Below are 57,671 nucleotides of genomic sequence, written 5' to 3' on the forward strand. Positions count from 1 at the left end.
TGTGGAGCGATTTGGGCGTAATAAGCCTCGGCCATGCTGGCGATCTTTTTCGCTTCCAGCAGACCGCCGCAACGGGCGACGTTCATCTGCAGGATCGAGGCGCCCCCGGCCTGCAGCAGCTTGAAGAATTCGTACTTGGTGGTCAGGCGTTCGCCAGTGGCAATCGGGATGCTGGTCTTGGCCGCGACTTGTGCCATGGCGGCTTCCTGACCTGGCGGCACCGGTTCTTCGAACCACAGCGGATCGTATTTCTCCAGACGTTTGGCCAGGCGAATCGCCGAGGACGGCACCATTTGTCCGTGGGTGCCAAACAGCAGGTCGCACTTGTCGCCCACCGCTTCGCGGATCTTGCGGCAGAAGGTTTCGCAGCGTTCCAGCACTTCCAGGGAAATCTGGTGCCCGGAGTACGCGGTGTAGGGCCCGGCGGGGTCAAACTTCACGGCGGTGAAGCCTTTGTTCATGTTCTCGATGGCGCACTCGGCGGCCAGGTCCGGGTCGTCGTAGTCGTACTCACCTTGGCTGTTGACCGGGTACAAGTAGGTGTAGGAACGCAGGCGTTCGTTGACCTTGCCGCCGAGCAATTCATACACCGGCTTGTTGGCGGCTTTACCGATGATGTCCCAGCACGCCATCTCCAGGCCGCTGACCACGCCCATCATGGTCAGGTCCGGTCGCTGGGTGAAACCACTCGAGTACGCCTGGCGGAAAAAGCGTTCGATGTGATGCGGGTCGTGGTTGAGCAGGTAGCGTTCGAACACGTCTTCGATGATCGGCAGCATGGCTTTGGGGCCGAAGGTCGCGGCGTAGATTTCACCGACGCCTTCGATGCCGCAATCAGTCTTGAGCTTGACGAACAACCAGTACATGCCGCCGACGTGCGGTGGTGGTACGGCAACGATATGAGTTTCAAGGGCGACGATTTTCATCTCAGGCACCTGTCTTGATTGAAGATTTACGGTTAATACGAGCGCGCAAGGTCAGGGCCGCCAGGGTCCCGAGCAGGCCGACGAAAGCGATGTAGCCGAAATACAGCTTGTAACCAAAGGCGCCGGGGTAATGCTCGGTGAGGTAGCCGTTGATCAAGGGAATGAAGGCGTCGGGCAAGTACCCGACCACCGAGACAATGCCAATGGCCAGGCCGGTGATACGCAGCGGAACGTTGCAGGTGTCGAGAATCGCCCAGTACAGACCACGAATGGCGTAGGTCATCAGGCCGATGAAGATCACAGTGCCGACCAGCAGCCCCATGCTGTTGAGCGCCGGGAATACGATCAGACCGACCATCGCCAGCGTCGCGAGAAACAGCGCCACGATCAGTACCGAAATGTTCGAGAACCTGTCACCCAGCCAGCCACCGCCGATGCCGCCGATAGGCCGCATCCACAGTTTGATGGTGGTGATGGTGCCGGCCATCACCGCGGTCATGCCGCCGCCTTGCAGGTAATCGGAGAAGCTGTAGGTCGCCCAGAAGATGTGATAGCCGCAGAACACGATGGCAGTGACCAGCCACAGCTCAGGAATTTTCACCAGGGTGGTCAGGTCGCTGAGCAGGTTGTACTTGCCCTTCTCCACCGCCGCCGTGTCTTCCATGGACTTTGGGTCCTTGATCAGTACCAGCACACAGCCGATGGCAATACAGGTGAAGGCATACAGATAAACCACGTGCTTGAAGCCCTCGGCAGCTGACTCGCCACGGGTTTCGGTGGCGAAGGCAAACAGCCCGAGTGCGATGGTTGCCAGCAAGGCTTCGACCAGCCCGCGACCGCCATCGAGGATGCCGAAGAACCGGCCCTGTTCAGTGTGATGAGCGATCATCTTCACGCGCTTGAGCACCGAGGCCCAGAAGGTCAGGCCGGTGGTCAGGCCCCAGCATCCGAAAATGATCATCAAGCCTGTCATCGATGGCGCAGTGGAATACCAAAGGCCTAATACACCGGTGGCGACCAACGAGAAGAAAATCAGAAAACGTGGGGCGATTCGGTCGGCCAGCCAACCACTGGGCAAATAACTGAGGAGAAAGATCGTGCCCAGCATCGAATACAGATAACCCAGCTCGCTGTGGTTGATCTGGAACACGTCGAGCATGGTGGTCTGGTAGACCTGGCGCAGATACAGAATGGGATAGATCGCGCCGGCGGCCAGCACCAGGAGCATCAGTTGGACGTAACGACTTGCCTTGTCGCTGTGACTTTTTGAACCCGCGTTCGAACCCTGAACAGCGGCAGCAGTGGATGCATGCTTGGACATCTGGAAGACCTCGGGCAGCCCGGTGGTCCGGACGCCCCTGATAATTGTTTTTATAGGTGATGCGTGAGGCGTGTTGCAGGTGGATCAGTACTTCATGACCACAAGACGGGTCTGAGTGAATTCGAGCATGCCGTGCTTGCCGTCATCGCCGCCCAGACCGGAGCATTTCCAGCCGGCGTGGAAGCCCTGGTAAGGATCGGCCGGCGTGCGATTGACGTACAACTCGCCGGCTTCAATGGCGTTGGCGACTTTCATCGTGGTGCGGTAATTCTCGGTGTACAGCACCGAAGACAGGCCGAACTGATGGTCGTTGGCCATGGCCAGCGCTTCGTCGATGTCGCGGTACTTGAGGACCGGCAACACCGGGCCGAAGATTTCCTCTTGAACGATCTCCATGTCCTGGCGGCAGCCGCTGAGCAGCGTCGCCGGATAAAAATGACCGCTGCCTTGCGGGATAAAACCGCCTGTTTCCAGTACAGCACCGTCGGCGATGGCACGTTCGACCATCTGGTGGATGTTCTGCTGCGCACTGGCGCTGACCAATGGCCCCATCAAGCTGGCATCGGTCGCGCGATTGCCGGATTTCACCGCGCCCATTTTGGCTTTGAGCAATACGAGGAATTCGTCATAAACGCTGTCCTGTACGTAAACCCGCTCTACGGCCGTGCATAACTGGCCACAGTGGGTGGTCTTGGAGGCGACGATTGCAGAAGCGGCGGCTTCCAGGTCGGCGTCGGCCTCAATGATCGCCGGCGTCTTGCCGCCCAGTTCCAGCGACGGCTTGGCAATGTTGGCCTTGCAGTAATCGAGCACGATGCGCCCGGCGTTGACGCTACCGGTCAGGGTGATCAGACCGACAACCTTGTGGGTGCATAAGACAGCGGCCGTGGCGTGATCCATGGTCAGGATATTCACCACACCGTCCGGCAGGCCGGATTGCTGCACCGCCTTGGCGATCTCGAATGCCGAGGTCGGGGTGTTGTTGCTCGGGCGCACGACCACGGTATTGCCGGCAATCAGCGCCGGGGCGATTTTGCGCAGCAAGGTGTAGACCGGGTAGTTGAACGGAATCAGGCACGCGACCACGCCAATCGGTTCACGGTGCAGGAACAGGTTTTCGTTCGGGCTGTCGCTGGGAATGATCTCGCCTTCGATCCGGCGCGCCCACTCGGCGTGATAACGGGTGATCTGTGCGGCATAACGGGCTTCATTACTGGCGTCGGCGACACTCTTGCCGGATTCGGCAGCCAGGGCTTCACCGATGTGTTCGGCGCAGGCGTCAAGGGCGTCGGCCAACGAACGCAAGTGTTCGGCGCGCTCAATGCTGGTGAGTTTCCCCCAGGATTTCTGCGCGGCGGCGGCCGCGTTGACCGCAGCCGTGGCTTCATCGGCCGTGGCCGCCGAGACGTGCCCCACCAAGGCTTCGGTCGCCGGGTTGTACACCGCGATCAGCGCCTCGCTGGCAGGTTCGACAAAGTGACCGTTAACAAAATTTCGCTCGATTCGCATGTGCATCGCCCATCGTTGTTTTTATCCAGTGCTTGCAGTCTTGGCATCTGAATGGCGTTGAACAAACGATTTATTGAGCGATGTAACATGCTAAAAATGCAGGTTACTCCATAGACGAGTGAGTTTCCCTGCGGGAATCAGCTGGCGGCAGTCGACGGCTCGAGCTGCCTGTGCGCCAACCAGATCTCTTCCTGGAGCCACTGACTGAACACTTGTAATTGCGGCATCAGTGTTTGCTCCGGCCGAGTGACGAGCCAGTAGGATTGATGGCCGTCGACATGCACGTTGAGTACCTGGGTCAACTGCCCGCTGGCCAATTCCGAAGCAACCATGTGCCAGTCGGCGATGGTGATTCCCAGGCCGTCGATCGCCGCGCGGATCGCCAGGTCCAGCAGGTCGAATTCGTACCCGCCCTGGGTGTCGACACCGGTGATACGCGCGGCGTCCAGCCAATGTTTCCAGGTCAGGTAGCGTTGGTCTTCCCGGGCCAGTACATGCAGCAAGGTCAGGCGATTTAGGTCGATGCCCTGCCCGCTCCACTCCCGCGCATACAAGGACGGAGCACACACCGCGATATGGCGCTCCTGGATCAGCAGCGAACTGTCCAGGCCATCCCATTCGCCATCGCCGAACCGGATCGCGCAGTCCAGTGTGCTGGTTTCGGCCAGGCTGTCCTGCAAACGCGTGGTGATGCTTAATTCCAGTTCCGGATGCTTCTCGCGCAGACGCCCCAGACGCGGCATCAGCCAGCGATTGGTGAAGGTGGGAGGCGCGTTGATGTGCAGGCGATTGGAATGGGTTTTCTGCTGGATGCTGCGCACCGTCAGTTCGATTTTGTCGAAGGATTGATGCAGCGCCCGCAGCAAGATCCGACCGGCACTGGTCAGTTCGAGGTGATGGTGTCGCCGCTCCAGCAAACTCTCGTCGAGCTGTTCCTCCAGCTGACGCACCTGGCGGCTGACAGCGCTCTGGGTCACGTTCAACAGCTCGGCGGCGCGGGTGAAGCTGCCCGTGCTGCCGGCCACTTCAAAGGCTTTAAGCGCGTTGAGGCCGGGCATTTTGCGTTTCATGGAAAGGCACTCAATTAGGGTGACAAGACGCAAAGCATCCCATGCCCGCCGCGCATTGTCCTACAGGATTTTCTCAGTAACATGCATTTGGCGAAGGTTCTCTCACATTTTTTATCGTTTGTTCAACGCATCGCTCATCGCAAGACTGGCCGGCATCTCTAATAAAAATAACCGAGAGTGGCCCCATGCATTTCCCTGCTTCCCTGCGCCTTAGTCCGTCTTTCCTTGCTTTGCTCTGCTCCTTTGCCGCCCCTGCCATGGCGGTACAGGTCACTGACAACCTCGACCTGGGCGGCGCGATTCGCGCCCGGTGGGATTACGACCCGGATCGCGACATTCAGAAGTTCGGCCTGGACACCGTGTTCCTCAGCGCCAAGTACAACTCCGACACCTGGATCGGCGAGGCTCAATACCGTTTCTACGGGCGCTCCTATCCCTATCAGTACACTAAAGACTATGGCGATATCCAATTCGCCAAACTTGCGTGGGTCGGCTACAAGTTCAACCCCGAGCAGCAAGTGCACGTGGGGCTGGACACCGTGCCATTCGGCTTGCAGCCGTACTTCGGCAGTACCTTCTACGAAACCCTGGGCAACGTTATCGGCCTGGAAGATGTGCAACAGATCGGCGCCAGGTACATTCAGCAAAGCGGTGACTGGAACCTGCAGGCTGGCTACTACTTGCGCCCGGCATGGCAAGGCAAAGGCACCAGCAAAGGCGTGACATTCTCCAGCGTAGTGTCCGAGGCAGACAGCTACGTCGCCGACGGCAGCGATAACCAGGAACGCAACACCGTCGTGCTGCGAGTCGCCAAGGCACTGGACCTGGGGCCATGGAAATCCGAAGTCGGGCTCTCCGGTCTGACCTCGTCCCTGGAGAACAAGGACACTCACAATGACGGGCGCCGCAACGCAGTGGCCGTGCATTACCTGGGCAAGAACGGCCCCTGGGGCGTGCAGCTGCAAGCAGCGCGACAGCAGATGTCACCGCGCAATCCGGGGACCGATGAAGTGGTGACGCTGGGTGGTTATGACGGCACCTACAACGTTGCCAGTCGCGGCAATCTATACGTGGCAGATGTGAGTTATGACGTGGCCGGCAAATACCTGTTCGATCAGGTCAGCGGCGTGAAGCTGTACGTCAACTACAGTGCCTTCGATAAATCCGCCGACGATTTCAAGACCTCGCAACGGGTGATCCTCGGAACTTCGTTCTCACTGAGCAAACTGTGGGTCGCGACGGAGTGGATCTACGGCAAGAACGACCCCTACATCGGAGGCAGCAGCTACACCCAGAGCCTGGGGGCGGGTGGTAGCGACCAGTGGGAAAACCAGCTGTATATGAACATCGGCTATTACTTCTGATCAGGCGTTTTCGGGCGTCTGAGGGCACCCTCGCCAGCCAGCTCGCGCCCACAAGGATCACCGAACCTGTGGGTGCGGGCTCGCCCGCGAAGACGCCCGTCCAGACAACACTTGCATCAGCCCCCTCCTGATAGTCAGATAGGCCGCTCAAACAATCCAAAAATAATAAACCGGCCCGACGTGACACCCGAGGCAGGTGCGGAGCCATCTCCCATGCGACAACTGCCCTCGCTCAACATGCTGCGCGTCTTCGAAGAGGTTGCGCGGCATCGCAGCTTCAGCCAGGCCGCGCTGGGGCTGAACGTCACCCAGGGTGCCGTCAGCCGCCAAATCAAACAACTCGAAGACTACCTCGGCGTAGCGCTCTTTATCCGCACGCCCCAGGGTTTGTCATTGACCGAAGCCGGCATCGCCCTCTCCCCCCACCTGACGGAAGCCTTCGATCATATCGAACGGGCCTTGCAAGCCGTGCGTGTACCCAACCTGCGCCAGCGTCTGCGCATTCTTGCCCCACCCACCTGGGCGACACGCTGGTTGTCGGCGCATCTGCGCGAATTCTGCCAGCGTTATCCGGACATCAGCCTGAGCGTGACCAATCAGACCGGCCACGACAACCTCGCGGACATCGATTGCCACATCCGCTTCGGCCTCGACACCGCCAGTCATTGCAGCAGTCAGTTACTGGTGATGGAACGGCACATCGCGGTGGCCAGCCCGGAGCTCTTCAGCGACGGGCAACCGCCGGACCTGCGCCAATTTCCATTGCTGCACATTTTGCACGACGGCAAGCGATTGAAGGTCTGGGAGAACTGGTTGGCGGCGATGGGACGGGACGATGTGGATGCCGCTCAGGGGCTGGAATTCAGCACCTTGGACCAGGTGATTCACACGGCATTGGCTGGCGGCGGGTTGGCGGTGATTGACCGGCAAATGATCGAGAAGGAACTGGCCCACGGCAGTTTGTTGCCGATCACCCCGGTGGAAGTGGTCGGGCCGTATGGGTATTGGCTGGATGTGGCGAACGACAAGCAAGGATTGTCGAAAGTACGGTTGTTCAGGCAGTGGCTGGAACGGGTCAGTAATCCCTGAGGCCATCGACGTTCCTTGTGGGAGCGAGCTTGCTCGTTCCCACATTGGGACTTTGACCGTCTGTTAAACCGGGGCAACTGCCTTCACTGCCACCGTTGCCCCACCCTCTACCGGACTCTGCGCCTTGCACGCCTGGCTCAGCGTCAACGATTTAGTCTCCGGCGCCCAAGCCCAGGACAGCAACGCACCCAGCGCCAGAATCGCCGCCAGAATGCCCATCGTCGGGCTCAGGCCAATCCCCGCTACGCTCACCGGCAACAGGAACGTACTCACTGCCGAGCCCAAACGGCTGACCGCGGTCGCCAGGCCAATCCCGCTGGCCCGCACTTCGGTGGGAAAGCTCTCGGCCGGGAACACGCCCACCAGGTTGCTGACCGCCGACAACACCAGGGTAAACAAGCCAAACACCAACACCATCAAGAACGCAGCGCTACTCGGCAACACCGCCAACCCGAACAACGCAACGGCCAGAATAATGAACGAGTTGATCAGGAACCCCCGGCGGGAGAATTTGATCGTGCACCAGATCCCGATCAGCGCACCGAGGATCAGCAGCATGTTCAGCATCAGTTCGGTGCCAAAACCTTCGGCAAGGCCCATTTTCTGCAGAATCGACGGCAGAAAGGTGTAAATGGCGAAGTACGGCATCACGATGCAGACGAAGAACAGGCAATTGAACGCGGTGCGTTTGCGGTATTCACGGCTGAACAGCACGGCGTAGCCGGAACGGGTTTCGGTGGATCGGGTTTCGTCTAGTTCAATGTTGTCGCCCAAGTGCTTCTTGACGATCGCTCGTGCCTCGGCGATTCGGCCCTGATTCACCAACCAGCGCGGCGACTCTGGCGTGCCAATGCGGGCAATCAGGATCAACGCTGCCGGAATGGCCGACGAAGCCAGCATCCAGCGCCAGGCATCGTCGCCCAGGCTGAGCATGGCGGTGCCGACGAAAGTCGCAGCGACGTATCCGAAGGTCCAGATCACGCTGAATGATCCCAGCAGCACACCGCGATGTTTCTTCGGTGCAAACTCGGCCAGCATGGCGTGACCGACGCTGAAATCACCGCCCAACCCGATGCCGATCAACACTCGGCAGAGAAATAACCCCATCGCCGTTTCCGCATAGAACTGCATCAAAGAAGCGAGGGTGATCAGCACGAAGCTGACCAGGAAGATTTTCTGCCGCCCCACTTTGTCGGAAATCCAGCCGAAAAACAGACTGCCGAGAAACAGCCCGATCAAGGCCGAAGCACCGATCAACCCTTGCCAGAACGCATCAAGCTGCATCTGTGGACTGAGCAATGTGAATGCAATACCGATCAGGCCAAGGATGTAGCCATCGGTAAAGTGCGCGCCGAAGGTCAGACCGGCGATTTTCAGGTGAAAGCGCCCGATGGGCAGGTCGTCGATTTTTGTTGGTTGAACGGACATGTACGTCTCCCATTGTTGTTATTGACGGAGAAATGAAACCGTTAACTTGTGTGGGCGCGAGCCCGCTCGCGCCCACAGGAGTTTGAGACCTTAAAGGCCACCCATCAGCAGGTATTTGATTTCCAGGTAGTCATCCAGACCGTACTTCGAACCCTCACGCCCCAGGCCCGATTCCTTGATGCCACCGAACGGCGCCACTTCCGTGGAAATGATCCCTTCGTTGATTCCGACCATGCCGGCTTCCAGGCCTTCGGCCATGCGCCAGACGCGGCCGATATCGCGGCTGTAGAAATAAGCCGACAAGCCGTAGGGCGTGTCGTTGGCCTTTTGCAGTACTTCGGCTTCGTCCTTGAAGCGGAAGCACGCCGCCACCGGCCCGAAGGTCTCGTCCTGGGCGATGAGCATGTCGCTGTTGGCTTCGGCGAGGATGGTCGGCTCATAAAATGTGCCGCCGAGCGCGTGGCGACGGCCACCGCACAACAGCTGGGCGCCCTTCTCCAAGGCATCGCCGACATGCAGTTCGACCTTCGCCAGCGCCGCAGAGTTGATCAACGGACCTTGTTCGGTTTCACCATCCAGTGCGCTGCCAACGCGCATGGCCGCCACGGCTTCGGCGAGTTTGCCGGTGAAGGCTTCGTACACGCCGTCCTGAATGAAGAAGCGGTTCACGCAGACGCAGGTTTGCCCGGTATTGCGAAATTTCGAGGCCATGGCGCCTTTCACGGCCGCGTCCAGGTCGGCGTCGTCGAAGACAATGAACGGCGCGTTGCCACCCAGTTCCAGAGAGACTTTTTTCAGGGTGTCGGCGGCCTGGCGCATCAGCAGTTTGCCGGTGCGGGTGGAGCCGGTGAAGGACAGCTTGCGCACAATGCCAGAGGCTTGCAGTGCCCCGCCAATCGCGACCGCGTCACCGGAAACAACGTTAAACACACCGGCCGGTATGCCCGCCTGCTCGGCCAATACGGCCAGGGCAAACGCCGACAAAGGCGTTTCTTCCGAGGGCTTGAGAATCATCGTGCAACCCGCCGCCAATGCCGGGCCGACTTTGCGAGTGACCATGGCCAGCGGGAAATTCCACGGGGTGATTGCCGCGACCACGCCAATGGCTTCCTTGACCACGATGATCCGCGCGTCTGCCTTGTGGCTCGGTATCACGTCGCCATAGGCGCGCTTGGCTTCTTCAGCGAACCACTCCAGAAAGCTTGCGGCGTAGACGACTTCGCCCATGGCTTCAGCCAGTGGTTTGCCCTGTTCGCGACTGAGCAACGTGGCCAGGTCCTTCTGGTTGCTCAACATCAACTCGCTCCAGCGCTTGAGCTTCTGGCTGCGCTCCTTGGCGGTCAATTTGCGCCAGGCTGGCAAGGCACGATTGGCGGCGTCGATGGCCAGACAGGTTTCCTCTGCTCCGGCTTTTTGTACGTCGGTGATTAACTCCCCGTTCGCCGGGTTGAAAACCGGGTAAGTCGGACCATCGCTGGACCACTGGCCGTCGATGTAATTGCCGTTACGGATCAGTGCGCTCATGCCACAGCCTCGGTCAGATTGAAGCGTTCCAGACCTGGACGGGCCGAACGCAAGATGCGCTTGCCGGCGGTGTAATCGTTAATCACGTCGCACGGGGTGTAGTTGCGTTCCAGTTCCTGCAGTTCTTCGGCGTCAAGCCTGGTCTCCAACGCCGCCAGGGCACTGTCGAACTGTTCAGTGGTGTCGGCGCCCACGAGCATGCAATCCACGCCCGGATGGTTGGCGACCCAGGCCTGCGCGATCTGGGCGTTGGATACACCACGAGCACGGGCCACACGTTGTACCGAATGCGCGATCTGGAACGAGGCTTCGTCGCTGTACATCTGTTGGGTAAAGAAGTCGGTCTGGTTGCGGGTCGATTGCACATCACCGGTCAACAACCCGCGAGCCAAAGGACTGAACACCGAGACGCCCAGGCCCTGATCGCGGCAGAACGGAATCATCTCGCGCTCTTCTTCGCGGTAAGCGCAATTGAGCTGCAGCTGCATGTTGATCGGCTTGACCCAACCATTGCGCTCGCAAGCCATGAGGATCTTTGCAAGTTGCCCGGTAAGCATGGTCGACACGCCGATGTAGCGGGCCTTGCCGGAACGCACGATGTCGTTCATGGCGCTCATGGTTTCTTCGACCGGGGTGTTCACATCGAAGTAATGCAGCATGAACACATCGACGTAATCCATGTTCAGACGCTTTAACGAGGCATCGATGCTGTCCATGATGTGCTTGCGCGAATGACCGCTGGCGTTGATCCCGGTGCGGGTGCCGTAACCGACTTTGGTGGTGATCACCAGGTCTTCGCGACGGGCCAGGCGCTTGACGATACGCCCGACCACTTCTTCGCCGACACCGGCGGAATAGAAGTCGGCGAGGTCAATGAAATTCACGCCGTTGTCCAGCGCGTGCGCAACGATCGGCTCGCTTTTCTTCTCATCGAAGATCCACGGTTTCCAATCCGGGGTGCCCATGTTCATGGTGCCCAGGCACAGGCGGGAGACTTGCAGGCCAGAGTGGCCCAGACGAATGTATTGCATGGCGCGGACCTCAGGCTTTTGGCGTGTAGAAAGGGTTGCTGATGTGATTGACCACGTCCGCCAGTTGCGCGGTTTCCGGCTTGCCGGTCAGCGCGGCACGGATCGCCGTGCGGCAGGCGTTATAGTTGTTCAGGTAGACCGCATCCAGGTCATCACAGGCCGGGTTGACCCAGTTCGCGGTGACGATCGCCCACTCGTTTTCGGCCTCCGGTGGCAAGGTGCCGTCGAGCAGTGCTTCCAATACGGCCTTGGCAATCCCGGCCTGCGATGCACCCCATGTGGCGTTACCGTGCAAGTCGCTGTTGATCACGGCTTTGTTGACGTAGAGGGTCATCGGTTTGACCGGAATATTGGGCTGCGCGATGACCATGAAGGGGCAATGTCCCTGGCTTGGCGACGCCAGGCTGTTGGCAAACGCCTGCCCCGCCGGCCCGTTGCGCGGACCGATCAGAATGTTGATGTGCGCGGCGTTGACGCCCGGACCTTCGAAACCTTCACCGATGTACAGATCGAGTTCTTTCATGGGGTTATTTACTCTTCAGAGATAGAGGTTGAGCACAGATGCACGCCGACCGTCGTGGCCGCGTGACAACAGGCGGGAATTGAAGAGCGCAGGACGTGACAATGAGGATGAGTCATGGGGCAAACGCTCTTTTTGTTGTTGATGAGCTGTGTTTGCGATTTTTTAACACTGGCAGGTTGAGCGGCCGTAACCATTAAAAGTCATGAGGGCATGAGGTTTGGTAATACCCGGCAGAACTGCGGCGCAATTGTGTTTAAAATGCCGCCCCCACCCATTGCTGGCCCCTGCCCGATGAACGCTGACGCTCTCTCCACCCTTCACGACCATTTGCTGACCGCCCTGGCCGATGCCCCCGCGGAAACCCGCCGGCTGTTCCATGGTCGGGGCCGGTGCTGGCCCGGGCTGGAGCAATTGACCGTCGACTGGCTGCAAGGGGTGGTGCTGGTGTCGCTGTTCAAGGAGCCTGAAGCGGCGCAGCTGGAAGATTTGAAGCAGATGCTGATGGCGATCACTGAATCGGCGCAGTGGCAACAATCAGGGGCGCACACCCTGTTGCTGCAACACCGCTACCTGCTGCAAAGCACCACCGAATGGCTGCTTGGGGAAGCGATCGAGGAATTGATCATCACCGAGGGTGGCCTGCGTTATCGGGTGGACCTGGGCCGCAAGCAGAACACCGGGTTGTTCCTCGACATGCGCTACGGCCGCGACTGGGTGCGGGCCAATGCCGCAGGCAAGCGCGTGTTGAATCTGTTCGCCTACACCTGCGGCTTTTCGGTCGCCGCCATCGAGGGAGGCGCCGAACACGTGGTCAACCTGGACATGTCGAGCCCGGCGCTGAACCGTGGTCGCGACAACCATCGGCTCAATGGCCATGACATGAGCAAGGTGAGTTTTCTCGGCCACGACGTGTTCAAGTCCTGGGGCAAGGTGATCGGCAAGGGCCCTTACGACCTGGTCATCATCGATCCACCGTCCTTTCAGAAAGGCAGTTTCCTGCTGACCAAGGATTACCAGCGCGTGCTGCGTCGGCTGCCGGAGTTACTCAGCCCCGAAGGGACGGTGCTGGCGTGCATGAACGATCCGGCGTTCGGCGCGGACTTCCTGATCGATGGCGTGATGCGTGAAGCGCCGGGTTTGCGGTTCGAGCGGCGGCTGGAGAATCCGCCGGAGTTTCCGGATGCTGATGTTGAATGCGGGTTGAAGGCGCTGGTGTTCACACTGAAGGACTGAGTGCTGCTGACTGTGGGAGCGACGATTCGACTTGCTCGCGATGGCGGTGGGTCAGTCGATATCTGTGTTGAATAATAAATCGCTATCGCGAGCAGGCTCGCTCCCACAGGGGGGCTGGTGTGAGGCTACTGCTTGGGTCAACGCGGCTGCAACACCAGCGCAAACAGCTCGCCGTGACCGTTCACGTTGAGCTTGTGATAGAGGTTGCGTCGATGCACTTTCACCGTCTCCGGCGAGATGCCCATTTGCTGGGCAATGGCTTTGCTGGAGAAGCCTTGGAGAATCAGTCGAGCCGTTTCGACTTCGCGTACTGACAATCGCGCATCGAAGCGATCCAGCAAGGTGGCCAGATCGCCGGCCACGGCCTCGGCAGTCGTACCTTGCGGCGGCATCAATTGCTGGTGCCGGCGCATGGCGGACAGCACCCAATCGCGCACGCACAGCAACCGCCCTTGCTCTTCAAGCGTGAACCGCGTCGAGCGCCCCAGCGATAGGCCGAGCACGGCGTCGTCGATGTTGACCATGAACTGCAACTCGTCACCGCCCACCACCGAGCGGAAGTAGCTCAGGTAATACTCGCTCTGCTGAAACTGGTCGGGAGCCACCGAGTCGAGACTGTGCAGGCCATCGGCAATACCCGCGCAAGCCGCTTGGTAAAACGGATCGAGCAGGTACATGCCGGCGCTGTAGTCCGCCAGTTCTTCGTGTTCGGTGGCACCACCTTTTGAGTCGAAGTCGATCAGCAAACGGGGCACTCGCCCCTCCCGCATCACCGCCACCAGTGCGTTGTCCAGCGGCACCAGCAGCCGCAGCGTGTCGACCAGCGCGCGCCAGAAACCGTCCTGACCCAACGCGTCAAATACCCGCGCCAGTCCTTGGTGCACCGGCAACTCTTTCAACAACGCGTCCACGCACTACCCCTTTCGAGTAACCCATGATGGGAATGGGTGTGTACCCCGCCTGCCGATACGCTGCAAGCACCTGTTCATCACCGGCCTGCAGCAGGCCAGGAGTGCCGCATCATGAGTCGTCGCCGTCAACAGATCAATCTTGGACTGAGCGCCTGTATGTGCGTTTCGCTGTCGGCGGTCGCTGCCGAGGCACCCACGGTTCATGTCTACAACTGGTATGACTACATCGGCCCCACCACCCTGCACGACTTCAAGCGCGACACCGGAATCGAGCCGGTTTACGACACCTTTGACAGTGCCGAAGTGCTGGAAGGCAAACTGCTCACCAGCCGCAGCGGGTACGACGTGGTGGTGGCGAGTAACTTCAGCCTGCCGACCCTGATCAAGGCCGGCGCCCTGGCACCACTGCCTCGCGAACAGATGCCGGATTTCAAGAACATGGACACCGAGCTGCTGGCGAAACTGGCCAACAACGATCCGGGCAACCAGTACGCCGTGCCCTACCTGTGGGGCACCAACGGCATCGGCTACAACATCGACAAGGTCCGTGCCGCACTGGGTGACAAGGCGCCGGTGGATTCCTGGGACCTGGTGTTCAACGAAGAGAACCTGGCCAAACTCGGCCAGTGCGGGGTGGCGATGCTCGACTCGCCGTCGGAGATGTTGCCGGTCGCCCTGCACTACCTGGGCTTGCCGCCGAACAGCACTAGCCCCGAGGACTACAAAAAGGCCGAAGCACTACTGCTCAAGCTGCGTCCGCACATCGCCTACTTCAACTCGTCGAAGTTCATCAGCGACCTGGCCAACGGCAACATTTGTGTGGCGGTGGGCTGGTCCGGCGCGATGCTCGAAGCCAAGACCAACGCCGAGCAGGCCAAGAATGGCGTGAAGATCGCTTATAGCCTGCCGAAGGAAGGTGCGCCGGTCTGGTTCGACACGCTGGTGTTGCTCAAGGACGCACCGCATCCAGAGCAAGGCCTGGCCTTCATCGACTACCTGATGCGCCCCGAAGTCATCGCCCCGGTCAGCGATCACCTGTCCTACCCCAACGGCAACCGCAGCGCGACACCGCTGGTGGCTGAATCGACCCGCAACAACCCCGCTGTTTATCCGTCGGCCGAAGCACTGGCGACGTTATTCACCCTTCAACCATTGCCGCCGGCCATCGAGCGGGTGCGCACACGGATCTGGAGCAAGGTGAAGAACGGGCAGTAATTCAGGCTGCTACAGGGATCGCATCAGCCACGCATTTTTTGAATAAATTGAAGATGAGAGAACCGATGAAACCACGTGCCCGCGACTTGAACATCCAGTTCGGCCAACTGCAACCCGGCCCCCTCAACGCCATTACCGATGTGCCCGGCGTGCGCGTCGGCCACAGCGATGTACGCGGCCGGACAGCCAATGGCCGCGACATCTGCACCGGCGTGACCCTGATCGAACCGCGTGTCGGGTCCACCAATCAGCAACCGTGTTTTGCCGGCGTCCATGTGCTCAACGGCAACGGGGACGCCACGGGTCTTGAGTGGATTCGTGAAGCCGGCTTGCTGACCAGCCCGATCGCCTTCACCAACACCCACAGCCTGGGCGTGGTGCGTGATGCGCTGATTGCCCTGGATCGTCAGGCTCAGCCCGATGACGGACGACTTTACTGGAACATGCCGGTGGTGCTGGAGACCTTCGACGGCCTGCTCAGCGACATCAACGGTTTTCATGTGAAGCCTGAACATGTGGCCGAGGCCCAGCGCAATGCCGTCGGCGGACCGGTCACGGAAGGCGCGGTGGGCGGTGGCAGCGGGATGATCTGTCACGAATTCAAGGGGGGCATCGGCACGTCTTCGCGCCAATTGAGCAAGGCGCAGGGAGGCTGGACCGTCGGTGCGATCGTCCAGGCCAACCATGGCATTCGCAATGAACTGCGCGTCGACGGTTACCCGGTCGGTCGCTATATGGAACAGGCTGACTCACCGTTCCTCAGGGCATCGCTGCCTTATCCGGGCATGGGCTCGATCGTCGTTTGCCTGGCCACCGATGCGCCGCTGCTGCCGCATCAATGCACGCGCCTCGCACAGCGCGCCAGCCTCGGGCTTGCCCGTACTGGCGGCGGCAACGAAGACCACAGCGGCGACATTTTCATCGCCTTCGCCACCGGCAACCAACACGTGCCACCGGCCGCTTATGAAGGCAAAGGTGCCCCCACCTGCAACAACCTGAGCATGGTCAACAACGACCACATCAGTGAGTTGTTTTTGGCCGCGACTGAAGCGGTGGAGGAAGCGATCATCAACGCCGTGCTGGCGGCTGAAACGACGGAAGGTAACGGCCACACCGTGCCGGGGCTGGACGCGAAAACACTGCTCAAGGCCTTGCGTCAGGCGGGTTGGCCGGGGGAAACAGTCGGGATCTGAATACGCTTTAACGAAGACGCCCGATGCAGTGCATCGGGCGGCTATCGCTTATTTTTCCAGGATCAACAGCGGCGTGTCTTTTTTCACCAGGTACGTCGCCAGCTCCGAAGCTTTGCCGTCACCGACGTTCTTCGCGACATGCGCAGTGCCTGCGGGGATGTACAAGGAGTCACCAGCCTTGAGCGTGACGGGCGCCCGCCCTTCGAGTTGATACTCAAACGTGCCCGAGATGACGTAAGCGACCTCCACCCCAGGATGAGAATGCTTGGGGGAAGTGACGCCCGGGTCGAAATCGACACGCACCTGAATCACCTCACCCTTGGAAATATCGAGGTCCTGGCGCACCAGGTCCGTGCGGTGCAGGCCTGTCTGCCAGCTTTTTGCCGGAGTGGCTTGCGCCGGCGCTTTGGCTTCTTCAGCCGCGAAAGCGTTGAGTGATACGGCGGCAGCCAGGGCGATGCCGAGCAGGCCTGCGGTGTGACGGGAGTTGATACGGGACATCGCAATTCTCCAATGAATGCCGCGGTTGCGGTGGCTTCATTACGAGGTCGCGGTGTATCGCGCAAGTGTCGAGAACAGCATGGTTTTGTATGCCCAGGTAACTACCGGCGCCGGGGATACGTTCGGATACAACCGCAGATGCGCGTCAGTGCGCAACGCCGAATCTGGTCACGATGTCTTCTGGCTTGAGCTGTCGCCCGTCCATTGAAACCAACTGCAATTTCTGGATTGGCTGACGATCCTGTGCGTCGACCATGACGGATCCCGCTTCGCCGGGTTCGTACAAAAACTCGTTGCCCCACTGCGACAAGGCAATCAGGACGGTTTGCAAGGCCCTGCCCTTTTCAGTCAGCACGTACTCCTTGTAGATGCTTCCATCAGCCGCCGGCTCCATCCGCATCACACCTTCTGCCACCAGGCCTTTGAGGCGGGTGCTCAGAATGTTTTTCGCGACATTCAGGCTTTTCTGAAAATCGCTGAAGCGTTTTGTGCCTGAGAGCGCATCACGAATGATCAGCAAGGACCACCAATCGCCAATGAGGTCCAGGGATCGAGCGACCGGACACGGACTGCCCTGCAAGCTTTTGCGCTTCACGTAAACGAACCTCCACCAAAAGGGTGCCAACGCTGACGATAATTTGGTCAGATGGCAGGTGGTTGCATAATACAACCCATGCTGGTAAAAATCACTTCCATTGGTTTCATAATGAAACCTACAACCCGATTTCGAGTGATTCCCTGTGCCAGACGCACAGTGATTTCGCCCTCAATGGTTGCATGATAAAACCGTAGGAGATTCCCATGAAACTGGCTGGAAAAACTGCATTCATCACCGGCGGCAACAGCGGCCTGGGCCTGGCCACCGCCAGACTGTTCATCGCAGAAGGCGCAAAAGTGGCGATCACCGGGCGCAGTCAAAAAACCCTGGATGAAGCCCGGGAGGCGTTGGGGCCAAACCTGCTGGCGATCCAGGCGGACCTGACCGACGTGAAAGAGATCGAGCGCGCCGTATCAGAAGCCGTCGCAGCATTCGGCAAGCTGGATATCGTGTTCGCCAATGCCGGTATCGCCGGACAGACCCCGGTTGGCGGCACTTCGCTGGAAACCTTCCAGACCATCATCCAGACCAACCTCACCGGCACGTTTTTCACCGTGCAGGCAGCCGAACCGCACCTCAATCCGGGTGCTTCGATCATTTTGAACGGGTCGGTGCACGCTGTGATGGGATGGCCGGGTTACAGCGCCTACGCAGCAAGCAAGGGCGCCGTTCGTTCCATGACACGGGTGATGGCCGCAGAATTTGCGCCGCGCGGCATTCGCGTCAACCAGATTACCCCCGGAGCTGCACGCACACCGGTCTGGAACCCCCACACGGTGAAAGTGGGAATGGATGCGCTGGAGGAGAAACTGAACACCACAATCCCGCTCGGTCGCATTGGCGAAGCGGAAGAAGTGGCCACCGTCGCCTTGTTCCTCGCCTCCAGCGACTCTTCGAATGTCGTCGGTGCGGAGATTGTCGTCGACGGCGGTGCAACCAGTTCGCCATTGGGCGCACCGGCTCACCGAAAAAACTGGCAGGCGTAACGGGTTTGTATCGGCGTGTATGTTCGCTGACGATCTTACACAGCGATACACAACCAGCGGATCAGGACACATAGGCACTACATAAAGGTGGAAAAGTGGGGGCTTCTCCCGTTCGTCCGTAACGCGGCGACATAAACGGTGAGGCCCCCAACCCTTTAGCAGGAACCCGTCATGATCAATGAAATCGACACCGTGCTGTATACCGGAAAGACCCACACCACTGGCGGCCGCGACGGCGAATCGAAGAGTTCGGATGGACGTCTGGACATCAAGCTTTCCCCGCCAGGCTCTTCAGGGGCTGGGACCAATCCCGAACAGCTATTGGCTGCAGGCTGGTCGGCCTGTTTCATCGGCGCGATCGGTAAAGCGGCTGCCGCGCTGAAGGTGACCTTGCCGAGCGGCGTCGCCGTTGATGCCGAAGTGGATCTGGGCAAGACCGACAACGCCTTTTTCCTCCAGGCACGCCTCAATGTCAGCCTTCCGGGTCTCGATCCTGTTGTCGCACGGGCGTTAGTCGATGCCGCCCATCAAACCTGCCCGTACTCCAAAGCGACCCGTGGCAACATCGACGTCACGCTTAATCTGGTATAAACCGGGCCCATAATGCGGCCTGCCATCCCGGCAGGCTGTACCGAGTTTTTCCCTATAGCATTTATCCATCCTGCCGCCGTTGATCAAGGACGAAATCGGTCTAAAAAGTCCGGTTTGCGTTTCGCAGCCTTTGCTATTCTAAAACCTGTAGGTGAAGACGCAGACTGATGCGCAAGAGGATAGCGAGGAAGCGTGGGGCGCGCTCCTAAGGGTACACGGTTAGAAAGATTCTCCGAGTTGAGATCCAGCCCTTATGCCGTGTGAAGCAGGACAGCACAAAACTGTTCTGTCAGAAGCCTGATAAACCTTGTAAGCCAGAGACCAGCGCTGGCCACCTACTCTATTTCGAAGCCCGCCTTGTGCGGGCTTTTTCGTTGTGTGCAGGACCGGCAGCCAATGCCACTCCCCCCTCAATCCAACCGTTCGTCGCCAAGAAGGCCTTTCCCCTATTGACTTCAATTGGCGACTGCGCGAGTATTATTTACATCGCATACGATACAAACGTATACGCCATACAAACAAACCTAGTGCATCTTTAAGGATTCATCCCATGAGCAAGATCGAAAAAGTCCTGGCCTCCGGCAAAACCCACACCACCATGAGCAGCACCGGTACCACTTCGCGCGGCCATAACGGCAGCCTCGACATCGTGCTTTCGTCACCTGGCAGCGACATGCCCATTCATGAATTCAAAGGCACCCAGCCACACCCGAAAGCCGAGCAACTGTTTGCCGGTGCCTGGTCGGCCTGCTACATCGCCGCCGTCGGTCTGGCTGCCAAACAGCGCAACGTCGAGCTTCCCTCCGATGTGTCCGTCGATATCGAAGTCGACCTTGGCCAGACCGGCGACGCTTACTTCCTCCAGGCACGCCTGACGCTGCGCGCTCCAGGTCTGGATCAGGCCGTTGCGACAGAAATCGCCCACGCCGCAGACCAGATCTGCCCGTACTCCAAAGCAACACGCGGCAACATTGACGTGGCCCTGAACGTAGTCACGGCCTGATAAACAGCGACGCTTTGACATCATTTGGCTTTCAAGAAACATCATACATATCGCATGCGACTAAAGCGCATACGAAAACAAACTCATTAAAACATTCAGGTAATCATCCATGAGCAAGATCGAAAAAGTACTGGCCACCGGCAAAACCCACACCACCGCCAGCAGCACCGGTAACACCTCACGCGGCCATAACGGCAGCCTCGACATTGCCCTCTCGTCGCCCGGCAACACCCAGCCTGCGCACGTGTTCGCCGCCACCCAGCCGCACCCGGCCGCCGAGCAATTGTTCGCCGGCGCATGGTCGGCCTGCTACACCGCCGCTGTCGGGCTGGTGGCCAATGACCTGAACGTTGTGCTGCCGGCGGACATGTCTGTCGACATCGAAGTCGACGTCGGCCAGACCGGTGCGGATTACTTCCTTCAAGCTCGATTGACCCTGCGCGTGCCCGGCCTGGCGGACGACGTTGCAAAGACCCTGGCACACACCGCCGACCAGATCTGCCCGTACTCGAAGGCGACCCGTGGCAACATCGACGTGGACTTGAAAGTCCTCACGGCGTGATGCACCGCACGGCGGGTTCGACGTTACCCTGCACGTCGACCCGCCGGAAGGCAGCAACGAAGTTCTCGGACGCGACCTGTCTGATGCAGAATGAGTTCACGCCATTGCAGACCTCGATCGAGCGCCTGCGCAACAACCTGATCACATCAATGAACACTGAGGAGTAAGCGATGACCACGCACACTGAAACCGCAATCCTGGCCGGCGGCTGCTTCTGGGGCATGCAGGATCTGATAAGGAAACAGAAAGGCGTGCTGTCGACTCGAGTCGGCTACTCCGGCGGCGACGTGCCCAATGCAACGTATCGCAACCACGGCACCCATGCCGAAGCAATCGAGATCGAGTTTGACCCGGCCATTACCAGCTACCGCCAGATCCTTGAGTTTTTCTTCCAGATTCACGATCCGTCGACCGCCAATCGTCAGGGTAACGACATCGGTCTCAGCTACCGTTCGGCGATTTTTTATCTGAATGAAGAACAGAAGGCCGTGGCCGAGGACACCGTGGCCGATGTGAATGCATCTGGTCTCTGGCCCGGCAAGGCAGTCACCGAAATCGCCCCCGCCGGCCCGTTCTGGGAGGCAGAGCCGGAGCATCAGGACTACCTCGAACGGCTGCCGACCGGTTACACCTGCCATTTCATTCGGCCGAACTGGAAACTGCCCAAGCGCGCATGACGCGGTACCCCCTGGGTTCCGGCAGCGGCGTCCAGGCACCGTGGCATCAGGTATTGGCCTCGCAGGGCAGGCTAAACAGCACGCCGACCGACGTCAGTCTCAATACCCGTGTGGGAGCGAGCTTGCTCCCGCAGGGTTTGCGTTTAACGGATTCAGGCGTCTTGCTGCACCACGCCGCGTTCTTCCAGCAAGCGCACAAACATGGTCAGGCTTTGCGACACCGTCCCTCTGCGCCACACCAGCCAGGTGCGCAAAAACCGGAAGGCTGGCGACAACGGCCAGACACTCACCGTGGTGCAGCCCGGCATGCTTTCGAGCATGCTGCGCGGCATCAGCGCCAGGCCGGCTCCGGCGCTGACGCAGGCCAGCATGCCGTGATAGGACTCCATTTCGAAGATTTTCCCGGGCACTGCCGAGTCCTTGGCGAACCAGCTTTCGAAGTGGTGACGGTAGGAGCAATTGGAGCGAAACGCATAGATGTTTTCGCCGTTGACCTCCCGCGCGCGGTGGATCGGGGCATGGTTGAGCGGCGCGATCAGCACCATTTCTTCCTCGAATGCCGGCACGCCTTCCAGTGCCGGGTGCAGCACCGGGCCGTCGACAAACGCAGCGGCCAGTCGGCCCGACAGCACACCGTCGATCATGGTCCCGGACGGTCCGGTGGACAGGTCCAGCTCGACCTTGGCGTGCTTCTGGTTATACGCGGCCAACAGCTCGGGGATGCGCACCGCCGCCGTGCTTTCCAGCGACCCTAGCGCAAAGGTGCCTTGGGGTTCTTCACCGGCCACCGTCGCCCGGGCTTCCTGCACCAAGTCGAGAATGCGCCGGGCGTAATCGAGAAAACTCCAGCCGGCGGGCGACAGGCGCAGACGGCTTTTCTCGCGGATAAACAGGTCCACGCCCAAGTCCTGCTCCAGTTGCTTGATCCGTGTCGTCAGGTTCGACGGCACGCGATGGATGTGTTGGGCGGCCACGCTGATGCTGCCGTGCTCGGCCACTGCTTTGAAAATTTCCAGCTGAACCAGATCCACAGTCATTCTCCAAACGTGAACGATATGCTCAGCATTATTCAGTTTCCAGAAAACTAACGCCACCGTAACCTGAGCGCATTCCCACCTAGCAGGACGGTGCCATGACCAACGTTTCCAGTCTCACCCACGCCATTTCGATCAACCCCGCCACCGGCGAGCAGATCGGCCACTACCCATTTGAATCCGCTTCGGCGCTGCAAGCCGCACTGTCCCGAGCCGCTGCCGGATTCCGTGTCTGGCGCAGCACAGCGGTGGCGCAACGCTCACAACTTTTGATCGCCCTGGCGCAAGCGTTACGCGGTAACGCCGCAGCGATGGCAAACATGATTACTCTGGAGATGGGCAAGCCGATTACCCAGGCCCGCGGTGAAATCGAAAAATGTGCCCAGCTCTGCGAGTGGTACGCCGAACACGGCCCGGCCATGCTGACCGCCGAGCCGACCCTGGTTGAAGGCGGCAAAGCACGCATCGAATATCGCCCGCTCGGCCCGATTCTCGCGGTGATGCCGTGGAATTTCCCGATCTGGCAGGTCCTGCGTGGCGCCGTACCCGCGCTGATCGCCGGCAACACCTACGTGCTCAAACATGCGCCAAACGTGATGGGCAGCGCTTACCTGCTGCGGGAAGCCTTCAAGCAAGCCGACTTCCCTGAAGGTGTGTTCGAGGTCATCAACGTCACGCCAGAGGGCGTCTCCACGGCGATCGCTGATCCTCGCATCGCAGCGGTGACCCTCACCGGCAGCGTGCGCGCCGGCATGGCCATCGGTGCGCAGGCCGGTGCAGCGTTGAAGAAATGCGTACTGGAACTCGGCGGTTCCGATCCTTTCATCGTGCTAGACGACGCCGACCTCGACGAAGCCGTCAAAGCCGCGGTGATTGGCCGTTATCAGAACACCGGGCAAGTCTGCGCGGCAGCCAAACGCTTGATCGTCGAACAAGGCATCGTCGAGGCGTTCACGCGCAAGTTCGTCGAGGCCACGGGCAAACTGGTGGTCGGCGATCCACTGGCCGCCGACACTTACATTGGCCCGATGGCTCGCTTCGATCTGCGTGATGAACTGGATCAACAGGTGCGCGACACCCTGGAAGAAGGCGCGACATTGTTGCTGGGCGGCAAAAAGGCTGAAGGCCCGGGCAACTTCTACGAGCCTACGGTCTTCAAGGATGTCACCGACCAAATGACTTCGTTCAAGCAGGAACTGTTCGGCCCGGTCGCCTCGATCATCACCGCACGCGATGCCACCCATGCGCTGGAACTGGCCAATGACAGCGAATTCGGACTCGCCGCGACGATCTACACCGGCAACGTCGAACGTGCCCAGCAGATGGCCGGTGAACTGGAAACCGGTGGCGTGTTCATCAATGGCTACTGCGCAAGCGACCCGCGCGTCACCTTCGGCGGCGTGAAGAAAAGCGGTTTTGGCCGCGAGCTGTCGCACTTCGGCGTGCGCGAGTTTTGCAATGCGCAGACGGTTTGGCTGGATCGCCGCTGATCGTCTCCAGTGGCCCGGGAGTCTTTTCACGCCCGGGCCTCTGCGCTTTATTCGTTCAGAAAATAGACCTTGTCGTTAACCGACGATATCGATCAACTGCTCGCGCTGCGCACCGGTCAGCATCGGCCCGAAACCGGCGCCGGCGTTGTCCGCCATGTAGCGCGGGTTGCCGGTACCGGGAATCACGCAGGTCACCGCCGGATGCGACAGCAAGAACTTCAGCGCCATCTGCGGCCAACTGTTGACCCTCACGTCCGCCGCCCAGCGCGGCAAGGGTTTGTCCTTCAAGCGGCTGAGCAGGTTGCCGCCGCCGAACGGCCGATTGCAGATCACCGCCACGCCACGTTCGCGGCACAACGGCAGGATGCGCTTCTCGACGCCGCGGTCATCCAGCGCATAGTTGATCTGCAAGAAATCCAACGGCTCGGCCTTCAGCACCGCTTCCACCTCGTCATACGCCGACGCCGTGTAATGGGTGATGCCGATGTAGCGGATGCGCCCTTCTTCCTTCCATTTGCGCAAGGTCGGCAAATGGGTTTGCCAGTCCAGCAGGTTATGGATCTGCATCAGATCGATGCGATCGGTTTGCAGCAGTTTGAAGGACTGCTCCATCTGCGCGATGCCTTCTTCGCGGCCACGGGTCCAGACCTTGGTGGCCAGGAAAGCGGGCGAACGTGGCTCATGAATCGACAGCAACTCACCGGTCGTCTCTTCCGCCCGGCCGTACATCGGCGAGCTATCGATTACCTTTCCGCCCTTCTCGAACAATGCGCGCAGAACGGCGGGCAACTGCTTGTAGGCGGGGCTCGAAGGCCCGACATCAAACCCGCGATAGGTGCCCAACCCGACAAGGGGCAATGGCTCGGAGCTGGAAGGAATGGCGCGGGTCAGCATGTTCTTGCCTCCTGTGTCCTTCGACGGCGTGGTTGCAGCGAAGGCCGGGCCGAAGGTGAAAACCGCCGAAGCACCGGCAGCCAGCGTGAGTATTTGGCGACGTGTGTATTCATCAGTGTGGCTCATGGAATGACCCTTCCACCTTTTTGCTTTCAACCTGTTTTTCCTGATGCCTGGCCAGCCACAGGCATAACCAGCCCCACAGCCCGGCAAACGGCACGATCACCAGCGCCACCAGACCAAAACCGGCGCCCAATGCCGTCAGACCGACCGACAACCAGCCACTGGCGGCGTCTCCGCCGCGATACACCAGGGTTTCGATCACATTCTTGGCCTTGTACTTTTCCTCGCGGCTGACCACTGTCCACAACACTTCACGCGCCGGCCGCACGATGGCGAACTCGACCGCACGACGCAGCCCCTGCGCCAGGGCGACGGTAGCGGGCACGGGCGCCAGCGCCATGGCGCTAAACGCCACGATGGTCGCCAGCGGCAATGCCACCAGCGCCCCGCCGACACCGACCAGCCGAATCAACGGCGCCGTCAACAGCAGTTGAAAGATCAAGGTCAGCGCCGACACGATCAAATCGACCACGGCGAAGAATTGCGTCCGGCTGGCCACATCAGCATAGCTACCCGCCACAATCCTTCCCTGCTCGAAATACAACAAGGTCGCGGCGCTGGTGTGCAGCAACATGAACAACACCAGTCCCAGCAGATAAGGCGAACGCGTAATCAACGTGATCCCGGCCAGCATGCTGCCGCCCATGCGCCGATCCTCGATCAAGCGGCTGCCGGACTGCGATTGGGTCCGGGAGAGCAGCGCCCGATAGCAGCGCACCGCGACTTCCAGCAGCAGCGCCGCCGCGACGGTCAACGCCACCGGGCCCAATCGCGTGGCCATGGTCGCGGCCAACAACGGCCCGATGAACGTGCCCAGGGTGCCCCCCGCCGCGATGAATCCGAACAGCCGCCGCCCTTGTTCACTGGAAAACCGGTCGACCAGCACGCTCCAGAAAATGCTGACGATGAACAGGTTGTAGATGCTGATCCAGACGAAAAACACCCGCCCGACGGCCACCGGCGCAATGCGATTGGCGATCAACACACCAAACACCAGCATCGACGCGGCGATCACGCGATAGATCAACGGCACGAACCGCGTGGCCGGCAGCCGCGACGCCAGCGCTCCGAACACCGGCACCATCAGCAACATCACCACGAACGTCGCCGTGAACAGCCACTGCAATTTGTCGGCACCGCCCTCAAGGCCCAGGGCATCGCGCAACGGTCGCACCAGGTAATAACTGGCCAGCACGCAGAAATGGAACGCGAACCCCAGCATCAGGGCGGTTCTTTCGCCGGGCTGCACGTCGAGCCATTTTGCCGCGATGGGCATGGGCGCCCTCCTCTGTAGCCGGGCTCGGTGTCCCTCGCTACCGATGAACTAAACTCTGGCTCCGATCCAGTGGATTGGGTTTCTCAGCCCAGAGCCGTCAATGTCGCCCACTAAAGTTAGCCGAATGCCACGAACCCTGGTGTTAATCGTCGTCATTCTTGCCGCGTTGTACCTGGCGCTCTGTGCAGCGCTGTTCGTGTTTCAGCGCGCGCTCATCTACTTCCCGCAGCCCAGCGCCATCGAGACGCCCGAAACGCTGCTCAAGCTGACGGTGGACGATGCGGACGTGGCGGTGTCGATCAGGCCCCACGACGGGCCGAAGGCGTTGATCTATTTCGGCGGCAATGCCGAGGATGTTTCTCGCAACCTGCCAGGGTTCGCCCAGGCATTCCCGGAGCATGCGATCTATTTGCTGCACTATCGAGGTTTCGGGGGAAGCTCCGGCTCGCCTTCGGAGGAGTCAATTCAGCGCGATGCCATGACCTTGTTTGACAAGGTCTACGATACTCATCCGCACATCGCCGTGGTCGGACGCAGCCTCGGTTCGGGGGTCGCCGTGCGCCTCGCCAGCCAGCGGCCGGCCTCGAGCCTGATCCTGATTACGCCCTACAACAGCCTGGAAGACCTCGCCGTGCGCCAGTTCCCGTGGTTTCCGGTGAAGTGGTTGCTGCAGGAGCGCTTTGAATCTTGGAAGTACGCGGCGCACATCACGATACCGACGCTGCTGATCGCGGCGGAGCACGATGAAGTCATACCGCGTTCAAGCACCGAGCTGCTCTACACGCATTTCGCCAAAGGCGTGGCCACGCTGCGAGTCGTACCGGGGGCGGGCCACAATTCCATTTCCGAAAGTCCCGAATACCTGAAATTACTTGGCGATGCGCTGTGAACAACGCCTGTCTACGACCTGTAGCAGCTGCCCTGCTGGCTTCTCGAACCGGTGGATTTCGTATCGGATTGAAGCGTCAGACTCAGACCTGGTAGAAGTCGCGATACCACGTCACAAACTGCTTCACGCCTGCATCAACCTCAACCTGGGGCGAGAAACCGACCCAGTCTGCCAGCGCCGACACATCGGCCCATGTCTTGACGACATCGCCCGGCTGCATCGGCAAATAATTGCGCTGCGCTGTTATGCCCAGCGCCGCTTCCAGGCATTCGACAAAATCGAGCAACGCGACCGGTTTTCCACGCCCGATGTTGAAAATCCGGTTGACGCCATTTGCCTCCTTGTCCGGGACCGGCGGCTTCGCAAGCAACCGGGCGATGCTTTCGACAATATCGTCGACATAGGTGAAATCACGCGCCATCTGGCCATGGTTGTAGATATCAATCGGCCGGCCCATGAGCATCGCTTCGGTGAACGTGAACAGCGCCATGTCTGGACGTCCCCAAGGACCGTACACGGTAAAAAAACGCAGGCCGCTGGCACGAATCCCATAGAGATGGCAGTAGCTGTGGGCAAGCAACTCATTGGCGCGCTTGCTGGCAGCGTACAGCGACACCGGTTGATCGACCGGGTCGTCGACGCTGAACGGGAGTTTGCTGTTGGCGCCATACACCGAACTGCTCGACGCATAGATCAAGTGCACAGGCCGGTAGTGCCGGCAGGCTTCGAGCACGTTCAGGAATCCCACCAGATTCGATTGCGCATACACATCCGGGTTATCCAGCGAATAACGAACCCCCGCTTGCGCCGCCAGATGCACGACCTCGGTGAACTTATTGTCTTCGAATAACGCCATCAAGGACGGCTTATCGACAATGTCCATCCTCTGAAAACGGAAACCTTGCAATTCGCTCAGTTGCTTGAGCCGGGCATGTTTCAATTCCACGCTGTAATACGCGTTGAGGTTGTCGATACCAACAACATTACGCCCTTCCAGGCACAATCGTTTGACCGTGTGATACCCGATGAAACCTGCCGCGCCAGTCACGAGAATAGTCATAATACCGCCCCGTTTGCCTAATCACAGGCAGTTAGTTATAGCGTTGCAATGACCGTGGTTCCAAGTTTCATAACTGGCCCCATCAGGGTGGCATCCTTCCGGTTTGCCCACCCTCCACGACGACTATTTATAGCTAAAAAAGTTTAATCCGTTCGACGGAAACTAAATTAGCTTTAAAAACAATTGCTTGAACATTGCCGAATGCACTTTTGGATGAAAGGCATGTTTTTTGACAAGGAACGTTTGACAGCTTGTCGCGAGTGGTCAATAACTACACGGGTCTGATGAAACAGAATCCGAGTGCAGTTTGTTCGTTTATCGCTGCTTCTCAGACAACTTCTGAAATCTTTGTTTTTTGCGGCCCCTTCGTATGGACCGTGCGGTAGCTTTGTCTCCGAATAATGACTCAAGCTATATATCCAACAGGCTGTCAGATATAGCGGACATTCATTATTACGCTGTTACGCCTATGTAACACCACCTGATTCATTATTGACACACGTCTTCGTCCCTCACATAAAAAAAACAACCCTGCCTGGCTTAATTACTTCTCGGGCCTCTATAGAGCCACTGCCTGCCTAAACTTTCGATATATACGGAGTTTACCAGCATGCCAGCAATCCGTTCCGAACGCTCTAACTGGTACCTTCTGCAGTGCAAGCCTCACCAGGATGAACGAGCCCACCTAAACCTGCTTCAACAAAACTATGTCGTATTTCACCCCCAACTATTGAGTGAACGCCTGATTCGCGGCAAATATCAGAGGGTGCGCGAGTCCCTTTTTCCCGGGTATCTGTTTATCCATCTTGGCGGTAATGACAACTGGGCGCCCATACGCTCCACTCGGGGCGTCAGTCGTTTCGTCGAACTCAATCATGGTCCTGCGACGGTGGCTGAGAACGTCATCGAGCACCTGCGTGCGCGCTGTTTCGAATCATCGGTATCCCCAGATACGCCGCCCCTTACGCCCGGCGACCACCTGCAAATTATCCGTGGACCACTGTCGACACTCGAGGGGATTTTCATCACCTCACATGGGGCTGAGCGCGTCATGATCCTGATGCAGTTTCTGAATCGGGACCAGGCGATCTGCATGCCCTTGAGTGACCTCGAACTTCAGCACCCCTCGTTTCAATCCAATATCTGACTGATCGCTTATTCCAGGAGCCAGGACATGGCCTTGAATTCACGCTGCCCTTTTGCACTGATCATGGCCTCCCTCTACCCTGGAATGGCCTGGAGTATTGATCCGGCACCTATTGATGTTTACGGGTTCGATTTCACACCTACCTTTCTGTTTTCAGAAAGCTATGACGATAACTTTCGAGAACTGGAGAACAACAAACAGTCCTCGATGGTCACGAAGCTGGCGCCCTCTTTCGAACTCAAGGCCGAAGATCGCAACAGCGCTACCCGACTGACCTGGCAGCCCATCCGCTACATTTATCACGACGAGTCGGATGCCTCGAACACCGCACAACGGGTGCGGGCGGACAGCATCATGGAGTTCACCGACCGGCACCGTCTGAAGCTCGACGCCGAATACCGCAAGTGGGAGCGCACCGAGGACACGGCGGTCGACGGCATCAACGACAAGCTCAATAACAAAAAAGTCGGCGGCCTCTATACCTATGGCGCCAGGAGCGCTGACAACCAGATCGATTTTGGCGCCAGTTACGCGGAACTTCGCTACGACAACGCCGACGGCATCAATGACGACAAAGAGCGCAATACCGCCGCCCTGACCAGTACCTGGTATCACCGCATCGGTAGCAATACCCGTGGCCTGCTCGAGTACGACCACACCAATTTTGACTACCAGGAACCCAACAGCCCGCGCAGCAGCAAATCCAACGCGGTACTCGCCGGTGCCGTCTGGGACATTACCGCAAAGACCACCGGTAAAGTCCGTGTCGGTTATGAGAAAAAGGACTTCGACAGCAGCGAATCCAAAGACCTCGACAACCCCACCTGGCAAGTGGACCTGCAATGGAAACCACGCACTTATTCGACATTCACCCTTGTGGCCCGCCAGGCTCTCGCCGAGGGCGACGACGGTGCCGATGCCGTCAAGTCCACCTTCACCCAGGTCGGTTGGCGCCATGGCTGGACCGAACGGATCACCACGATTGCACAGGCCGGGTACGGTCGTTATGTCTACGAAGGCGAAAGCCGAACCGACAATTATCAGGACTACAACCTGGCCGTGGTGTACGCGATGCGCCGCTGGCTGGACATCGAGCTCGGCTATCGATTCCGCGACAACGACTCTGATGCCGACGACCAAAGCTACACCCGCAACGTTGTTCAGATCAGCTTCAACGTCAGCCTTTAAGAGGGTTTCGACATGAACTCACGCACCCTGGGCTTATTGCTCGCACTGGTTGTGCTACCCGATACCTACGCCGCAGACCCTGATACCCAGTACAAACTGGCCGCTGGCGATGTCTTGCGCATCATCGTGTTCGGCGAGCCGGAGCTGAGCATTAAAAAAATCCGCCTCAGCGATGCCGGCACATTTTCCTATCCGTTCCTGGGTGAGATTTCCGCCAAGGGACTCACACCCGGCCAGGTCGAAAAGATCATCGTCGACGGACTCAAACAAGGCTATCTGAACGACCCGAAAGTCAGCTTGAGCCAGATCGAATACCGCTCGTTCTACATCAACGGCGAAGTGAAAAAACCCGGCAGCTATCCCTTCATACCCGGACTGACCCTGGAAAAAGCCATCGCTCTGGGCGGTGGACTGACCGAGCGAGCTTCCATCAAACGCGTGACCATCTTGCGCGGTGATGGCGGCCCGACCCTCACCGATGAGGTCACGCGAAACACCACGATTGCCCCCGGCGACACCATTTCCATTGCACAAGGCTTTTTCTAATCATGGACAACAGCCCTAGCACCTACGTCGAACGTCCTCTGCAAACGCATCTGCATCAGCAGTACAGCGACGACAAGGACACCATTGATCTTCTCAAACTCTGGAGGGTGATCTGGCGCGCCAAATGGAGCATCGGATGGTTTGTCCTGCTGTGCGGTTTGCTGGCGGTCGTTGTGGTCTCGAACATCACCCCGCAATACGTCGGCAGCACCACCTTGCTGTTCAACGATAAAACCCCGCCGCTGATGTCCTTCCAGCAAGTCAAGGACTCAGGCAGCAACGCCACTGATTACTTGCAGACACAACAGGCGCTCCTGCAATCACGGGACCTTGCCGAACGAGCCGTGAAAAAACTCGAGCTGACGACCAACCCGGTCACCGATCCACGCCAGCAATCGAAGCCATGGTTCACGCCACGCCAATGGCTGGCCGACCTGAACCTTGATCAATGGATCCCGGGGCTGGGCGGCCTGTTGAAGCCGATGAAAGCTGAGCCAAGTGAAGATGATGTCTTCAATCAGGTCACGCAGAACCTCATGCTGCACACCAGCGTCAAGTTCGTCGGCAAGAGCCAACTGCTCGAAATCGAGGTCGAGCTGCCAGACCCTGTCCTGGCGGCAGCGGCGGCCAACGCGTTGGCCCATGGCTTTACCGACAGTCAGCTCGACACCAGCGAAAAGTCCTCGCAGACCACCACTGCGTGGATGAACACACGATTGGTCAAACTGCGCGACAACCTGCGTGTTGCCGAGAAAAAGCTTCAGGGCTACCGGGAGGAACAAGGCCTGGTCGATGTCGGCGGGGTTGCCACCATCAGCGCCAACGAACTGGAAATGACCGGCAATCGCATGGTCGACGCCCGCCGCAACCGCGCTGAAGCCGAGAGTGAATACCGCCAGGCGAAAGCCCTGAGCAACGGCGACCTGAGCCGACTCTCCAGCGTGCCGGCAGTCTTGAGTAACCCGCTGGTCCAGCAATTCCAGGCGGACCGAGCCAAGGCGCAAGCCAAGGTCGATGAGCTGTCAGGACGCTATGGCCCGAAACACCCGAGCCTGATTTCCGCGCAATCGGAATTGCGCGCCGCCACCACCAGTCTGCAATTGCAGGTGCAGCAAGTGGTCGCCGGGATCGAACGGCAATACCAGCTGGCCTCAGCCAGTGAAGCTTCGCTGCGCCAATCCTTCAACAGCAACAAGGCGCAGATCCAGGACATCGCCCGCAAGGAATTTCAGTTGCGCGAATTCCAGCGGGAAGTCGACAGCACCCGTGCACTTTATGAAACCTTCGTCACCCGCTTGAAAGAAACCGCGGCCACTGCCGACATGGACTCCACCAAAGTGCGCATCGTCGACCCGGCGATTGTGCCAGTGGAAGCGAGCAAGCCACGTAAAACATTGATTGTCGGGATCGTCGGGTTGGTGGCTGCAGTGATCGGCGTCGCGTTGGCGCTGCTCTTCGACAGCCTGAGTAACACCTTTAAAACCGACGAGACGATTGAAAGCACGCTTAACATTCCTCTGCTCAGCGTGGTGCCGCTGGTGATGAAGAAAAGTCGCCGGCAATTGGCGCGCTTGTTCGAAGACAACGACAACCCGCGCTTTTCCGAGACCATCCGCAATCTGCGCACCTGGCTGATGTTGCAAAGCAGTGAAATGCCGTCGCAGGTGGTACTCGTGACGTCGACCGTTGCCGGTGAGGGTAAAAGTACCATTGCCACCAACCTGGCCAGCTCCCTCACTTCGCTGGAGCGAGTGTTGCTGATCGATGCCGACATGCGCCAACCGACCCTTTCACTGAACTTCGATTTTCCGCCTGACAGCCCGGGACTGGCCAATGTCATTGCGGGCACCGCCAGGCTTGAAGACTGCATCGTTTCGGTGGGCAATCTGGACATGCTGCCGGCTGGCATGGTCATGCCGCCTTCGCGGGATCTGTTCACCGCGCCGCGCCTGACTTCCCCTGCCGAATCGCTTAACCCGTCACGCCAGCCTCCACCGCAGGATCTGCTCAGTTCGCCGCGCATGGCGCGCATGCTTGAGGCGCTGAAGTCGCGTTACCGCCACATCATTATCGACTCACCGCCTGCGGAAATGATCAGCGATGCACTGTTGCTGGCCAAGCATTCGGATGCGGTGATCTATGTGGTCAAGGCCGACAGCACGCCGATCAGTCAGGTGCAGAAGGGCATTGCCATGTTGCAGCAAAGCCATGTGCCGGTATTTGGCACCGTGCTCAACCAGGTAGACCTGCGCAAGGCGCGCAAGTACGGCTACCACCATTCCAAGACGTTTTATAACTACGACTTCGCCCCCCGCTGACACCATAAAATCTGCGGCGAGGCCGAACGGGGCAAGCCCCCTCACCACAGTCTTTCTGCCATCACCACACATTGCTTCACCTCTGCCGAGCTACGGAAAAGCCTGCGGGAGCCACGCCGTGCGCGCCCATCAGCGCTGATGCATTAATTCTGCCTTGAGGTTAAGCCCATGACTCCTCTCTATACCGCTCACATGACACACCGCCGAGGCCTGACGTTCTGGGGGCAGTGGTTGTGTGCACTGACGCTGGCGACTTCGCTGCTGATGCTGCTCGTGTATTGGCGCGTTGGCAGCCTCACCAGCGAATACCGCATCCTGATAGTTCTGACGGTGCTCGGCTCGGTGCCGATCTACAGCGTGATGCAGGTTTACCACAAGCGTCACGGCCTGGTGGTCGGGCTCGGCCGGTTGCTGGCCGGCTGGCTGATCCTGCTGGCCGTGCTGGCGGCCATTGCCTTCATCACCCAGACCAGCGCGATTTACTCGCGCCAGGTCATCATGGTCTGGGCGGTGCTGGGCTTTGCCGCCCAGGCTGCGATGTTTCTGCCCCTGCATTACTTCGCCCGGTTGCACTCGCGGATGGTCTGCAACGAGCGTCGTGCGGTGATCATCGGCACCTGCCCGACCGCCCATGAACTGGCGAAAAAACTCTCCAGACCAAACCGCGCGCTGGTCATGGGTTTCATCGCCGCAGCCGACAACAGCGGCCCGGCCCCCAGCATCCTGCCGTTGCTCGGCCACGTCGATTCGATCCGCGAAATCATCACGCGCCTGGATGTGCGCCGCGTTTACATTGTCCTGCCGATGACGCATGCCGCCACCATCGAAGCGTTGTACATCGACCTGCTGGACATGAATGTCGACGTGGTCTGGATCCCGGATTTCGGCAGCATGGTATTGCTCAACCATTCGATCTCGGAAATCGAGCGGATGCCCGCCATTTACCTCAACGAAAGCCTGATCAGCTCCCATCCGGCCAGCCTGTTTTGCAAAGACCTGTTCGAACGCAGCCTGGCCGCCGTGGCCATTATTGTCCTAAGTCCGATGCTCTTGACGGTGGCGATCGCCGTCAAGCTGACTTCCGCCGGTCCCGTGCTGTTCAAGCAAAATCGCCATGGCTGCAACGGCGAAGTGATCAAGGTCTGGAAATTTCGTTCGATGCGCCTCCACGACGATAGCGAAGTGCACCAGGCCACCCGTGACGATGAACGCGTCACGCTGATCGGACGCTTTCTGCGCCGCAGTTCCATTGACGAGTTACCGCAGCTGTTCAACGTGTTGTTCGGGCAAATGGCCCTGGTCGGTCCTCGCCCGCATGCGGTCACCCACAACATTTACTACACCGGCAAAGTGCGCGCCTACATGGCCCGTCACCGCCTCAAACCGGGGATTACCGGATTGGCCCAGATCACCGGGCATCGAGGCGAAACCGAGACGGTGGAAAAGATGCAGCTGCGCGTCGCCCAGGACCTCAACTACATCAACCAATGGTCGCTGTGGCTGGACATCAAGATCCTCATCAAGACCCCCTTCACGCTGTTCTCGAAAAACATCTACTGACCCCCTGCCCCCTCGTTGATCACTGTCACGCCGACCTGAGGTTTGATCATGAATGTGAGCGTATTTGGTATTGGTTACGTGGGCCTTGTCCAAGGCGCCGCGCTGGCGGAAGTGGGCCATAACGTCCTCTGTGTGGATGTCGACGCCGACAAGGTACAGGCGCTGAAGGACGGCACGCTGCCGCTCTACGAGCCGGGGCTGAAAAGCCTGGTCCACAGCAATTACCAAAGTGGCCGGCTGCAGTTCGGCACTGATCTCGCCAGCGCTGTCCACCATGGTGATGTGCTGTTGATTGCCGTGGGGACACCGCCAGATGAAGACGGGTCGGCAGACCTCAAACATGTCTTGAGCGTTGCGCAAACCATCGCGCTGAACATGGACCGGCATCACATCATCGTCGATAAATCCACCGTCCCCGTCGGGACCGGTGACCGGGTTCGCGCGCACATCGAGCAGGTGCTGGCCGACACCGGTCGCGGCAATCTGACCTTCGACGTGGTCTCCAACCCCGAGTTTCTCAAGGAAGGCTGCGCGGTCGAGGACTGCATGCGCCCGGACCGGATCATCATCGGCACCGACAGCCAACACGCCGAGGAGGTCATGCGCGAACTGTACGAACCGTTCAATCGCAACCGCGAAAAGATCATCGTCATGGACCTGCGTAGCGCCGAACTGACCAAGTACGCCGCCAACAGCATGTTGGCAACCAAGATCAGTTTCATGAACGAAATGGCCTGCCTCGCCGAAAAACTGGGCGCCGATATCGAGATGGTCAGACACGGTATCGGCTCTGATCCGCGCATCGGTTATCAATTCATCTATCCGGGTGTCGGCTACGGCGGGTCGTGCTTTCCCAAGGACGTGAAGGCGCTGATACAGGCCGCCGCCAGCGTCGACATCGATGCTCGGGTACTCAAGGCCGTCGAGTCGCGCAACCACGAACAGAAGGCCAGCCTGTACACGAAGATTTTCAATCACTTCGACGGCGCCCTTCGCGGCAAGACCTTTGCCCTGTGGGGGTTGAGTTTCAAACCCAACACCGACGACATGCGCGAGGCCCCCAGCCGGGTACTGATGGAAGCCTTGTGGCACGCCGGCGCCAGCGTCCAGGCGTTCGACCCCAAAGCCATGGAGGAGGCCCAGCGCATTTACGGTTCGCGCGACGACCTGACCCTGGCCGGCACCAAGGAGGCGGCCCTGAAAAATGCCGACGCCTTGATCATCGTCACCGAGTGGCAATCGTTTCGAGCCCCGGACTTCGACTTGCTCGGCCGGCAGCTCAAGCACCCGCTGATTTTTGACGGACGCAATCTGTTCGATCCGCAGCGGTTGAGCAAAAGGGGTTTTACCTACGTCTCCGTGGGCCGACAGACCCGCTCAGTCATCTGAAAGGAGCGGCGCCATGATCAGGCTGGAATTAGTCGGGCAATACTCAACGAAGTTACTGGAGGCCAACCAGGCCTATTCCTTCATCAACTTCGCGTCCATTGGCAGTGTTTTCGAGCAGCCCCCGAACACCGTCACCTATTTTTGCGACGGCATGCTGATGTCGACTTTCATGTCGCGTGTGACCGGCAGGAGGATCGGACGGGTCAGCTTTGACTTCACGTCCATCGCCGACCTTGTGCTGCGCAGCGCCGAGCAACAGGGCAAGCGCGTGTATTTCGTCGGGGCCCGGCAAGCGGAACTGGAACTGTTCGTCAGCAAGATCAAGGCCCTTTACCCACGGCTGACCCTCGCCGGTTACCACAACGGTTACTTCAATGCGTCCCAGGCCGAGGGCATTCAGGCCGACATCTGCCGCAGCGAAGCGCACATCCTGATCGTGGGCCTGGGTGCCGGACTGCAAGAGCAGTTCGAGCAGGACGCGTTGCGCGCGGGGTTTCGCGGGGTCGCCTTCACCTGTGGCGGGTTCATTCGTCAGGAGGCCCTGGCCACGCGCAACTATTACCCGGCGCTGATCAATCGCCTGCATATGCGCGCGTTTTATCGCATGTATCGCGAGCCCCATACGATCAAGCGCTACCTCATCGACTACCCGAACAACTTTGTGCACCTGTTGGCGCTCATCGCGTCACGCAAAGTCGCCATCAGCGTTGAGGAATGACCATGCACATCCTGTTTATTCTCAAGGATTTCAAGGTGGGCGGCGGCGTCGAGCGCGTCCACCAACGGCTGTCCGAGCAGTTTCTCAAGGATGGCCAGCGCGTGAGTTTTTTCGTCATGAACGGCGACACGCCGGACACGGAAGGTGTTCAAACGCTCGGCAGCGCCAGCGGTGGCGGCATCGTCGGCCTGCTCAAGTCCATTGTGCAGTTGCGCCGGCTCATTCGCCGTGAGGGCGTCACCCACGTGATTTCCGCCAAGGAGCAAGCCAACCTCTGCGCCTGGTTCGCCACCTTGGGCAGTCCTTGCAAAGTCATTTACAGCCGCCACGCGGCACTGGATTGCACTGAACAGAAAACCGGCCCTTCAAGCCTGCGCCTGCTCTATACGTTGTACCTCTGCGGTAGCGGCAAAGTGGTCACGGTCTCCACCGCCTTGCGCCAGTCCCTCATCGACGTGATGCCCTGGGGTCGGCAACGGATCCGCTATTGCCCCAACGCTGTCGTCACCGAACAACTGCTTCAAGCCGCACAAGCGCCGTTGTCCGCTGATTTGCCCCGCGACTATTGGTTGAGCCTGGGCCGCCTGGTGGAACCTAAAGGGTTTCATCTGTTGCTGGATGCCTACGCCCTGGCGTTGCGCAGCGAAACACTGCCGGATCTGGTGATTGTCGGTGACGGTCCGTTGCTCGACGCACTGACCACTCAGGCAGCCCGACTGGGCATCACGCACCGGGTGCATTTCACCGGATTCCTGAGCAACCCCTATCCGCTACTGAGGCACGCACGGCTGTTCATTCTGAGCTCCGTGCAGGAAGGCATGCCGACCGTCCTGATCGAGGCGCTGGCACTGGGCACGCCCGTGCTGGCATGCGACTGCGAGACCGGCCCGAGGGAACTGCTGGACAACGGTCGACTGGGTCAACTGGTCGCCGTCAACGACGTACCGGCGCTGGCGCGGGGAATGCTTCAAAGCCTGACCGCACAAAGCGGCGTTGCACCTAGCGCAAAAATGCTCAGTGACGCCATCCATCCGTACACCAGCCAGTACGCCGCGCAAGCGTACTACCAGGTATGGAGCCAATGAAAAAGCTACTGATTATCCTGCATGACCTCGGCGCAGGCGGGGCTGAAAAAATGATGGCGCGCCTCGCCGGTGCCCTGGTGGACGCTGGTAATGACGTGACCTTGCTGTTGCTCACCGGCGGCGGGCTCCATGCGGCGAACCTCGACCCGCGTGTCAAGAAAGTTGAACTGCAAAGCCAACGCACCGCACGCGCGGTGCCGGCACTCGCACGATTTCTGCGCGCCAATCGCTTTGACGCGCAACTGGCGGCCCTCACGCACGTCAACGTGGTGGCGATCGCCGCAGCCGTGCTGTCCGGCACGCTGGCGCGCCTGCACGTCAGCGAACGCAATGCGTTTTCCCATGACAAACACGTCAACCCCGACTTCATGGTGCGGGTCGCGTACCTGGTGGCGCCACTGCTGTATCGGCTCATTCCCAACCCGGTGATCTGCGTCTCGCGCGGTGTCGCCCAGGACCTGGTCGATACCACCCTTGCGCGTCGCCAGGACGTGACCATTGCCGACAACCCGGTGCTCGATAACGACTTCCGCGACAAGTCGCCTGGGCCGCCAAGCCACCGCTGGCTGCTGGAAAAAACCGGTTCGGTGATTGTCGCCGTGGGGCGCCTGGTGCCGCAAAAAGGCTTCGACACCTTGATTACAGCGTTCGCCGCGTTGCCGGATTCCGACGCCCGCTTGATCATTTTTGGCGAAGGCCCGCTCAGGGCGCAGTTGCTTGACCAGGCCCGGACGCTGGGCGTGGCGGATCGCTTCGACCTGCCGGGTTACACCTGTGAGCCTCTGGCAGAAGTGGCTGCGGCGGATTGCTTTGTGTTGTCGTCACGCTTCGAGGGCAGTCCCAATGCGCTGGTAGAGGCCTTGTCCACGGGTACACCGGTGGTGGCGACGCGCTGCCCCCATGGTCCTCAGGACATCCTCATCGGCGGCCTCGTCGCACCGCTCGTCGCCGTCGACGACCCGATCGCGCTGTCGCAGGCGGTTGCCCTGCAACTCTCCACACCGCGGGACCTGCAACGTCGTTCCCGCCTGGATGCGGCCACCCGGTTCATGAATGCCAGCGCGGTGCAGACCTACCTCGCCGCGTTGCTCGGGAGTCCATCATCATGAGCACACTGCAGATCAGGTATTCGACGTTGCGCGATGGCTTCACCTTGTTTGGCGTGCTGTTCTACATCCAGGTGATCACGTTTGCCCTCAGTCTGGGGGGCGCCTCCAGCTTCGGCGACATCGATAAAGACCTCGAAGGCAACGTCGCCAACCAGATCTGCGGCCTGATCACACTGTTGGTGCCCTTGTTCTTCTTCATCCGCAACAAGGTGTTCCTCAGCAAAACCTTTTACCGCAGCAACTTCTTTCTGCTGGTGTTCATGCTCTGCGTCATCGCATCGATCGGCTGGTCCCACGACCCGATGCTGAGCCTCAAGCGGTTCATCGCGATGCTCAGCGTGGTGTTTTTTGCCGGTTTCATTGCCTACAACTACCCCCTTGAAAAAATCACCTTCATGCTCGGCTGTGCCATCGGCGTGGCGGCGTTGATCGGATTGATACTCGCCGTGGTCATGCCGGGCGTCGCGTTCTTGTCCGGTGGTATTCGCGACGGCGCATTCAAGGGTATTTTTGCCGAAAAGAACGCCGGCGCCCGGCTCAACGCGATTGCCATCCTGCTGTTGCTGCCGATGATCCGCCAACGCAACCGCTGGGCCCTCTTCTGCTCGTTTTTTTCGCTGATTGCCATCCTGCTTGCCCAGTCGGCGACCGGCGTGGCATTGATTCTTTCCGGCACATTGAGCTACTGGTATTTCCTCACCCTGATCCGCCTGCGTATCAACCGCTCGCAGTGGCTGTTCTTCGGTTGCACGCTGGCGTTCCTGCTGGTTTGCCTGCTGCTGTACAACCACCTTGCGTGGCTGCTGGAGATCGCCGGCCGCGATCCGTCACTCACGGATCGCACGTTGATCTGGGAGTTGCTCGCGCCCTTTGTCGACCAACAATGGCTCAAGGGTTACGGCTTTGGCGCCTTCTGGGCCAGTCCCGACGCCAATGCGTTCATCCTTCGCTGGGGCTACATCGGCAACGCCCACAGCGGCTACATGGAGACCCTGCTCAACGGCGGCGTTATCCAGTTGACTGCACTGGCGTTGCTGCTGGGCGAAGCGCTGTTCAAACAATACCGCGCCGTGACGGCGAACCAGGCGGCGCAGTTTCGCGCCAGTGCCCTGGTGATCATCGGTTTGTTCATCGTCACCAATTATGTGGCGTACGTGATTCCCAACTACCGCTCCGCCGAGTTCCTGGTGTTCTGCACCCTGGCCCTGTCCTTTCGGCGTCACCACGCGACCTACCCCGAATTATCACCGACACCCCTGCGCCAGCGTCCGTCTGGCGGGGGATTCCCGCGCGATTCAGCCCAGGCGTAATCAAAGGAGAAACACCCGTGTCAGACCAAACCTCCCCTCTAGCGCATTCAGTGTGCGTCGTAATCCCGATGTACAACGGCGCCGGCAGCATCGAGCAAACGCTGACGTCCCTGGTCGAGCAAACCCGGCTGCCCGATCACGTGATCGTCGTCGACGATGGCTCCACCGATGACGGCCCCCAACGGGTCAAAGACTTCGTGGCGCCGTTTCGCCTGACGCTGTTGCAGCAAGCCAACGAAGGCCAGGCCAGCGCCCGCAACCACGGATTGCGGCACTCGGAAGAGACGTTTGTGGCGATGCTCGATGCCGATGACCAATTTCGTCCACAAAAGCTGGAGCTGCAACTGGCCCTGTATGACGAACTCACTCGTCAGGGACGGTCGGTGGGGCTGATCGACTGCTACACGCAGGTCAATTACAGCGACGGCCGGCGGCAACTGGACAACCGGCGCAAGAACGGCCGGCATTTCTACGATTTCATCCACGCCAACGTCGTCAATGGTGTCTCCACCGCGCTGGTCAAGCGCGAGGTGATCATGCAACTCGGCGGCTTCGATGCCAGCCTGCGTTACTCCGAAGACCGCTACATGTGGACCCGGATTGCCGAACACTGGGAGATCCACACGGTGCCGCAGGTGCTGCTGGAGCGCACGGTCAACGGCGGCAACATGACCGCGCAGCCGAAGAAGTATTACCAGAACAAGATCCGGTTCATCGAGGTGTACCTGGCCCGCTATGGCGCGCTGCTCAGCAAGCAGCAACGGATCGATTTCGTGCTGGGCAACCACACAGATTTTCTCAATGCCTTTTCCCGACGCGACGAGCATGCCGAGGTGCTCGACGTGTACCGGCGAATGCTTGAGTGCTCCTGGCAAGCACTGATCTTCGCCAACGGCAAACCGACCTTGCGCTACCTCTATGCCCGCGCCAGAACCTTGCGCAAGGCAACGGCGTCAACCACCGCTCATTGAACCGGTCCCACACCCATGGCCAATCATCGCCTTATTACCCTAGGGTGGATCTTCACCGAGAAATTCGGCCTGATCTTCCTGTCCATGATTACGTTTGTCGTGTATGCCAGGCTGCTGTCGCCGGCAGAACTGGGTGTGGGCACGGTCATCATTGCCATCGTCGAGTTGATCGGCCTGGTGTACTCATCGGTTCTGGAAGACCCGCTGGTACGACTCGAACGGCTGGAGGACAAACACATCACCACGGCCTTCTGGGCGGCGGTGCTCGTCAGCCTGGTGTCCATCGTCGTCATCTCGGGCGCAGTGATGCTGTACACGCCCGACCCGGTGCTGCAATGGATGACGGCGGTGGCCTCGGTGAAAATCCTGTTCACCATGATGGCGCGCGTCTACGTGGCGCAGATGCGCCGCAACGGCAACTTCAAGATGCTGGCGTCACGCACGTTACTGGGCAAGGTGTTTGGCGGTGTTGCCGGCATTGCTGTCGCACTCTGGGGTCTGGGGGCATGGGCGGTAATTGCCCAAGCGGTGATCATGGAACTGGTATCCATCATCGTGTTGATGCTCGGAGACCGGCGCCGCATTGCCTTCCATATCGATGGTCCGGTCTTGCGCGAACTGATGAAGTCCGGCGCACCGGTTGCCATCAACGCACTGAGCTCACAAACACTTCAGCGCGGGGTCAACGTGGTGCTCGGGATGACGGCCGGCGTCAACGCGGTCGGAATGTTCAACATGGCCATGCGCATCATCGAGCTGCCGCGCACTGCGATTTACAACGGCCTGTTGAGCTATGCGCTGCCGGCATTCGCCCGGCGTAGCGCGGAGCCGTCGCGGCTCCTGGGGATCATTGGCGATTCAACCGCCGTCAGCGGCTTTCTGTTGACGCCCCTGTTCATTGGCATCGCGCTTACGGCAAACGACCTCATCCCGTTGATATTCGGCGCCAAGTGGACCGACGCCATTCCCCTGCTGCAAGTGCTGGCCTGCACGGCGGCCATTGGCAACACCGCCATGTACGCCACGACGGCACTGGTTGCAGTCAACCGCAGCCACCTCACGATCAAGGCTGAAGTGGCAACCACCGTTCTCGCGCTGGCGCTGGTCTACACCCTCGGCAACCTGTATGGCGGCATGGCCGCTGCCCTTGCTCTGCTGGCCCGGATGCTGATCATCACGCCGCTGCAAATCCGTGGGCTCATCGCGGCCATCGGTTACGGCTGGCAGCGGTTCTTCGACTCCAATTACCGCAGCGTGATTGCTTCGGTCGTCATGGCCGCAACCGTCCTGTCTGTTTCACCGCAGCTGGGTTTGCACGGCTATCTGCACCTGTTCTGCAACATCGTGGTTGGCGCGCTGAGCTATGCCGTGGCGTATAGCGTCATGCACCCGCGCTGGCCGCAAGAATTCAAATCGGTTTTCACCGCCCGCTGAATTCAATCCCTGAGACAGGAAGACCTCACCATGCGCAAAACTACGTTGATTACTGGCGGGGCCGGCTACATCGGTTCCCATACCGCGTTGGCGCTCATCAACGCCGGGCACAATGTGCTGGTGCTCGACAACCTGTGTAACAGCTGTCGAGAGTGCATCGGGCGTCTTGAGTTGCTGACCCACACCCGTGTCGATTTCGTCAATGGCGATATTCGCGACCCCATCCTGCTCGACGATATCTTCAGCCGCTACGACATTGATGCCGTGGTGCACTTTGCCAGCCTCAAATCCGTAGAAGAAAGCGTGCGCAAACCACTGGACTACTACGCCAACAATGTCGCCGGCACGCTCAACCTGTGCCGGGCGATGGCGCGCAATAACGTGTTCCAGCTGGTGTTCAGCTCATCGGCCACGGTGTACGGCGAGCCCACACGCACGCCGATTGCCGAAGATTTCGGCACCGGCAAGCCGGTCAATCCCTATGGACGCACCAAGCTCATGATCGAGGAGTTGCTCACCGATCTGTGTCACTCCGATCCGCGCTGGAGCATCGGGTTATTGCGCTACTTCAACCCGATTGGCGCGCACGAAAGCGGGATGATCGGCGAAGATCCCAGAGGCCGACCCAACAATCTGTTGCCCTGCCTGACGCAGGTGGCGATCGGACGAATGCCCGAACTCACGGTGTACGGGTGCGACTACCCAACCGTGGACGGGACGTGCGTGCGCGACTACATCCACGTGGTCGACCTTGCCATCGGCCACCTCAAGGCGCTTGAGGTGTTGCACAGCCACAGCGGCATCAATTTCTGGAACCTGGGCACTGGCATTGGCTACAGCGTGCTGCAGATCATCCAGAGTTTCGAGGACATCACCGGCATCACCATTCCCTACCGTTTCGCACCGCGACGCGAAGGTGACATCGCCAAATGCTGGGCCGATCCCAGCAAGGCCGGGCGGGAACTGGGCTGGACCGCGCAGCGCGATCTTCAACAGATGATTATCGATACCTGGCGGTGGCAGTCGTGTAATCCGCAGGGGTATCAGTCTTCATTCGAAACGCCAGTGCTGAGTGCCGTGAAGTGAAGCCGATGTTTAATGCCTCTGTGCTGGCCCTGCTGCTGTCGGTGTCGATGGTTTGCAACGCCGCACAAGCGCCCCCCGGTGTACCCACCACCGGGCTCGTGCTGTGGCTGGATGCGGCCGATGCATCTTCAATGACCCTGGATGCGCAGAATCGTGTCCAGCACTGGAGCGACAAATCCGGCGAGTCCCATCACGCCACAGTGGACGATGCCGCCTCGCAGCCACAGCGGATGGCAAACGCCCTGAATGGTCATTCGGTCGTGCGCTTCAGTGGCGTGTCGGCGTTTCTGGGTAAAACCATTCGCAGCGCCAAAGGCCCTGTGACGGTATTGATTGTGTCCCGTCGATTGCCCGAGCAAGCCGAGGCCGATCCCTGGCAACGGTTGTTCAGCTCACGCCCACAAACCGCCCACAACGATAACGTGTTGCCGAACTTCGCCATCAGCCTGCAACAGACCACCGCGTATGTGCCGACCGTCTCCGTCCTGGAGCTTTACGATGTGCCGATTGGTCCGTATGCCGTCGGGCGCAATGTGGTCGGCAATGCCGACAACTTTCGCGGCGACATCGCGGAAGTGTTGGTGTACGACCGTGCGTTTGCCTCCCTCGCAGAACGCCAGCGCGCATTTCAGTACCTGGCGGATAAATGGTCAGTTGCCATTCCCAAACAGGCCGATACCTGGACCCGTGTCGGACCGCTGGGCCGATTGCCGGCCCAGACCAACGCCAACCTGCCGCTGTCCGATCAGGTCAATGCCGGCCAGTGGGTGCTCGACACGAAACTGTCCGACGACTTCAATGGCACCACCCTCGATCTCGAACGCTGGCACGTCAACAACGCCATAGGGAACGAGTCGCTCGGACGCAAACCGGCACTTTTCACCCCGGCCAATGCCAGCGTCCACAATGGCAACCTGAACATTGTTTTTCGCAAGGAAACCCTGCCGCAGAAATACGTACAACTTGGTTTCAAGGACTACACCTCAGCGATGGTCCGGACCAACGAGCGCGGGTTCTACGGGTATTACGAGGCACGCGCCAAACCCATGAACTCGGCCGGTTCCAGCGCCTTCTGGCTCGCGTGGACGGGCATGACGGACAACGCCACCGAGATCGACATCTTCGAAATCGGCGGTAAGACGAAAAACGCAGCGTTAGACCGTTCGTACAACATGAACGCCCACCTGTGGGCCACGCCGCATAGCACCGAGCATCTCGCCGACGGCAGCGTCTGGATCAGTCCCTGGCGCCTGGCGGATACCTTCCATGTCTACGGCTTCGACTGGCAGCCCGACACCCTGCGTTGGTATGTCGATGGCGTGCTGGTCAGGGAATCGAAAAACAACCATTTCTTCTTCCCGATGCAGGTTGTGTTTGACAGTGAGGCCATGTGGCAGTGGTTCGGCGTGGTCGACGATGCTGACCTGCCCTCTACCTTCCGCGTCGACTACGTCAAGGTGTGGCAACGGCGTCGATAGCCATTCAACCGTCGCCTGGCTGACGTCGGCTCAGGTGATAGATACGACCTGTTTATCCTGACAGCGCCACCGCCCTGAACTTTCTTTCGACCGCAGGGGTCGACCGCGTTCCAGCCTCCTCCGTGCCACCGACGATTCCCGTACCGGGCGTCTCAACCGGCTCACGGCGACGGTTAAATAACAAAAATGGATGATCACGATGAATTGCCTTATCTGTGTCGGCGTGGCGGAACGCATTCAGTGTCAGGGCCCGTGGGAGGAAAGGGATTGCCCGGACTGCGGGCGCTATCGGGTGTCCGATGAGCTCCTTTTGAACTTGATGGATCAGGGCCAGATCTTCGATATAGACAAAACCAGACGTTGGCTCGACAGCCGACGCAAAGAAGAAGGCATGACACCTTCAATAGAACTCCACGAAGCGCTACTGCTGCTATAGCGTTCAGCCCGGGTCAAATTTCAATCGGCAACGTGGTCAGTTTCCATTCAGCGCTAACACGTCTGGAGCGCATAGACATGATCAAAGGCCGGCTGAAAGAACTGGACTTGCTGCGCTTCCTCGCGGCAATCGCAGTCGTGTTTTTTCACTATGCTTTTCGGGGGTATGCAAAAGGCGACATGTCAGTAATGCCCTACCCGTTGTTGGCCGAGCCTGCCAAATACGGTTATCTGGGCGTCGAACTGTTTTTCATGATCAGCGGATTCGTCATCCTGATGACCGCTTCGGGCAATAACCTCAGGGCATTTTTTATATCCCGTGTCGTTCGTCTCTGCCCTGCTTTCTGGGTGTGCTGCACCCTGACGTTCCTGATCACGCTTGCCATCGGCCGGCCAAGATTCACGGCTGATATTTACCAATACATGATTAACATGACATTCCTTGGCGACTTGATGGGTGTGCCACCGATTGACGGGGTCTACTGGTCGCTGTTTGTCGAAATAAAGTTCTACCTGATGATCTCCATTCTGTTGGGCTTCAAGAAAATAGAAAAAATAGAGACCTTCCTCGTACTGTGGCTGTTGGTCTCCGCCACCGCAGAAGTCCTGGCTTTTGAAAAGCTGCGATCGATATTAATTACCGATTACGCGGCCTATTTCATCGCGGGCTCGACGTTCTACATTATCTGGGCCAAGGGATTCACAACGACACGGGTGCTCCTGTTGGCAGGGTCATTGGCATTGGCCAACTACACCGCCATTGTCTGGGCCCAACTGCTCGAATCAAAATATTCAACCGAATTCGATCTTCTGATCGTATGCGCCATGGTTACCCTGTTCTTCATGACCTTTCTTTTGATCGCAACGAATAAAACGGCAGCCATCGGTGCATTGAACTGGACGGCATTAGGCGCGCTCACGTATCCCCTTTACCTGCTCCATCAAATGATCGGCTTTATGATCTTTAACCTTGCCTATCCGGCGATGAACCCGCACGTACTACTGTGGGGCACCATCGCCTTGATGATCAGTGCGTCTTACATCATCCACAAAAAGATAGAAACGCCCATGGCCAGGCAGATCAAGAAAATCCTTTCATTGTCCTTCAAGCGTGTCGAAGCTGATTAGCGCCCACCTGGGCGCCAACCGACGCCCTCAAATCATCGGCGAAGTGCTCACGACGCGCAGTGCCAACCCTTCGTAGGCATCCAGCGTAATGGTGAAATCACCCTCAGGCGTGAGATCACCTTCGACTCGCTCGTTGATGATGTCGACCACCGGGCCCGGCGCAATATTGGGCAGGTGCAAGGTTTCGGTGATCGGCGTCGAGCCGAAGTTCAGCGCAGTGATTTGCGTGCCTTTACCGGCCGGCAATTCGTGGACCATGACCAGCAGGCCCGGGTGCTGGACATCGGGAATCAGGATCTGCCGACTGGCGGCGATATCGTAAGCGCGGCGCGCGGCGAGGATCCTCTTGAGTTGCGAGACGAACGAATCGGAGTCCTTCAACTGGCTGGGCAGGCTGCCGTACAAAGTTTTCGGCCGTGGCATTTGCCCTGCGGACAGCGGTGCGTCCGGATTGAGGTCCACCAGGTCGTAGGCGCCACGATGAATCCAGCGCGTGTCGCCGTCACCCATCAAATGCTCAACCTGTTCCGCTGGCAACGGCAACGCGCCGACCAGGTCCCAGCCGGACAGCGCAAACACGCCCGGTTGCATCGCGTTGTACATCACCAACAGCAAATGCACCTGGCGAATCTGTTGGATGTCCGCCTCGGTGATCGCGTCGAGATCACGAATCCCCAGCGCTGCCGTGATGATACTGGCGGTGGTGCAAGACACGCCGTTGGTGACAAATTTCAGGTTGTAGGGCGCGTGCTCGCCCGCCAGACGTTCGTACATCTGCTCGCGAATGTGTTCACGCAGGATGTTGCCCGGGAAGGTCTGGCCTTGGTAGAGGTAGGTGTCATGGGCGTGCAGCGTCCAGAAATGCACCAGCTCCAGGGTCAGTTCGTCGTGGTTTTGCAAGGCATGGATCAGCGACCCCGGGTCGATGCCGAGGGTGTGCATCTGCCGCAGCATCAAGCGCAGGAACTCGGTGTCGCCCATCAGCAACGCGTGCTGGTAGGCCGGTCGGGTGATGAAGTCATAGGAAAGGTCGGCGCCGCCGTGGGACATGTTGGCGATGTCATCGACGGTCAGGTTGAGCTCCTGGAAACTGAAACCGCCGGCCTTGCGGATCGCCCCGGCCAGCAGCTGGTTACCGGTGATCGATAACGGGTGGCTTTCAGACCAGGCCGTACCGTCGAGCTTGCGCTCCACGCCGAGGAATCCGTTGGCGTCCAGGCGCAGGATTTTCGCGCCCATGACGTCAATGGCGTGCAGTGCATCGCCGATGATCATCTGCTGCGCGGCGAAGGTCGGGTCCAGCCAGTTCAGCGACGGCTGCCCTTCCTTGAAGTAATGCAGATAGACCCAGCGTCGCGGCTTGCCATCGACGCCGATCACGATTGGCGTCGCGCTCCAGTCGGTCTCCTTGACCCCGGGTTCGAAGAAAATCACCCGTTGCAACTGGCCGACGATGTAGTGCTTGTCCCGGAGCACGTCGACCTGCAGCGGACTGAGATTTTGCGCATCACGGCCATCGGCGATGTCCGGCAGCAACGGCCAGTCCTCTTCGCGGATTTCGACCATGTGGTAGAGGCCCGGATAGTCTTCATAGGCCATCTCGGCCAGGCGGAAGTCTGCGCCTTTGCCGGTGTGCGAAGGGATCACGTCATCGATGATCACCGCATTGTGCGCGGCGGCCATGCGCACCAGCGCCTGGAGCTGCGCCTCGGTGCCCAGTTCCGGGTCGATCTCGAAACTGACGCGGTCAAAATTGCCGTCAATGGTCGGCGTGCGTTGAGTGCCTGTCAGGCCGCCCGACATTTTCAGCGGCCCGTTGTGAATGCCCTGGATGCCGATTTTCGACAGGGCATGCCATAAGGTTTCGTCGCCCAGGGCTTCCAGCACGCTGCCGTCTTCGCGGGTGACGATGGACGCAGGGTAGGCGGTGAACCACACCGAGGCCAAGGCGGAAGCATCACGGGGCCGGGTATGGGCGTAAGGCTGTTGCCACAGTCGACCTTGCCCCGAATAGAGCTTGGCCCGCTGCCTGGCGGCATGCAGCATCGATTGTTCAACCAGCCAGGTCACATGGTTTTTGTCAGCCGCGGTCATAAAAGCAATCACCTGTTGTCGGGGGAAAAGTGCGCGTGGCCATCCCATGCGTACCTGCACCGATGGACCCGTCCTTTTCATATGAGGCCCTGGGTCGGCATTCGTTGCATCACGCGGTGACGATTCAGAATCCACTTGCTGTTGCAAGTCATACCTGTGGGTGACTCCTTAACACCTATATATCCCTTCGAAGCAACCTAGGCATAAGTGACGTAATTTCGCCTCTGTTTAAGATACAGACATCAAATGCCAAGGCTTGACCGGACCCAAAAACGTCCAGGCTCAAGTTAATTCGACGCTGACGTCGGATCGCCGGACTCATGCAAAGCCTCTTGGCGTTTGAACCTCCCCTGATCAAATAGGAAAACAGGATGAAAACGCCAAACGTTGTATTGGGCATCGCCCTCCTTGCCACCACCGGCTTGATATCGGCGATGACCCACGCCGCCGAACCACACGCTGGCGCTGCCGGCGGCAGCCGGGGAGGCGGAGATCGGGATGCAACGGCCCCTTTGGTCCAACACGCCGCTGATAAACCCGCTGACCAACACCTTGCCGAGGGCGGTGCTGACCGCTTGAAAGAACGGCAACTGGCATCCGACGGTTCCGACCACCTCAAGCAGAACAGCCTTGCCGAAGGCGGTGCTGACCGCTTGAAAGAGCGGCAACTGGCATCGGATGGCTCCGATCATCTGAAGCAGAACAGCCTTGCCGAAGGTGGCGCTGATCGCTTGAGAGAACGGCAACTGGCGTCCGACGGCTCCGACCACCTCAAGCAGAACAGCCTTGCCGAAGGCGGCGCTGATCGCTTGAGAGAACGGCAACTGGCATCCGACGGCTCCGACCACCTCAAGCAGAACAGCCTTGCCGAAGGCGGCGCTGATCGCTTGAGAGAACGGCAGCTGGCATCCGACGGCTCCGACCACCTCAAGCAGAACAGCCTTGCCGAAGGTGGCGCTGATCGCTTGAGAGAACGGCAAATGGCATCGGATGGCTCCGATCATCTGAAGCAGAACAGCCTTGCCTACGGTGCCAACAGCAATATGCGCGGTACGCGTGTAGCGGAAGGCGGGTCTGATCGTTTGATGCAGAACCGTGTTGCCGACGGTGGCTTTGACTTCGGTTCCGACACGAACTCGGACTTCTGCTACGCCTGCCGCTGATCGAGCACCCATTCAATGCTCGACAACAAAGCCCCTCACCACAAAAGCTCCACGCTCAGGTGAACAGCAAGACGTCTACAAGGGGCTTTTTCAGTTCCTGAATAACGCTTCCCAAACGCCCGCCAACCCGTTTTTTTGGCGGGCGTTTTTTTCTTCTGCGTTACGCCACCACGGGTTCTCTTTTCAGCGCGGGCAACGCAATGGCGAACGCCAGGCCAATCAGCCCCGCCGCGACCGCAAAGGTGATCGCCATGCCGTGGGCGACCGCTTCCGGGGCTGCATGGGTGATGTCGGGCGTCGAGGACGCCAGCGCAAACACCGCGCCCAGGACCGAGGCGCCGGTGATGAGGCCGAGATTGCGTGACAGGCTCAACAGTCCGGCAATGACACCGCGCTGATCCTGGCTCACATCGGTCATGATCAACGTGTTGTTGGCCGCCTGGAACAGCGCATAACTGGCAGTCATCACTGCAATCGGCGCGAGGTAGCCGATGATGCCGACACGCGCCGGGATCAGCGACAACATGCACGCGCCGAGCGCCATCGCGACGAGCCCCGCCACCGTCATGCGCCGAGCGCCTAAACGATCCACCAGACGACCTGCAGGGACGCCAGCCAATGCAGCCACCAGCGGACCGACGGACAACGCGAGCCCGACCAACGCAGCATTCAAACCGAGTGCCCCCGAGAGATAAAACGGCCCGACCACCAGCGTAGCCATCATCACCGTCGAGACGAGCATGCTCATGGCCAGGCTCGCGCTCAATCCCCGATCACGCAACAGCACCAGTTTGATCAGCGGCGATGCAACTGTCGCCTCGACGAACAGGAAAACGCCTGCCCCGGCAACAGCGATGAGCAATAACGCAAGGTTCAGCGAACCCCAATCGCCTTCGCCCCATGTCATGGCCAGCGCATACGCACCGAGCGTCAGGGCCAGCACCAGCGTGCCGACCAGATCGAATGCACCGCGCTGAACCTTCGGCGCTTGGCGATCGGCGGGCAAATAGCGATAGGCGAGCACAGCGTTCAAAACACCCAGCGGCAGGTTGACCAGAAAAATCGCCTGCCAGCCGAAGCCGGAAATCAACACGCCGCCGAGCGACGGCCCCAGCGTGGTGCCGATCGCCGACACCGTGCCGAGCAATCCCATGGCGCTGCCGGTCTGCGCCTTGGGCACCGTCTCACCGACCAACGCCACGGTGAGCGTCAACATGATCGCGGCGCCCAGACCTTGCACGGCCCGGGCGGCGACCAGCCACCCCAGCGACGACGCCAGGCCGCACGCCAGCGAAGCCAACGTAAAAATGGCGATGCCGGCCAGCATCAAGCGGCGACGCCCTACGATGTCGCCCAAACGTCCAACACTGACGATCAAGGTGGTTATCGCGAGCAGATAGGCCAGGACGATCCACTGCACTTGCTGGAATGAAGCGTCCAGTGCCTGGGACAAGGTGGGCAAGCCTGCATTGGCGATGCTGGTGTCGAGCGAAGGCATCAGCATCGACAGCGAGAGGCTGGCCAACGCCCAGCGGACCGAACCGGAGGATGCGATAAGTTTCATGGTAGGGCTCACTTGTGAACTGTTGACCTTCAGCGTATGCCGGCGCCTGACAAGGCGGAAGACGCACCGTTTGCACTTGATACCTGCATACAACGCCATGTCACCATCCGGCCGTGCTAACGTTAAAGCATGACGACTCCCGACCTGAACCTGCTGATTACCCTCGATGCGCTGCTCACAGAAGGCAGTGTGGCGCGTGCCGCCCAACGACTGCGGCTGAGCCCGTCGGCCATGAGCCGGGCGCTGGCGCGACTGCGTGAAACCACCGGCGATCCCCTGCTGGTCCGCGCCGGTCGCGGCCTGGTGCCGACACCCCGGGCACTGGAACTGCGCGAACACGTCAGCCAACTGGTGCAGCACGCCGAAGCGGTACTGCGCCCCGCCGAGCAGCTCGACCTCAAGCACTTGGTACGCACCTTCACCCTGCGCACCAGCGACGGCTTTGTAGAAAACTTCGGGCCGGCGTTGATTGCTCGCCTCAGCGAGGAAGCACCGGGGGTACGGCTGCACTTTTTGCAGAAACTGAACCAGGACAGCACCCTGCTGCGGGACGGCACGGTCGATCTGGAAACCGGCGTTGTGGCGGACACCACCAGCCCGGAAGTGCGTACCCGCGCGTTGTACCAGGACCGTTTCATCGGCGTGGTACGGCCGGGGCATCCACTGAGCAAGGGCAAGATCACGCCCGCCCGGTATGCGGCCGGCCGGCATGTCCTGGTCTCGCGGCGCGGACGGGACCAAGGGCCAATGGATGATGCGTTGGACACGCTTGGACTGACCCGTGAGATCGTCACCATCGTCGGCGGTTTTTCCGCGGCCCTGGCGTTGGCCCGGGCCTCGGACCTGATCGCGACGGTGCCCGAACGCCACACCCACACGCTGCGCGCCGGCCTCCACAGTTTTCCCCTTCCGGTCGCCACGCCAGTGATCACCGTTTCAATGCTCTGGCACCCGCGAATGGACGCCGATGCCGCGCACCAGTGGTTGCGCGGATGTCTTCGGGAGGTGTGTGCGGGATCGCTGGATTAGCAAACTGATTTTTGTCGCCGCCGGGTCTAGACTCTATGCGTTGCTTCGGGCCACACCGGTCGGGCCAGCGATCTGGATAGAAGGGAACGTCATGAGCGACAAAGACAATTTGCGTAAGTACTCCTCTCAAGTGGTCGACGGCGTGGAGCGCGCGCCCGGCCGTTCCATGCTGCGGGCCGTGGGCTTCACGGATGAAGACTTCAAGAAACCGCAGATCGGCATCGCCTCGACGTGGGCGATGGTCACGCCGTGCAACATGCACATCGACAAGCTGGCCATCGAGGCCGAAAAAGGCGCGAATGCCGCGGGCGCCAAGGGCGTCATTTTCAACACCATCACCATTTCCGACGGCATCGCCAACGGCACCGAAGGCATGAAGTATTCGCTGGTGTCGCGGGAAGTGATCGCCGATTCCATCGAAGTGGTGGCCGGTTGCGAAGGCTTCGACGGGTTGGTGACCGTGGGCGGTTGCGACAAGAACATGCCGGGGTGCCTGATCGGTATGGCGCGGCTGAATCGCCCGTCGATCTTCGTCTATGGCGGCACCATCCGCCCGGGCGCTGGCCACACCGACATCATTTCCGTGTTCGAGGCCGTGGGTCAGCACGCCCGGGGTGACATCAACGAGATTCAGGTCAAGCAGATCGAGGAAGTGGCGATCCCCGGCCCCGGCTCCTGCGGCGGCATGTACACGGCCAACACCATGGCCTCGGCCATTGAGGCTTTGGGCATGAGCCTGCCCGGTTCCAGCTCCCAGGACGCCGTCGGCAGCGATAAAGCCTCGGACAGTTTCCGCGCCGGCCAGCAGGTCATGGAGCTGCTCAAGCTGGACCTCAAGCCGCGCGATATCATGACCCGCAAGGCATTCGAGAACGCCATCCGCGTGGTGATCGCCCTCGCCGGCTCGACCAATGCCGTGCTGCACCTTTTAGCCATGGCGCATGCCGTGGATGTCGAACTGACGCTGGATGATTTTGTCGAGCTGGGCAAGATCTCCCCGGTCGTGGCCGACCTGCGTCCCAGCGGCAAATACATGATGAGTGAGCTGGTGGCCATCGGCGGCATCCAGCCGCTGATGAAACGCATGCTCGCGGCCGGCATGCTGCACGGCGATGTGTTGACGGTGACCGGCAAGACCCTGGCCGAGAACCTGGAAAACGTGCCCGACTACCCCGAAGGCCAGGACGTGATTCTGCCGTTCGATCAGCCGGTCAAAAAGGACTCTCATCTGGTGGTGCTGCGCGGCAACCTCTCGCCGACGGGCGCTGTGGCCAAGATCACTGGCAAGGAAGGTTTGCGCTTTGAAGGCACGGCGCGCGTGTATCACGGTGAAGAAGGCGCGTTGACCGGGATTCTCAATGGCGAAGTCCAGGCCGGCGACGTCATCGTCATTCGCTACGAAGGACCCAAGGGAGGGCCGGGCATGCGCGAAATGCTCTCGCCGACGTCGGCAGTCATGGGCAAAGGGCTGGGCAAGGATGTCGCGCTGATCACCGACGGCCGCTTCTCCGGTGGTTCCCATGGTTTTGTGGTGGGGCATATCACGCCGGAAGCCTTTGACGGCGGGCCGATTGCGCTGATTGAAGATGGCGACAGGATCACCATCGATGCTGAGACCCGGCAGATTACGGTGGATGTTTCAGACGCGGAATTGGCCGAGCGCAAGACCCGTTGGGTGCGGCCGGAATCCAAATACAAACGCGGGGTGTTGGCCAAGTATGCGAAGACTGTGTCCAGTGCTTCGGAGGGTGCTGTGACGGATAAATATCTTTAAGGGATAGGTTCTGCGCTGTCTGATCTGGCGCATTCGCGAGCAGGCTCGCTCTTGCATGGGATCTTCATTGAACACAGGATCTGTGTTCGAAGCAGACCCCATGCAAGAGCGGGCCTGTTCGCGAAGAGGCCTTCAATATCACCAAGAATCAATGGATCAGCGCACAAGCCTCAAAGCCGAAACCGATCCACCGACTGCGACAGCTTGCCCGCCAAGGTCGACAGCTCATCAGTCGTCGAAGCCGTCTGGCCAATAATCTTGCTGTTGCCCTCCGACATCCCGGCAATCATGTCCACCTGTTGGGCAATTTCGTTACTGGCCAGGCTCTGCTCGCCGATCGTGCGAGTGATGTCATTCACCAGCTCAGTGGTATTGAGCGTCGCTTCGAGGATTTCGCGGATCGCGCGCTCGACGTCGGCCGTCACCGCCATGCCTTTGTCGACCTGCGCAACGCCCGCCTCCATGCTGGTCACCGCCTCGCGGGTGCTTTGCTGGATGCGCGCGACCATGCTGGCAATTTCCTGCGTGGAGGCACTGGTGCGTCCTGCGAGACTGCGGACTTCGTCGGCCACCACGGCAAATCCACGGCCCTGTTCACCGGCACGAGCAGCTTCGATGGCGGCGTTGAGGGCCAGCAGGTTGGTTTGATCGGCGATGCCCTTGATCACCTGAATGATGCTGAAAATCCCCTCGGACTCCTTGTCCAGCGTGCGGATCACCTGGGCTGACTGCTGCGCCGAACGCGCAATGCCATCCATGTCATTGACCACCTGATGAATCACCCGACCACCGTCCTTGGCCAATGCCTCGGCCTGGTTGGCCATGTTCAGCGCGCGTTCGGCGTGACGGGTGACTTCCTCGATGCTGGCGGTCATTTCACTGGCGGCAGCGGCCATGGTGCTGGCGGCGACGCTTTGCTGCTGGCTGCTGTCGGCGACCTGATGGCAGCCACTGCTTAACTGCACGCTCATGCCGCTGACGCCATGCGCATTGCTGCGAACCACCTCGATCATGCCGCGCAAGTCACGCTGCATGGTCGCCAGGCTGCGGATCAAGGCGCTCGCTTCGTCATTGTGGGTCGGTTCGACAATCGGCTCGCTGAGGTTGCCATGGGCGATGCTTTGGGCAATGCGGCTGGCGGTCTGCAACGGCCCCATGATGCTCGAAATTACCCAGCGTCCCTGGATCAGCAGTAACAACAGGCTGGCGATCAGCACGATACCCAGCGTGAAGTTGGCGCTGCTGATGGCCTGCTCGGTGTTTTTACTGGTCTGTTGGGTGCTGGTTTCGATCACCTCGCTGAGGGCTGCCATCTGGTCTTCCAGTTGGCTGAACGCGGTATTGAACGTGCCGAGTTCCTTTTGCGCGGAATCCGGATTTTCCAGCGCCAGACCGACAATGCGCTCGGCGGCGCTGATGTAGGTGTCGAGGCTCGGCTTGACCTTGTTCAAGCCCGCCTTGATGGTGTCGTTGACCGGCAACTGGAGGTTTTCACCCAGCACTTCACGAAAATGCGCCGCATGCTCCTCGATGGAACTGTGCACCTCGGCTTTGCTGCTGGTGCTTTTGCCCAGTCCGACCACCATCGCGGACAGCACATCGGCGCGCAGTGCGTCGTGCATCATGTCGGCTTCGAGGTGATTGCGCAGCGCGGTCAAGCTGACCTCGTTGTCCTTCACCGCTTCGGCCATCCGGGTGTTTCCCACGTAACTGACCAGGCTCACGATCAGCGCGGTGAGCAAGCTCGTACCAATCAGCAGCAACAAACGTAATTTTATAGACATGGGGTAGCCCTCTCGGTACGTCGCTTTTATGAACACGTTATCGGCGGCGCCCGCCACTCTTTGATGCCTGACGCCGGACTTTCAGTGTTTTGCGACATGCGGTAGTCACAGCCGGTGTCTCCAGCGCAAATTTCCCCTCTTCACGCCTGAACCTAGTGTCTGAACGCAAGTCTTAGCCGAGCCGTGAATTCCCATTGCCGCTGTCGTCTCATCAGAGCTGCCGTCCCATGCGCCAACCTCGCCTTGCCTTGCGTTTTGTCTCGCTCTGTTTCATGCCTTTGCTTGCTCTGTTTGCCAGTCCTGCTTATGCCAGTGGTGAACGGCAACTGGTGGAAGCCATCAACGACTACCGTGCCCACCCGCAACGTTGCGACAGGCGCCCGGCCCAACGTTTGGCCCCGCTGTCATTGAAGTCGAACCTGGCGTTGCCGATTGGCTATGGCGGCGGTTTGCGCGATCGATTGAAGGCTTCAGGCTATGCGGCGGTGACGGTGCGCACCCTGCGTGTGGTAGGCGCGCAGGACGCCGACGAAGCGTTTGACCTGTTTCAGGACGAATACTGCGGGGCGCTGCTGGATAACCAGTACGCCGACATTGGCGTCAGTCGAGCCCGAAGCGAGTGGCAGATCGTGCTGGCGCAACCCGTTCTCGATAGCCGTGTGGGTGATTCCCGTGCGGCGAGCAAGGGGCTGTTGGCGCAGGTCAATGCCGCCCGGGCCAAATCACGGATGTGCGGTCGTCAGCACTACCCCGCCGCACGACCGCTGAGCTGGAACCCCGCCCTCGGCGCCGCGGCGCAAGGGCACAGCAAGGCCATGGCCTATGGCAATTACTTTGCACACCGTGACCCCGACGGTGATGGCCCGGCGGATCGAGCAAGAGCCGCCGGTTACCGAGGTCGGCAGATCGGCGAAAACATCGCCGCCGGGCAGAGCTCACCGGGCAAGGCAATGGCAGGCTGGCTGGCCAGCCCCGGGCATTGCGCCAACTTGATGAACCCGATGTTTACCCAGGTGGGCGCGGCGTATGCAGCAGACGCGCGCAGTGATGAAGGGGTTTACTGGACGATGATGTTTGGTGCGCCGTAATCCTGATTCTGCGCTGTCGCTTCCGATTCGCTCCAGGGCTAGCGCTTACGCGCCAGGCGTTGCTGCCAATTGCCGCCATTGGCGCGCTGGCATTGTTCTTCAGAATCAAACTGCACATGGGCCGCGACCGATCTGACGTGTACATCCGCTTCGCTTAACGCTGTAGCCGTCAGTTCGACCATGCGTTCGCCCTGCCCGCTCGCCAGCGCCTGATCCTTGTTGGCCTGGGTGTCGAAAACCCAGACCACCCTC

At 59.7% G+C, this 57,671-nt stretch carries 50 protein-coding genes and 1 pseudogene (2 of these 51 running past the window's edge); 30 read left to right on the plus strand and 21 right to left on the minus strand.

The window, feature by feature from the left end; all coding sequences use genetic code 11:
• The 4 genes from RHP74_RS18310 to RHP74_RS18325 all read right to left on the minus strand — a co-directional run.
• A protein-coding gene (locus RHP74_RS18310) for a mandelate racemase/muconate lactonizing enzyme family protein (RefSeq protein WP_083376477.1) crosses the window boundary here: on the minus strand, positions 1–926 show its 5' portion. Its footprint begins 292 nt before the window's first position; the window shows 926 of its 1,218 coding nt (coding positions 1–926); the start codon lies at positions 924–926; the stop codon falls past the left edge of the window.
• Position 927: 1 nt separating this feature from the next.
• Positions 928–2,247 (minus strand): nitrate/nitrite transporter, encoded by a 1,320-nt coding sequence (locus tag RHP74_RS18315; protein ID WP_010455304.1) that lies wholly within the window; start codon positions 2,245–2,247, stop codon positions 928–930.
• 84 nt (positions 2,248–2,331) lie between these two features.
• Entirely contained in the window at positions 2,332–3,756 is a 1,425-nt protein-coding gene (gene aldA, locus RHP74_RS18320; protein ID WP_311100511.1) for an aldehyde dehydrogenase, read from the minus strand.
• Between the two features lie 137 nt (positions 3,757–3,893).
• On the minus strand, positions 3,894–4,826 hold the full coding sequence (locus RHP74_RS18325) for a LysR substrate-binding domain-containing protein (RefSeq protein ID WP_010455308.1): 933 nt from the start codon (positions 4,824–4,826) through the stop codon (positions 3,894–3,896).
• A 185-nt stretch (positions 4,827–5,011) separates the two neighbouring features.
• Here RHP74_RS18325 and RHP74_RS18330 point away from each other — a divergent pair, with 185 nt between their 5' ends.
• Positions 5,012–6,190 carry a hypothetical protein gene (locus tag RHP74_RS18330; RefSeq protein WP_172791201.1) on the plus strand — a complete coding sequence of 393 codons (1,179 nt, stop codon included), beginning with the start codon at positions 5,012–5,014 and terminating at the stop codon, positions 6,188–6,190.
• Between the two features lie 213 nt (positions 6,191–6,403).
• Positions 6,404–7,279, plus strand: coding sequence for a LysR substrate-binding domain-containing protein (locus RHP74_RS18335; RefSeq protein WP_010455311.1), 876 nt, complete (start codon positions 6,404–6,406; stop codon positions 7,277–7,279).
• Between the two features lie 63 nt (positions 7,280–7,342).
• Here RHP74_RS18335 and RHP74_RS18340 read toward each other — a convergent pair whose 3' ends face one another.
• The 4 genes from RHP74_RS18340 to fae form a co-directional block, all read right to left on the minus strand.
• The gene (locus RHP74_RS18340; protein ID WP_010455313.1) at positions 7,343–8,707 is read right to left on the minus strand and encodes an MFS transporter; all 1,365 of its coding nucleotides are present in this window, start codon (positions 8,705–8,707) and stop codon (positions 7,343–7,345) included.
• Positions 8,708–8,797: 90 nt separating this feature from the next.
• The gene (locus RHP74_RS18345; protein ID WP_311096005.1) at positions 8,798–10,231 is read right to left on the minus strand and encodes an NAD-dependent succinate-semialdehyde dehydrogenase; all 1,434 of its coding nucleotides are present in this window, start codon (positions 10,229–10,231) and stop codon (positions 8,798–8,800) included.
• Positions 10,228–11,262, minus strand: a complete 1,035-nt coding sequence (locus RHP74_RS18350; protein WP_083376475.1) for an aldo/keto reductase — start codon at positions 11,260–11,262, stop codon at positions 10,228–10,230. Before RHP74_RS18350 ends, RHP74_RS18345 begins: the two co-directional genes overlap by 4 nt.
• Before the next feature lie 10 nt (positions 11,263–11,272).
• The gene (fae, locus tag RHP74_RS18355; protein WP_311096006.1) at positions 11,273–11,785 is read right to left on the minus strand and encodes a formaldehyde-activating enzyme; all 513 of its coding nucleotides are present in this window, start codon (positions 11,783–11,785) and stop codon (positions 11,273–11,275) included.
• A gap of 291 nt (positions 11,786–12,076) precedes the next feature.
• Here fae and RHP74_RS18360 point away from each other — a divergent pair, with 291 nt between their 5' ends.
• On the plus strand, positions 12,077–13,018 hold the full coding sequence (locus RHP74_RS18360; protein ID WP_311096007.1) for a class I SAM-dependent methyltransferase: 942 nt from the start codon (positions 12,077–12,079) through the stop codon (positions 13,016–13,018).
• Positions 13,019–13,155: 137 nt separating this feature from the next.
• Here RHP74_RS18360 and RHP74_RS18365 read toward each other — a convergent pair whose 3' ends face one another.
• Positions 13,156–13,929 carry a helix-turn-helix transcriptional regulator gene (locus tag RHP74_RS18365; RefSeq protein WP_311096008.1) on the minus strand — a complete coding sequence of 258 codons (774 nt, stop codon included), beginning with the start codon at positions 13,927–13,929 and terminating at the stop codon, positions 13,156–13,158.
• Between the two features lie 111 nt (positions 13,930–14,040).
• On the opposite strand from RHP74_RS18365, the gene RHP74_RS18370 reads away from it, so the two are divergent.
• Entirely contained in the window at positions 14,041–15,144 is a 1,104-nt protein-coding gene (locus RHP74_RS18370) for an extracellular solute-binding protein (protein ID WP_311096009.1), read from the plus strand.
• A gap of 65 nt (positions 15,145–15,209) precedes the next feature.
• Positions 15,210–16,337, plus strand: a complete 1,128-nt coding sequence (locus RHP74_RS18375; RefSeq protein WP_311096010.1) for a P1 family peptidase — start codon at positions 15,210–15,212, stop codon at positions 16,335–16,337.
• Positions 16,338–16,385: 48 nt separating this feature from the next.
• On the opposite strand, the gene RHP74_RS18380 is transcribed toward RHP74_RS18375, so the two are convergent.
• Together RHP74_RS18380 and RHP74_RS18385 are read right to left on the minus strand one after the other, a co-directional pair.
• Positions 16,386–16,838 (minus strand): cupin domain-containing protein, encoded by a 453-nt coding sequence (locus RHP74_RS18380; RefSeq protein WP_010455330.1) that lies wholly within the window; start codon positions 16,836–16,838, stop codon positions 16,386–16,388.
• Between the two features lie 145 nt (positions 16,839–16,983).
• On the minus strand, positions 16,984–17,433 hold the full coding sequence (locus tag RHP74_RS18385; RefSeq protein ID WP_010455332.1) for a helix-turn-helix domain-containing protein: 450 nt from the start codon (positions 17,431–17,433) through the stop codon (positions 16,984–16,986).
• Between the two features lie 206 nt (positions 17,434–17,639).
• Between RHP74_RS18385 and RHP74_RS18390 the strand changes: the two genes are divergently transcribed.
• The 5 genes from RHP74_RS18390 (at position 17,640) to msrA (ending at position 21,255) form a co-directional block, all read left to right on the plus strand.
• Positions 17,640–18,422: an SDR family NAD(P)-dependent oxidoreductase gene (locus RHP74_RS18390; RefSeq protein WP_102594460.1), complete on the plus strand. Its 783-nt coding sequence runs from the start codon at positions 17,640–17,642 to the stop codon at positions 18,420–18,422.
• A gap of 171 nt (positions 18,423–18,593) precedes the next feature.
• Positions 18,594–19,013, plus strand: coding sequence for an organic hydroperoxide resistance protein (locus tag RHP74_RS18395; RefSeq protein WP_010455335.1), 420 nt, complete (start codon positions 18,594–18,596; stop codon positions 19,011–19,013).
• Positions 19,014–19,563: 550 nt separating this feature from the next.
• Positions 19,564–20,016 carry an Ohr family peroxiredoxin gene (locus RHP74_RS18400; protein ID WP_311096011.1) on the plus strand — a complete coding sequence of 151 codons (453 nt, stop codon included), beginning with the start codon at positions 19,564–19,566 and terminating at the stop codon, positions 20,014–20,016.
• A gap of 109 nt (positions 20,017–20,125) precedes the next feature.
• A complete protein-coding gene (locus RHP74_RS18405; RefSeq protein ID WP_083376469.1) occupies positions 20,126–20,578 on the plus strand; it encodes an Ohr family peroxiredoxin in 453 nt (150 codons plus the stop codon).
• Positions 20,579–20,748: 170 nt separating this feature from the next.
• The gene (gene msrA, locus RHP74_RS18410; RefSeq protein ID WP_010455339.1) at positions 20,749–21,255 is read left to right on the plus strand and encodes a peptide-methionine (S)-S-oxide reductase MsrA; all 507 of its coding nucleotides are present in this window, start codon (positions 20,749–20,751) and stop codon (positions 21,253–21,255) included.
• A 152-nt stretch (positions 21,256–21,407) separates the two neighbouring features.
• On the opposite strand, the gene ptrR is transcribed toward msrA, so the two are convergent.
• Complete coding sequence (gene ptrR / locus RHP74_RS18415) at positions 21,408–22,286, minus strand: putrescine utilization regulator PtrR (protein WP_010455340.1); 879 nt, start codon at positions 22,284–22,286, stop codon at positions 21,408–21,410.
• 101 nt (positions 22,287–22,387) lie between these two features.
• Between ptrR and RHP74_RS18420 the strand changes: the two genes are divergently transcribed.
• A complete protein-coding gene (locus RHP74_RS18420; protein ID WP_311096012.1) occupies positions 22,388–23,779 on the plus strand; it encodes an aldehyde dehydrogenase family protein in 1,392 nt (463 codons plus the stop codon).
• Positions 23,780–23,854: 75 nt separating this feature from the next.
• Here RHP74_RS18420 and RHP74_RS18425 read toward each other — a convergent pair whose 3' ends face one another.
• Both RHP74_RS18425 and RHP74_RS18430 read right to left on the minus strand, forming a co-directional pair.
• Positions 23,855–24,799 (minus strand): aldo/keto reductase, encoded by a 945-nt coding sequence (locus RHP74_RS18425; RefSeq protein ID WP_083376467.1) that lies wholly within the window; start codon positions 24,797–24,799, stop codon positions 23,855–23,857.
• Positions 24,786–26,072, minus strand: a complete 1,287-nt coding sequence (locus RHP74_RS18430) for an NTP/NDP exchange transporter (protein WP_221106304.1) — start codon at positions 26,070–26,072, stop codon at positions 24,786–24,788. Before RHP74_RS18430 ends, RHP74_RS18425 begins: the two co-directional genes overlap by 14 nt.
• A 124-nt stretch (positions 26,073–26,196) precedes the next feature.
• On the opposite strand from RHP74_RS18430, the gene RHP74_RS18435 reads away from it, so the two are divergent.
• Positions 26,197–26,961: an alpha/beta fold hydrolase gene (locus RHP74_RS18435; protein ID WP_311096013.1), complete on the plus strand. Its 765-nt coding sequence runs from the start codon at positions 26,197–26,199 to the stop codon at positions 26,959–26,961.
• Between the two features lie 82 nt (positions 26,962–27,043).
• Here the strand turns inward: RHP74_RS18435 and RHP74_RS18440 are convergent, their stop codons facing one another.
• Positions 27,044–28,021, minus strand: coding sequence for an NAD-dependent epimerase (locus RHP74_RS18440; RefSeq protein ID WP_311096014.1), 978 nt, complete (start codon positions 28,019–28,021; stop codon positions 27,044–27,046).
• 610 nt (positions 28,022–28,631) lie between these two features.
• Between RHP74_RS18440 and rfaH the strand changes: the two genes are divergently transcribed.
• The 15 genes from rfaH (at position 28,632) to RHP74_RS18515 (ending at position 46,923) form a co-directional block, all read left to right on the plus strand.
• Positions 28,632–29,168: a transcription/translation regulatory transformer protein RfaH gene (gene rfaH, locus RHP74_RS18445; protein ID WP_311096015.1), complete on the plus strand. Its 537-nt coding sequence runs from the start codon at positions 28,632–28,634 to the stop codon at positions 29,166–29,168.
• Positions 29,169–29,195: 27 nt separating this feature from the next.
• On the plus strand, positions 29,196–30,356 hold the full coding sequence (locus RHP74_RS18450) for an outer membrane beta-barrel protein (RefSeq protein WP_172791208.1): 1,161 nt from the start codon (positions 29,196–29,198) through the stop codon (positions 30,354–30,356).
• Positions 30,357–30,368: 12 nt separating this feature from the next.
• The gene (locus RHP74_RS18455; RefSeq protein ID WP_172791209.1) at positions 30,369–30,902 is read left to right on the plus strand and encodes a polysaccharide biosynthesis/export family protein; all 534 of its coding nucleotides are present in this window, start codon (positions 30,369–30,371) and stop codon (positions 30,900–30,902) included.
• Positions 30,903–30,904: 2 nt separating this feature from the next.
• The gene (locus tag RHP74_RS18460; protein ID WP_304818252.1) at positions 30,905–33,220 is read left to right on the plus strand and encodes a Wzz/FepE/Etk N-terminal domain-containing protein; all 2,316 of its coding nucleotides are present in this window, start codon (positions 30,905–30,907) and stop codon (positions 33,218–33,220) included.
• A gap of 168 nt (positions 33,221–33,388) precedes the next feature.
• Complete coding sequence (locus RHP74_RS18465; RefSeq protein WP_311096017.1) at positions 33,389–34,780, plus strand: undecaprenyl-phosphate glucose phosphotransferase; 1,392 nt, start codon at positions 33,389–33,391, stop codon at positions 34,778–34,780.
• 48 nt (positions 34,781–34,828) lie between these two features.
• Positions 34,829–36,169: a UDP-glucose/GDP-mannose dehydrogenase family protein gene (locus tag RHP74_RS18470; RefSeq protein ID WP_304818251.1), complete on the plus strand. Its 1,341-nt coding sequence runs from the start codon at positions 34,829–34,831 to the stop codon at positions 36,167–36,169.
• A 13-nt stretch (positions 36,170–36,182) separates the two neighbouring features.
• Positions 36,183–36,887, plus strand: coding sequence for a WecB/TagA/CpsF family glycosyltransferase (locus RHP74_RS18475; RefSeq protein ID WP_077749467.1), 705 nt, complete (start codon positions 36,183–36,185; stop codon positions 36,885–36,887).
• A gap of 2 nt (positions 36,888–36,889) precedes the next feature.
• Positions 36,890–37,972, plus strand: a complete 1,083-nt coding sequence (locus tag RHP74_RS18480; protein WP_311096018.1) for a glycosyltransferase — start codon at positions 36,890–36,892, stop codon at positions 37,970–37,972.
• Entirely contained in the window at positions 37,969–39,081 is a 1,113-nt protein-coding gene (locus tag RHP74_RS18485) for a glycosyltransferase (RefSeq protein WP_311096019.1), read from the plus strand. The genes RHP74_RS18480 and RHP74_RS18485 overlap by 4 nt, the downstream gene beginning before the upstream one ends.
• Positions 39,078–40,391: an O-antigen ligase gene (locus tag RHP74_RS18490; protein ID WP_200666439.1), complete on the plus strand. Its 1,314-nt coding sequence runs from the start codon at positions 39,078–39,080 to the stop codon at positions 40,389–40,391. The genes RHP74_RS18485 and RHP74_RS18490 overlap by 4 nt, the downstream gene beginning before the upstream one ends.
• Before the next feature lie 17 nt (positions 40,392–40,408).
• Positions 40,409–41,362 carry a glycosyltransferase family A protein gene (locus RHP74_RS18495; RefSeq protein WP_224795554.1) on the plus strand — a complete coding sequence of 318 codons (954 nt, stop codon included), beginning with the start codon at positions 40,409–40,411 and terminating at the stop codon, positions 41,360–41,362.
• Between the two features lie 15 nt (positions 41,363–41,377).
• Positions 41,378–42,796: an oligosaccharide flippase family protein gene (locus RHP74_RS18500; protein WP_311096020.1), complete on the plus strand. Its 1,419-nt coding sequence runs from the start codon at positions 41,378–41,380 to the stop codon at positions 42,794–42,796.
• A gap of 30 nt (positions 42,797–42,826) precedes the next feature.
• Positions 42,827–43,882 (plus strand): UDP-glucose 4-epimerase GalE, encoded by a 1,056-nt coding sequence (gene galE / locus RHP74_RS18505; protein WP_154913543.1) that lies wholly within the window; start codon positions 42,827–42,829, stop codon positions 43,880–43,882.
• A 5-nt stretch (positions 43,883–43,887) separates the two neighbouring features.
• The gene (locus RHP74_RS18510) at positions 43,888–45,360 is read left to right on the plus strand and encodes a family 16 glycosylhydrolase (protein WP_154913545.1); all 1,473 of its coding nucleotides are present in this window, start codon (positions 43,888–43,890) and stop codon (positions 45,358–45,360) included.
• Between the two features lie 513 nt (positions 45,361–45,873).
• Positions 45,874–46,923, plus strand: a complete 1,050-nt coding sequence (locus RHP74_RS18515; RefSeq protein ID WP_311096021.1) for an acyltransferase — start codon at positions 45,874–45,876, stop codon at positions 46,921–46,923.
• Positions 46,924–46,950: 27 nt separating this feature from the next.
• Here RHP74_RS18515 and treS read toward each other — a convergent pair whose 3' ends face one another.
• From treS to RHP74_RS18530, 3 genes are all read right to left on the minus strand, one after another.
• Positions 46,951–49,017, minus strand: coding sequence for a maltose alpha-D-glucosyltransferase (treS, locus tag RHP74_RS18520; protein WP_200666444.1), 2,067 nt, complete (start codon positions 49,015–49,017; stop codon positions 46,951–46,953).
• A gap of 287 nt (positions 49,018–49,304) precedes the next feature.
• Entirely contained in the window at positions 49,305–50,192 is an 888-nt protein-coding gene (locus RHP74_RS18525; RefSeq protein WP_311096022.1) for a hypothetical protein, read from the minus strand.
• 148 nt (positions 50,193–50,340) lie between these two features.
• A complete protein-coding gene (locus tag RHP74_RS18530; protein ID WP_311096023.1) occupies positions 50,341–51,744 on the minus strand; it encodes an MFS transporter in 1,404 nt (467 codons plus the stop codon).
• 129 nt (positions 51,745–51,873) lie between these two features.
• Here RHP74_RS18530 and RHP74_RS18535 point away from each other — a divergent pair, with 129 nt between their 5' ends.
• On the plus strand, positions 51,874–52,773 hold the full coding sequence (locus tag RHP74_RS18535) for a LysR family transcriptional regulator (protein ID WP_311096024.1): 900 nt from the start codon (positions 51,874–51,876) through the stop codon (positions 52,771–52,773).
• Between the two features lie 91 nt (positions 52,774–52,864).
• Positions 52,865–54,547 (plus strand): dihydroxy-acid dehydratase, encoded by a 1,683-nt coding sequence (gene ilvD / locus RHP74_RS18540; protein ID WP_311096025.1) that lies wholly within the window; start codon positions 52,865–52,867, stop codon positions 54,545–54,547.
• Between the two features lie 170 nt (positions 54,548–54,717).
• Here the strand turns inward: ilvD and RHP74_RS31425 are convergent, their stop codons facing one another.
• On the minus strand, positions 54,718–55,581 hold the full coding sequence (locus RHP74_RS31425; RefSeq protein WP_404940322.1) for a methyl-accepting chemotaxis protein: 864 nt from the start codon (positions 55,579–55,581) through the stop codon (positions 54,718–54,720).
• A gap of 42 nt (positions 55,582–55,623) precedes the next feature.
• Positions 55,624–56,331 (minus strand): annotated as a pseudogene (locus RHP74_RS31430) (MCP four helix bundle domain-containing protein); the annotation flags it as partial.
• A gap of 227 nt (positions 56,332–56,558) precedes the next feature.
• Here RHP74_RS31430 and RHP74_RS18550 point away from each other — a divergent pair.
• On the plus strand, positions 56,559–57,419 hold the full coding sequence (locus tag RHP74_RS18550; protein ID WP_311096026.1) for a CAP domain-containing protein: 861 nt from the start codon (positions 56,559–56,561) through the stop codon (positions 57,417–57,419).
• Between the two features lie 38 nt (positions 57,420–57,457).
• Here RHP74_RS18550 and RHP74_RS18555 read toward each other — a convergent pair whose 3' ends face one another.
• On the minus strand, positions 57,458–57,671 hold the 3' portion of the coding sequence (locus RHP74_RS18555; protein ID WP_311096027.1) for a hypothetical protein. 146 nt of this gene lie beyond the right edge of the window; the window shows 214 of its 360 coding nt (coding positions 147–360); the start codon falls outside the window, past its right edge — the gene reads right to left on this strand; the stop codon is at positions 57,458–57,460.

The organism is Pseudomonas sp. SG20052 (assembly GCF_031766055.1).
GTDB classification, from domain to species: Bacteria; Pseudomonadota; Gammaproteobacteria; order Pseudomonadales; family Pseudomonadaceae; genus Aquipseudomonas; species Aquipseudomonas mandelii.

Excerpts from the sequence above, each read along its gene's own strand:
- RHP74_RS18390 (WP_102594460.1), top strand. The coding sequence starts at position 17,640 with ATGAAACTGGCTGGAAAAACTGCATTCATCACCGGCGGCAACAGCGGC.
- RHP74_RS18440 (WP_311096014.1), bottom strand. The coding sequence starts at position 28,021 with ATGACTATTCTCGTGACTGGCGCGGCAGGTTTCATCGGGTATCACACG.
- RHP74_RS18325 (WP_010455308.1), bottom strand. The coding sequence starts at position 4,826 with ATGAAACGCAAAATGCCCGGCCTCAACGCGCTTAAAGCCTTTGAAGTG.
- RHP74_RS18425 (WP_083376467.1), bottom strand. The coding sequence starts at position 24,799 with ATGAGCCACACTGATGAATACACACGTCGCCAAATACTCACGCTGGCT.
- RHP74_RS18380 (WP_010455330.1), bottom strand. The coding sequence starts at position 16,838 with ATGTCCCGTATCAACTCCCGTCACACCGCAGGCCTGCTCGGCATCGCC.
- aldA (WP_311100511.1), bottom strand. The coding sequence starts at position 3,756 with ATGCGAATCGAGCGAAATTTTGTTAACGGTCACTTTGTCGAACCTGCC.
- galE (WP_154913543.1), top strand. The coding sequence starts at position 42,827 with ATGCGCAAAACTACGTTGATTACTGGCGGGGCCGGCTACATCGGTTCC.
- RHP74_RS18510 (WP_154913545.1), top strand. The coding sequence starts at position 43,888 with ATGTTTAATGCCTCTGTGCTGGCCCTGCTGCTGTCGGTGTCGATGGTT.
- RHP74_RS18490 (WP_200666439.1), top strand. The coding sequence starts at position 39,078 with ATGAGCACACTGCAGATCAGGTATTCGACGTTGCGCGATGGCTTCACC.
- RHP74_RS18550 (WP_311096026.1), top strand. The coding sequence starts at position 56,559 with ATGCGCCAACCTCGCCTTGCCTTGCGTTTTGTCTCGCTCTGTTTCATG.
- treS (WP_200666444.1), bottom strand. The coding sequence starts at position 49,017 with ATGACCGCGGCTGACAAAAACCATGTGACCTGGCTGGTTGAACAATCG.
- RHP74_RS18400 (WP_311096011.1), top strand. The coding sequence starts at position 19,564 with ATGAGCAAGATCGAAAAAGTCCTGGCCTCCGGCAAAACCCACACCACC.
- RHP74_RS18525 (WP_311096022.1), bottom strand. The coding sequence starts at position 50,192 with ATGGGTGCTCGATCAGCGGCAGGCGTAGCAGAAGTCCGAGTTCGTGTC.
- RHP74_RS18450 (WP_172791208.1), top strand. The coding sequence starts at position 29,196 with ATGGCCTTGAATTCACGCTGCCCTTTTGCACTGATCATGGCCTCCCTC.
- RHP74_RS18420 (WP_311096012.1), top strand. The coding sequence starts at position 22,388 with ATGACCAACGTTTCCAGTCTCACCCACGCCATTTCGATCAACCCCGCC.
- RHP74_RS18455 (WP_172791209.1), top strand. The coding sequence starts at position 30,369 with ATGAACTCACGCACCCTGGGCTTATTGCTCGCACTGGTTGTGCTACCC.
- RHP74_RS18330 (WP_172791201.1), top strand. The coding sequence starts at position 5,012 with ATGCATTTCCCTGCTTCCCTGCGCCTTAGTCCGTCTTTCCTTGCTTTG.
- RHP74_RS18375 (WP_311096010.1), top strand. The coding sequence starts at position 15,210 with ATGAAACCACGTGCCCGCGACTTGAACATCCAGTTCGGCCAACTGCAA.
- ilvD (WP_311096025.1), top strand. The coding sequence starts at position 52,865 with ATGAGCGACAAAGACAATTTGCGTAAGTACTCCTCTCAAGTGGTCGAC.
- fae (WP_311096006.1), bottom strand. The coding sequence starts at position 11,785 with ATGAAAGAACTCGATCTGTACATCGGTGAAGGTTTCGAAGGTCCGGGC.
- rfaH (WP_311096015.1), top strand. The coding sequence starts at position 28,632 with ATGCCAGCAATCCGTTCCGAACGCTCTAACTGGTACCTTCTGCAGTGC.
- RHP74_RS18350 (WP_083376475.1), bottom strand. The coding sequence starts at position 11,262 with ATGCAATACATTCGTCTGGGCCACTCTGGCCTGCAAGTCTCCCGCCTG.
- RHP74_RS18515 (WP_311096021.1), top strand. The coding sequence starts at position 45,874 with ATGATCAAAGGCCGGCTGAAAGAACTGGACTTGCTGCGCTTCCTCGCG.
- RHP74_RS18360 (WP_311096007.1), top strand. The coding sequence starts at position 12,077 with ATGAACGCTGACGCTCTCTCCACCCTTCACGACCATTTGCTGACCGCC.
- RHP74_RS18340 (WP_010455313.1), bottom strand. The coding sequence starts at position 8,707 with ATGTCCGTTCAACCAACAAAAATCGACGACCTGCCCATCGGGCGCTTT.
- RHP74_RS18395 (WP_010455335.1), top strand. The coding sequence starts at position 18,594 with ATGATCAATGAAATCGACACCGTGCTGTATACCGGAAAGACCCACACC.
- RHP74_RS18315 (WP_010455304.1), bottom strand. The coding sequence starts at position 2,247 with ATGTCCAAGCATGCATCCACTGCTGCCGCTGTTCAGGGTTCGAACGCG.
- RHP74_RS18485 (WP_311096019.1), top strand. The coding sequence starts at position 37,969 with ATGAAAAAGCTACTGATTATCCTGCATGACCTCGGCGCAGGCGGGGCT.
- msrA (WP_010455339.1), top strand. The coding sequence starts at position 20,749 with ATGACCACGCACACTGAAACCGCAATCCTGGCCGGCGGCTGCTTCTGG.
- RHP74_RS18370 (WP_311096009.1), top strand. The coding sequence starts at position 14,041 with ATGAGTCGTCGCCGTCAACAGATCAATCTTGGACTGAGCGCCTGTATG.
- RHP74_RS18470 (WP_304818251.1), top strand. The coding sequence starts at position 34,829 with ATGAATGTGAGCGTATTTGGTATTGGTTACGTGGGCCTTGTCCAAGGC.
- RHP74_RS18530 (WP_311096023.1), bottom strand. The coding sequence starts at position 51,744 with ATGAAACTTATCGCATCCTCCGGTTCGGTCCGCTGGGCGTTGGCCAGC.
- RHP74_RS18535 (WP_311096024.1), top strand. The coding sequence starts at position 51,874 with ATGACGACTCCCGACCTGAACCTGCTGATTACCCTCGATGCGCTGCTC.
- RHP74_RS18435 (WP_311096013.1), top strand. The coding sequence starts at position 26,197 with ATGCCACGAACCCTGGTGTTAATCGTCGTCATTCTTGCCGCGTTGTAC.
- RHP74_RS18500 (WP_311096020.1), top strand. The coding sequence starts at position 41,378 with ATGGCCAATCATCGCCTTATTACCCTAGGGTGGATCTTCACCGAGAAA.
- RHP74_RS31425 (WP_404940322.1), bottom strand. The coding sequence starts at position 55,581 with ATGCAGCGTGACTTGCGCGGCATGATCGAGGTGGTTCGCAGCAATGCG.
- RHP74_RS18405 (WP_083376469.1), top strand. The coding sequence starts at position 20,126 with ATGAGCAAGATCGAAAAAGTACTGGCCACCGGCAAAACCCACACCACC.
- RHP74_RS18345 (WP_311096005.1), bottom strand. The coding sequence starts at position 10,231 with ATGAGCGCACTGATCCGTAACGGCAATTACATCGACGGCCAGTGGTCC.
- RHP74_RS18460 (WP_304818252.1), top strand. The coding sequence starts at position 30,905 with ATGGACAACAGCCCTAGCACCTACGTCGAACGTCCTCTGCAAACGCAT.
- RHP74_RS18465 (WP_311096017.1), top strand. The coding sequence starts at position 33,389 with ATGACTCCTCTCTATACCGCTCACATGACACACCGCCGAGGCCTGACG.
- RHP74_RS18430 (WP_221106304.1), bottom strand. The coding sequence starts at position 26,072 with ATGCCCATCGCGGCAAAATGGCTCGACGTGCAGCCCGGCGAAAGAACC.
- RHP74_RS18335 (WP_010455311.1), top strand. The coding sequence starts at position 6,404 with ATGCGACAACTGCCCTCGCTCAACATGCTGCGCGTCTTCGAAGAGGTT.
- RHP74_RS18475 (WP_077749467.1), top strand. The coding sequence starts at position 36,183 with ATGATCAGGCTGGAATTAGTCGGGCAATACTCAACGAAGTTACTGGAG.
- RHP74_RS18480 (WP_311096018.1), top strand. The coding sequence starts at position 36,890 with ATGCACATCCTGTTTATTCTCAAGGATTTCAAGGTGGGCGGCGGCGTC.